Source organism: Methylobacterium sp. GC_Met_2, assembly GCF_026540795.1.
In the GTDB taxonomy this organism is placed as follows: Bacteria; Pseudomonadota; Alphaproteobacteria; order Rhizobiales; family Beijerinckiaceae; genus Methylobacterium.
In genome coordinates, this window is the sequence record NZ_JALNUM010000040.1 from 1 (window position 1) to 48703 (window position 48703).

The window sequence follows — 48703 nt, forward strand, 5'->3', positions numbered from 1 at the left end:
CCTTCGCGGGCTACCGCAACCCGGACGGGTCGGTCGGCACCAAGAACATCCTGGCGATCTCGATCAGCGTGCAATGCGTTGCCGGAACCCTCGACGTGGCGATCCGGCGGATCAAGCAGGAGCTGCTGCCGCGCTACCCCAATGTCGACGACGTGGTCGGCCTGACCCACGCCTATGGCTGCGGCGTCGCCATCAACGCCCCCGAGGCGGTGGTGCCGATCCGGACGCTGCAGAGCCTCGCGCAGAACCCGAATTTCGGCGGCGAGGTCATGGTCGTCGGCCTCGGCTGCGAGAAGCTCGTCTCGGAGCGCCTGCTGCCGGATGGCGGCGCGGCCGGCGACGGGGTGGTGCGCCTTCAGGACGAGCGCCACCGCGGCTTCTCGGCGATGATCGACAGCATCCTGGCGATGGCCGAGGCCCGCCTGGAGGTGCTGAACCGCAGGGCCCGAGAGACCTGCCCGGCCTCGGACCTCGTGGTCGGCCTGCAATGCGGCGGCAGCGATGCCTTCTCGGGGGTGACCGCCAACCCGGCGCTCGGCTTCGCGGCCGATCTGCTGGTCCGCTGCGGCGCCACCGTGATGTTCTCGGAGGTGACGGAGGTGCGCGACGCGATTCACCTCCTCACCCCGCGGGCCAAGACCCCCGAGATCGCCGAGGCCCTGATCCGCGAGATGGCGTGGTACGACGCCTATCTGGCCAAGGGCGAGGCCGACCGCCGCGCCAACCCGTCGCCCGGCAACAAGAAGGGCGGCCTCAACAACATCGTCGAGAAGGCCCTGGGCTCGGTTGCCAAATCCGGCACCAGCGCGATCTCCGGCGTGCTCGCACCGGGCGAGCGCGTACGCGAAAAAGGCCTGATCTTCGCCGCGACCCCGGCGAGCGACTTCGTCTGCGGCACGCTGCAGCTCGCCTCCGGGATCACCCTGCAGGTCTTCTCGACCGGCCGCGGCACGCCCTACGGCCTCGCTCAGGCGCCGGTGATCAAGGTCGCCACCCGCACGGAACTCGCCGAGCGCTGGTCCGATCTGATCGACCTCGATGCCGGCCGGATCGCCACCGGCGAGGCGACGATCGAGGAGGTCGGCTGGGAGCTGTTCCACCTGATCCTCGACGTGGCGAGCGGGCGCAAGCGCCCCTGGTCCGACCAGTGGGGCCTGTTCAACGATCTGACCCTGTTCAACCCCGCGCCGATCACCTGACGGGCGCCGCCTCGGCCGCCGGGCATGCGCCCCGCGCCGTCGTCAGCGTGGCCGGTTTCTGGTAGGCAGCCGGCATTGCCATGCCGCGCCTGATTCCCTCCCTCCGGACCGTCCTGTTCCGCCTGCACTGGGCGCTTGGCCTCACGGCTGGCCTCGTGCTGGCGCTGATGGGCCTGACCGGGGCGCTGATGAGCTACGAGGAGGCGGTAACCGCCTTCGCCAACCACGACCGGCTCACGGTGACCGCCGGTGACCGGCCGGCGCTCGCCCCCTCGGCCCTGGTGGCGCGAATCGAGGCCCAGGCCGGCCTGAAGGTGAACATCCTCACCCTGGCGGACGATCCGGCGGCGAGCGTCCATGTCCGCTTCGCCCGGGATCCCGCGACCCGCGCGCGGCCACCTGCGGTCTATGCCGACCCCTACGACGGCGCCGTGCTCGGCCCGGTGCGGCTGGAGGGGGTGTTCACCACGGTGCGGGACCTGCACCGCTGGCTGCTCCTGCCCGGCGGCTCCAAGGGCTGGGGCCGGACCATCACGGGCGCCTGCGTGCTGGCGCTCCTCGTCTTTCTGGGGACCGGCCTCTACCTGCGCTGGCCCAAGGTCCATCGCTGGCGGATCTGGCTGAAGCCGAGCCTGTCCCGGCCCGGCCGGCCGCGCTGGTGGTCGCTGCACGCCGTGGCGGGGACATGGCTGATACCGGTCTACCTCGTGATGGCGTTGACGGGGCTGACGTGGTCCTACCCATCCTTCAAGGATGCCGCCACGGGGCTTCTGGTGGGCGAGCGGGAGACGGCAAAGCCGATGCGCGCCGCCGGCCGCAGGGCCGCCGCCGAGGCGCCGGCCGACGCATCCGGGCCGGCGGCCGTCGACCGCGCCTGGGCGGCCTTCCGGGCCGGCGAGGGGCGTGAGGCGGGCACCACTCTGCTGACCCTGCCGAGCCCCGACGCGAGGGCGATCCGGATCCGCTGGCTGCCGAAGGGTGTCGATGACCTGAGCGCCCGCAACGAGGCTCGCTACGATGCCGCCACCGGTCTGCTTCTGGCGACCGAGGGCGCCGCCGACCTGCCGCTGGGCCGGCGCCTCATGGACAACATCCTGGAGGTCCATCGCGGCCGCTTCTTCGGCGACTTGTTCGCCCTGCTGTTCTGCCTCGCGGCGCTGGCCCTGCCGGGCTTCGCGGCGACGGGCCTGACCCTCTACGTCCTGCGTCGCCGCGCGGCGGCGCAGCGGCGGCCGGCGAAACCGCGGACGGCGCCCCCTGCCCTCCGCGAGGCAGGCCGCTGAGGCACCCGCCAGGTGCTCGAACATCAGGGTTTCAAAAGGTCTTCGACCTTTTGCGGGTGCGGGCAGAGCCCGCTGTCGGGCTTCAGCCCTTCGGAAACCTCAGATCGAAGGTTATCGGGTGAGCCGATAGCCCCTCCCTCGAGATGGGCTGCGATCAGCCGGTCGGTCGCGACCCGCGGGTTGTCCGGCTTGACCACGATCAGCACCGACCAGGACTGCTCGGCCGCGGACGCGGTGAGCGTCGGCGCCGCGAGGCCGGCCCCGGCGAGAAGGCTGCGGACCCGCCGCGCCCGGCTCACAGCCGTGCCGTGATCGTCGCCAGCACCGTAAAGGGTGCGCCGGGGGCGTTGTTGAATTGGTTGAACGGCTGCTCGATGTAGCGCGTGTTCGTCAGATTCCGGATGTTGACTGAGAAACGGTAATGCGCGTCGATGTCGTAGTACACGGCCGCATCAACGCGATTGTACGCCCCGACTTTGTAGCTGTTGTTGAGGTCGCCGAAGCGTTGGCCGACATGGGTGATGCCGATGCCGAGTCCGAGACCGCGCAGGAAGCCGGCCTGGAAGTCGTAGGTGGTCCACACGCTGCCGCTGAAGGCTGGCGCACCCACGAGGCGGTTGCCGATCGCAAAGACCCTGTCCTTGGTGATCCGCGCGTCGAGATAGCCGACGCCGCCGATAACCCTCCAGCCTGGAAGGATCTCGCCGGCCAGGTCCGCCTCGACACCCTCCGAACGTTGCTGGCCGGTGATCACCGAGAAGCCGGTATTGACGGGGTCGTTGCCGGCGACGTTATCCCGGGTGATCCGGAAGGCGGCCGCGCTCAAAGTCAGGTCGGGGCTGATGTCGATGCGGGTTCCGACCTCAACCTGCTCGCCGGTCTCGGGTGTTGGGTTGACGACGTTGAGCACGTTCGCGGTCTGCGGCGCGAAGGATGTGGCATAGCTGGCATAGAGGGTCAGCGGCTCGAACGGGCGATAGATCAGGCCGACGCGTGGCGAGGCGCCGAACAGGTTCTGCTCGGGGGGCTGGGTCCGCGAAGCGGGCACCCGGGCGAAATAATATTGGCTGCCGAGATCGAACCGGGCGCCGAGCACGAGCTGCAGCTCAGGCGTAAGGGCGATCTGGTCCTGCAGGTAGAACCCGAACAGCTCGAGCCTCTGCTTCAGGTCTTGCTGGAGCGAGAGCGCTCCTGGCGTGCCGCCGAAGACCGGGTTGAAGAAGCTGACCGGAGTGTAGGAGCCTTGCTGGGAATAGGGGTGGCGGAAGCCGTTGGTGTACTCGAACCCCGCCAGGGCGGTGTGGGAGAAGCCGAACGTGTCGAACTTCAGGATCGCTTCGGTCTGCGTATCCAGGGCAGCAAAATGCGAATCGACCGAGGTGTCGCGCCTGGTGACCTGCGTGCCGGCATTATTGACGCCGGTGGCGCGGGCCGCGAACAGATTGAACGCACCCCACTGCCCATTGATCACTTGCCGCAATGTCAAATTTTCATTGACGTCGTGCTCAGCTCGCATCGTGATCCCGTTGAACTCGCCATAATAGCGCGAGGTCGGCTCACCGTAATATCGGCGGATGTTGTCCAGCGGCACGCGGCCGCGAAAGGCAATGAGCCCCTCGTCGTACTGGGTGCGCTGGCTGGTGGCTTCTGCGTTGATGTAGACTCGGGTGTCGGCGCTCGGCGTCCAGCTTAAGGCCGGCGCAATGAAGACGCGCCGATTGGTGTTGTCGCCGATATTGCGGAAGGTCGGATCCTCCTGCGCGGCGAAGCTGAGGCGTGCGGCGAGTCCATCGATAGACGGGATCGCGCTCGAGACCGAGCCCTGAAACCGCCGGAAGCCGAAGCTGCCACCTTGGACGCTCGCATCCGCGGTCGGCTCCAGGGTTGGCCTGCGGGTCACGATGTTGACGACACCGCCCGGATCACCCCGGCCGAACAGCACGGAAGCCGGTCCCTTGATCACCTCGACCCGTTCGGCGTTCGCAAGGTCGCGTTCCACCGGATAGAAGTTGATCGCCGGATTGGTCAGGATGCCGTCGACAGCGAAGAGCTGCGTGGCGAAACCGCGAATGACGTAGTTCTGCGAGCGACCCTGCACGGTGCTGCCGGGCGTGACGTTGCTGACATTGGTGACGGCATCCGTCAGGCGCAGATCCTGCTGATCGGTAATGACCTGCCGGGGGACGATGTTGATCGATTGCGGCGAGTCGCGCACGGGCGTGTCGGTCTTGGTCGCGGTGGCCGAGCGCGTGGCGCGGTAGCCGATCACTGGGCCGTCCGCCCGCTCCACCGCAGGGCCGGTACCGGTGACGCTCAGCTCCGAGAGCGAAACCTCATCGGCTGTACTGGTAACCTCCGCGCGAGCCGAAATCGTCGAGATGACAAGCAGGGATGTCGTCAGCGCTGTGTAGAGTGATAGACTGTTGTTGCGGGTGTTTGAAATGCTTCGAAGGCTGCGCCTGCCGTGCCCGGACATCGTTTATAATCGCTCTCAAGAAGATTCGCACCGCCAGGGCACAGGGATCCTTGAGAGGAAGGGCTGTGATTTTTCAATGTGTGCGCTGAGATCGATGCGCGGATTCAGCTGTAACTTCGCAAACGTGGCGAAGTAGCCACATTATCACATTGGAATAATTTAAATTTTTGGACCTGTGCGCCTGAAAAATGGATTGGCGCAGAGGATCTACATCTACAACGTATCGGCCGATGGTGAGCCGTCACGATCTTCCGAGTGGCGACCGGTCGTCTGCATGGGCGGCCTCGCCGGCCGCCCATGCAGCTCGAATCAACCCTGCGTGGCCGGCTTCAGGGCGCCGGTGCGCTCGTGGAAATCCGGACCGTTGGTGGTCCGCGCCACGTGCCCGGCCCGGATCAGGTAGTCGCCGAAATGCTCGCCCGGCTGCCGGCCCTTCGCGTAGTCGGCAAACAGCGGGTCGAGGGTGCCGCGGATCTCGGAGGCCGCCACGTCCTCCTTGTAGAGCTTGCTGAGCCGCGAACCGTCGTGGGCGGCGCCGAGATAGAGATGGTAGCGCTCGGGACCACGGCCCACGAGGCCGATCTCGGAGATGAACGGCCGGGCGCAGCCGTTCGGGCAACCGGTGGAGCGGATCGTGATCTCCTCCTCGGCCAGCCCGTGGGACGCGAGGCTCTGCTCCAGCTCGGTCATCAGGTCCGGCAGGTAGCGCTCGCTCTCGGCGAGGGCGAGGCCGCAGGTCGGCAGCGCCACGCAGGCCATCGAGTTGCGCCGGAGCGCGCTCGCTCCGCGCGTCAGCCCGTATTCGTCGACCAGGGCGTCGATCTCGGCCCGCTTCTCGGCCGGGACGTTGGCGATGATGACGTTCTGGTTGCCGGTGAGGCGGAAATCGCCCTGATGCACCTCGGCGATGCGCCGCAGCCCCGTGAGGAATTGCGGCCCGTCCTCGATGTCCTTGATCCGGCCCGAGGGCACGTACAGGGTGAGATGGAAGCGCCCGTCATCGCCCGCGACCCAGCCGTAGCGGTCGCCGTTGTTGGCGAACGTGTAGGGCATCGGCGCGCCGAGTTTCTTGCCGATCCGCTTCTCGACCTCGGCCCGGAAGGCGTCGAGGCCGTAGCGCTCGATCGTGTACTTGAGCCGGGCGTTCTTGCGGTTCTTGCGGTTGCCCCAGTCGCGCTGGACGGTCATCACCGCCTCGGCGACCTTGATGGCATCCTCGGGGGCCACGAAGCCCATCACGTCGGCGGTGCGCGGGAAGGTGTCGGGCTCGCCATGGGTCATGCCCATGCCGCCGCCCACCGTGACGTTCCAGCCGGTCACCTGATTCTTCTTATCGAGGATCGCGATGAAGCCGAGATCGTGAGCGAAGATGTCGACCTCGTTGGAGGGCGGCACCGCGATGACGGTCTTGAACTTCCGCGGCAGGTAGGTCCGGCCGTAGACCGGCTCGATCTCGGCCGCGTCCTCACCGCCGACCACGCGCTCGCCGTCGAGCCAGATCTCGCGCCACGCGCTGGTCTTCGGCAGCAGCGAGTCGGAGATGTCCTTGGCGAGCTGGTAGGCGGCCTTGTGGGCGCCGACTTGGGCCGGGTTGGTCGCCGCCATGACGTTGCGGTTGACGTCGCCGCAGGCCGCGATCGTGTCGAGGAGCGCCGCGTCGATGGCCGCCATCGTGCGCTTCAGGTTCGCCTTGATCACGCCGTGATACTGGAAGGTCTGGCGCGTCGTCGCCCGCAGGGCGCTGCCCGCATAGGTGACCGCGATGTGGTCCAGCGCCAGCCACTGCTTCGGGGTGATGACGCCGCCGGCGATGCGCAGGCGGATCATGAAGCTGTAGGCCTTGTCGAGCTTCTTCTTGGTCCGCTCGGGGCGCAGGTCGCGGTCGTCCTGCATGTACATCCCGTGGAACTTCACGAGCTGTCCGTCATCCTCCGAGATCGCCCCGGTGGCGTGCTTCAGGAGCCCGTCCGCGAGAGTCCCGCGGAGATAGCCGCTGGCGATCTTGATGTGCTCGTTCGCCGCGAGCTGGGCCGCGCGGGCGGCCTCCGCCTCGGTGATCGGCCGCTCGGTGGGCGGGGTCTCGTAGACGCGCTTGGCCGGGGCGGAGGCCGAGCTGGCGACCGGGGTCTCGGCGGTGTCGCGGGGGCTGTGGTCGTCCATGGGATAAATCCGTCTGTCTGAACGCGTCTCCCACCCCTCGCGTCAGGGGTGGGTGCCGAGCGGAACGCGTGCCGGTCTACGGCAGGGTCGGGACCCGCGCCCCGTCCTGCTCCGCTGCAATCTCGATCCTGCGGCCTTGGAAGGCCGGTCCGTTAGTAAACGTCCTGCTGGTAGCGGTGGCTGCGCTCCAAAGCCGCGACCTGTGCCTCGGCCTCGGCGGCGCTCGAGGATTTGACGGTCTCGTAGGCCTTCACCACCGCGGCTCGCACGTCCTTGGCCATGTTCTTGGCATCGCCGCAGACGTAGAAATGGGCACCTCCGTCCAGCCAGGAGACCAGTTCCTTGGAGTTCTGGACGATCCGATCCTGCACGTAGATCTTCTCCGGCTGGTCCCGGGAGAAAGCCACGTCGATCTTGGTGAGCGACCGGTCCTCCAGGGCGTCCTGCCATTCGAGCTGGTACAGGAAGTCGTGGAGGAAGTGCCGGTCGCCGAAGAACAGCCAGGACCGTCCCGGCGCCTCGATCGCCCGGCGCTCCTGCACGAAGGCGCGGAACGGCGCGACGCCGGTGCCGGGGCCGACCATGATGATGTCGGTGGCCGGATCCTGCGGCAGGCGGAAATGCCGGTTCGGCTTCAGCCGCACCCGCAGCTTCGCCCCGTCGCGGATCCGGTCGGCCACGTGGACCGAGGCGACGCCGGATCGGGCGCGGCCGTGGGTCTCGTAGCGCACCGCCACGATGGCGAGGTGGACCTCGTCGCCCACCTCCTTGCGCGAGGAGGCGATCGAGTAGGCCCGCGGCGGCAGCGGCCGGGTGATCGTGTTCACGTGCTCGGGCGTGAGCTTGGCCGGATAGGCCGCCAGCAGATCGATCAGGTGCCGGCCCTCGATCCAGGCCTTGGCCTCGCCACTGTCGATCAGCTTCTGCGCCTCCGTGTGGCCGGTGGCCTTGACGAAGCGCTCGATCGTGGCGGCCGACAGGGTCGTGATGTCCCGCTCGGCGAGCAGCGCGTTGCGCAGGGCCTCGTCTCCCGAGAGACCGGCGGCGTCGAGGATCTCGTCCACGAGTTGCGGGTCGTTCTCGGGGAAGAGCTCCAGCGAATCGCCTGGCTCGTAGGCCGGGGCGCCATCCTCGAAGGCGAGCGCGAGGTGGATCGTCTCCTTGTCGGAGCGCGAGGAGTTGAGGTTCACGTGCTCGACGACCTCGACCACCAGGGGCTCGCGGCTCGGCTCGGCCTCGTCGTCCTCGCCGGTCGCGGCGCGGGCGAAATCCACCGCCACGACGTTGTCGGACGTGTCCGCCGGGGCCAGCGCCTTGAGCGTGCTCTTGATCCAGTCGGCGGCGGGCTTCTCGAAGTCGAGGTCGAGGTCGGCGCGCTCGGCGACGCGCTTGCCGCCCAGGGCCTCGAAGCGCGCGTCGAGCGCCTTCCCGATGGCGCAGAACTCCACGTACGACGTGTCGCCGAGCGCCAGCACCGCGAACTCGACGCCGTCGAGGCGCGGGGCGCCCTCCCCCATCAGCTCGCCATAGGCCCGCACGGCCCGGGCCGGCGGCTCGCCCTCGCCCCAGGTGGCGGCGATGGCGATCAGCTTGCCGGCCTTGGGCAGGGTCGCGAGGTCGAGATCGGCGAAATCCACCACCTTCGGCTTGAAGCCCTGCTTGCGCGCGAGCTTCGCGATAGTGCCGGCCAGCGTCTCGGAATTCCCCGATTCGCTGGCGTAGATCACCGTCAGCGGCGCGGCGGCCTTGGGCGGCGCGGCCGGGACGGCGGCGGGCTGGCCGCCCGCGGCGTCGAGCCCGGCGAGGAACCCGGCCAGCCACGCGCGCTGCGTGGGGCTCGCGGCGCCGAGCACCGCATCAAGGCTGGCGCGCTCGCCATCCCCGAACGGGGCGGTGCGCGGAAGGAGATTCTGGCGGGACATTACCGGACCATGTCGGGGCCAACGCGGCCCGTGTCAATCGAGAGACGTTCTTTTTACAGAACGCGTGGAGTTTAGGAGATCACGTTCGCTGCGGTGCGAGAGAAGAGAAGATCATTCTCCTACAACCGCGAGCACCGGACCGGTCCCGGGCAGGTGCCGCCCGTTCTTCGGCGGCGCCGGCAGGGGCAGGGCCGTGGTGGATTTCACCTTCTCCATGGCGAACCGGGAGGTGACGTTCTTGAGTGGCAGCACCGCGATCAGGTGCTTGTAGAAGCTGTCATAGGCCTGCATGTCGGCGACCACGACGCGCAACATGTAATCCACGTCACCGGCCATCCGGTAGAACTCGAGCACCTCCGGCATGGCCGAGACGGTTGCGGCGAAGCGCTGCAGCCAGTCCTGCGAATGGTCCGCGGTCTCGATCGAGACGAAGACCGTCAGCCCGAGGCCGAGCTTCACCGGATCGAGCACCGCCACCCGCCGGTCGATCACCCCGTCGGCCTCCAGCTTCTGGATGCGCTTCCAGCACGGGGTCTGGGACAGGCCAACGCGCTCGCCGATCGCCGCGATGGACAGCGTCGCGTCCGTCTGCAGCAGGGCAAGAATCTTGAGGTCGATCGCGTCCAAGACTGTCTCCGTCGGATCCGTCCACGCGGCGCTGCCCGCGTCGGGTACAAGGTCTCTCAGGGGTCGTTAAGAAGATTTTTTCACCCGAGCGCCTTTGGGACTCGGGGAGAGCTGTGTGCAACCGCACGCCAGAGCCGGCCCTGAGGTCCCGCAAGCACGCCGAGGCGCCTTGACTTCGTTCGGTATAGCGAACATCTCGTCGCTTCGACAACAGGGTGCGGTTTCGTGCCCGCCGTTTCCTCCACACGAACCCCGGGACATGCCGCGATGACCCGTCCGGACCGACAGATGGCCGAAGCCCTTGCGGCGCGGCTGTCCGGGCTCGACCTCCCAGGCCGGCTTCACCTGATCGCCGCCGAGATCCCTGGCCGCCTCGTCTTCACCACGAGCCTCGGCGTCGAGGATCAGGCGCTGACCCACGCGCTGGCCATGGCCAAGCTCGCCACCGGGCTCACCAAGGGGCGCGTCGAGATCGTCACCCTCGATACCGGCCGCCTGTTCGCCGAGACCTACGACACCTGGGCGGACACCGAGTCGGCCTACGGGATCCGCATCACCGCCTACGCCCCGGAGCGCGCGGCGGCGGAGGATTTCGTGCGGGACGAGGGAATCAACGGCTTCCGGCGCTCGGTCGCCGCCCGGCAGGCCTGCTGCGGCTTCCGGAAGGTCGAGCCGCTGGGCCGGGCGCTCGAAGGCGCGAGCGGCTGGCTCACCGGATTGCGGGCCGGCCAGTCGGCCAACCGCGCCGAGACGCCGCTCGCGGAGTTCGATGCCGCGCGCGACCTGATCAAGCTGAACCCCCTGGCCGATTGGTCGCGGGCGCAGATCGACAGCTTCGTGCGCGACAACGTCGTGCCCTACAACGTCCTGCACGATCGCGGCTTCCCGTCGATCGGCTGCGCCCCCTGCACCCGGGCCGTGAAGCTCGGCGAGCCTGAGCGGGCCGGCCGCTGGTGGTGGGAGCAGGAAGACAAGAAGGAATGCGGCCTGCATGTCGGACGCCAAGCCGCACACCATGCGGCGTCGGTGCAGCCGGGCCAAGAGCCTGCAGTTCTCGAACCTGCCGCCTTCGAGACCGTCCAGACCGAGACCCATCGCCAGCCGGAGTTCGCCCGATGAGCGCCGCCCTTGCCGCCGCCGTGCAGCCGAGCGCCCCCACGCCCGCACAGACCGCCGACCGCCTCAGCCACCTCAAGCGGCTGGAGGCCGAGGCCATCCACATCTTCCGGGAGACGGTCGCCGAGACCGAGAACCCGGTGATGCTCTACTCGATCGGCAAGGATTCCTCGGTCCTGCTGCATCTCGCCCTCAAGGCCTTCGCGCCCGGGCGGCTGCCCTTCCCGCTGCTCCACGTCGACACCACGTGGAAGTTTCGCGAGATGATCGCCTTCCGCGACGCCCGCGCGAAGGAACTCGGCCTCGATCTCCTGATCCACACCAATCCGGACGGGCTCGCCCGCGGTGTCGGCCCGGTGAGCCACGGCTCCGAGGTCCATACCGACGTGATGAAGACGCAGGCGCTGCGGCAGGCGCTCGACAAGTACAAGTTCGATGCGGCCTTCGGCGGCGCCCGCCGCGACGAGGAGGCGAGCCGCGCCAAGGAGCGGATCATCTCGTTGCGCACCGCGCAGCACCGCTGGGACCCGAAGCGCCAGCGCGCCGAGCCCTGGCATCTCTACAATCTCAAGAAGAAGCGCGGCGAGTCCCTGCGGGTGTTCCCGCTGTCGAACTGGACCGAGCTCGACATCTGGCTCTACATCGAGCAGGAAAATATTCCGATCGTACCGCTCTACTTCGCGAAGGAGCGGCCGGTGGTGGAGCGCGACGGCCAGCTCATCATGGTGGACGACGACCGTCTGCCGCTGGAGCCGGGTGAGACCCCGCAGCAGCGCCTCGTCCGCTTCCGGACGCTCGGCTGCTACCCGCTGACCGGTGCGGTCGAGAGCGACGCCGCCTCGCTCCCCGAGATCATCGGCGAGACGCTGGCCGCCCGCACCTCGGAGCGCCAGGGCCGGGTGATCGACAAAGACGGGGCCGGCGCCATGGAGCGCAAGAAGCAGGAGGGGTACTTCTGATGACCGTGCACCAGGCTCCCACGGCGTTTGCCGACCGCGTCGCCGGCTACGCGGCCTTCCTCACGGCCCACCGCCACAAGGCGGTGCTGCGCTTCATCGCCTGCGGCTCGGTGGATGACGGCAAGTCGACCCTGATCGGGCGGCTGCTGCACGACACCAAGCAGATCTTCGACGACCAGATCTCGGCGCTCCAGCGCGATTCGCGCAAGCACGGGACGCAGGGGCAGGAGGTGGATCTGGCGCTGCTGGTGGACGGCCTCCAGGCCGAGCGCGAGCAGGGCATCACCATCGATGTCGCCTACCGGTTCTTCTCCACCGACAAGCGCTCGTTCATCGTCGCCGACACCCCCGGCCACGAGCAGTACACCCGCAACATGGCCACCGGCGCCTCGACGGCCGACGTAGCGGTGATCCTCGTTGACGCCCGCCAGGGCCTGACTCGCCAGACCCGGCGCCACGCGCTGCTGGTGTCGAATCTCGGGATCCGCCGGGTGGTGCTGGCGGTGAACAAGATGGATCTCGCCGGCTGGGCGCAGGGCACCTTCGACGGCCTCGTGGCCGGCTTCTCGGACTTCGCCCGGGGTCTGAACTTCTCCGAGGTCAAGGCGATCCCGCTCTCGGCCAAGAACGGCGACAACGTCGTGGATCCGGGCATTGCGGCGCCCTGGTACACGGGCGGCACGCTGCTGAACTACCTGGAGACCGTGCCGGTCCACGCCGAGGCGCTCAACGCGCCGTTCCGGATGGCGGTGCAGTGGGTCAACCGGCCGAATTCCGAGTTCCGCGGCTATAGCGGCCGGATCGCCAGCGGCCGGGTCCGCCCGGGCGATTCGGTGACGATCCAGCCCTCCGGCCGGACCTCCACGGTGGCGCGGATCTACACCGCCGACGGCGACCTGCCCGAGGCCGGCGAGGACGAGTCGGTCACCCTGGTGCTGGCCGATCAGATCGACGTCTCCCGCGGTCAGGTGATCGTGGCCACCGACGCGCCGATGCGGGTCACCGAGACCCTGGACGCCCGCCTGTTCTGGGCGGCCGAGACCGATCTCAGCCCAGGTGCCAGCCTGTTCGCCAAGATCGGCACCGCCACGGTCACCGCGACGGTGGAGCGGATCGTCTCGCGCATCGACCCCGAGACCGGCAAGCCCGGCCCGGCCGAGCGCCTGTCGGCCAACGATATCGCGGACGTGGCGCTCCGCCTCGACCGGGCGGTGGCGGTGGATGCGTACGCGGAGAACCGCGAGACCGGCAGCCTGATCCTGATCGACCGCGAGACCACCGACACGGCGGCCCTCGGGCTGGTCCTGGCGCCGAAGGTGGAGACTGCGAAGGCGGTGACGCCCGATGCGAAACCCGCGGACGGGGGCGGCTTCCTCGCCCGGCTCGGCCGCCTGTTCGGGCGCTGAGGTCCGGGTTTCAAAAGGGCGAGCCCTTTTGCGGGTGCAGGGCAGAGCCCTGCGAAACAGGTCATGGACCCCCGCGAGGGGGTCCATGACCTGTTCGTCGGGGTCTCACCCCGACACCCCACCAAAGGGCTGGGCCCTTTGGGAACCCTGACGTCTCCCGGTGTCAGGCCGCCTGTGAGGTGACGCCGAGCCCCCAGGCCTGCGCAAGCAGCGCGTAGGAATCGTGCCGGGCCGCCTGGTCGGGGATCGCCGAGACGATCATCAACTCGTCGGCCTGCGTGCGCGCGACCATCTCGGCGAGCCGAGCCCGCAGGGTCTCGGGGCCGCCCACGTGCAGCCGCTCGCCGCCGCGCTCGATCTGCCTCCGCTCGGCATCGGAATACGGATAGGCCAGCGCCTCGTAGAGGCTCGGCAGCGGCCGGTATTCGCCCCGCTCCCGCCGCAGGGTCGCCAAGCGGGCGCTGGCGGCCAGCCGCTCGGCCTCGGCGTCCGTGGGCGCGCAGATCGCCGCGACGGCCAGGATGGCGTGGGGCGTCGCGCCGAGCCGCGTCGGGCGGAACCCACGGCGGTACTCCAGCATCGGCGCCTCGGCCGGCATCCCGGAGAAATGCTGCGCGAAGCCGAATCCGCAGCCGATCTCGCCGGCGAGCCGGGCGCTGTAATCGGACGAGCCCAGCAGGAAGATCGGCGGCAGCGGAACCCCGGCCGGGCTCGCCGTGATCCGCGCGAACGGGTGGCCTTCCGGGAAGCCGCCATCCCAGAACAGCAATTCCTGAAGCCGGTCGAGGAAGTCGTCTCCGCCCTCCCCCGGCGCCTCGCGGCGGCGCAAAGCCCGCGCGGTGACGCCGTCCGTACCGGGCGCGCGCCCGAGACCGAGGTCGATCCGGCCCGGAAACAGCGCCTCCAACACCCGGAAGCGCTCGGCCACCATCAGCGGCGCGTGGTTCGGCAGCATGATCCCGCCCGAGCCGACCCGGAGATTTCGGGTCGCGGCGGCGATCTGGCCGATCATGATCTCGGGGGCCGGGCTCGCCACGTTGGGCAGCGCATGATGCTCCGCCAGCCAGTAGCGCCGGTAGCCGAGGCCATCGACGTGGCGGGCGAGCGCCAGGGTGTCGTGCAGCGCCTGCGCCGGGGTGGACTCGGCGCTGACGAAGGAGAGGTCGAGGACGGAGAGCGGGGTCATACCAGGAGAGATGGGGGCCTGGGCCGGCCGGCGCGAGGGCATGGCGATCCGCGCCCTTCCAGACGCGTCACGGTGCGGGTTCGTCGTCCGGCCCGGCGGCCTGATACAGCGCTTCGAAATCGCGGCCGCCGTAGAACGCGTTGGTGATCGTCACCCGGTCGGCTTCGACCCGATAGGCGATGACGGCGGATCACTCGAACGGCACGGTTCGGAGGCCCGGCTCCAGATCATGGCGCAGGCGCTCGCCATGGGGCGCATCGCCGATGCGCTCACACCGGCCGATGAGCTTGTCCAGAAACCGGCCGGCGACGTTCGGATCGCGGCTCGCATCATAGACCCAGCGATAGATCTGAAGCAGGCCGGTCTCGGCTTCCGCTCCGAAGATGACCTTAAGACGCCGCATTCCGGTGAGCCTTCACGGTCTCGGCATGCAGGGCGTCGATGTGCGCCCTAACCTCTTCGAGGCTCCGTGGCGGCCGCGGGTCGTCCAACGATCGCCGGATGCGGGCGCGGATGTCATCGAGCCGCTCGGCAGTCTCCCGGCGCTGGCGCTGCAACGCGTGCACGGCTTCGTCGAGCAGCGCGTGCACCGAGGCGTACTCGCCGGCCTCGACGCTCGCGCGCACGGCCCGGAGCGTATCCGGCGCTAGGGTGATGCTGATGGTTTCCCCATCGGCAGGGCCTCTCGTTCCGTCCCGACTCTCGTGACCATAGCAGAAAACGCGGTCTCGCGTGCCGTCGCGGCGACCGTGCTTGCCGGCTCAGCGTCCCGGGCCTAGGGTCCGCCGCGCCGCGAAGAGGCGGCGCCTGACCTCGACAATCCGGAGCATCGCACGCCATGGCTCTCCTCGCCGACGTCCTCTCGCGGGTGAAGCCGTCCGCGACCATCGTGATGACCCAGAAGGCCCGGGACCTGAAGGCGTCCGGCGTCGACGTCATCAGCCTGTCGGTGGGCGAGCCGGATTTCGACACGCCCGAGCACATCAAGCAGGCGGCGATCGAGGCGATCCACCGCAACGAGACCCGCTACCCGCCGGTCTCCGGTATCGCGCCCCTGCGCGAGGCGATCGTGCGCAAGTTCAAGCGCGAGAACGGGCTCGACTACAAGGTTTCGCAGACCATCGTGGGCACCGGCGGCAAGCAGGTGCTGTACAACGCGTTCCTGGCCACCCTGAACCCCGGCGACGAGGTGGTGATCCCCCGCCCCTATTGGGTGTCGTATCCGGAGATGGTCGGCCTGTGCGGCGGCACCCCGGTCTTTGCCGACACCGACATGGGCCACGGCTTCAAGCTCCAGCCGGAGGAACTCGACCGGGTGCTGACCCCGAAGACCAAGTGGATCGTCCTCAACTCGCCGTCGAACCCGTCCGGGGCCGCCTATTCCCACGCCGAGATGAAGACGCTGACCGACGTGCTGCTCAGTTACCCGGACGTGCACATCCTCACCGACGACATCTACGAGCACCTGACCTACGGCGATTTCGCGTTCGTCACCCCGGCCCAGGTCGAGCCGCAGCTGACCGAGCGGACGCTGACCATGAACGGCGTCTCGAAGGGCTACGCCATGACCGGCTGGCGGATCGGCTACGCGGCCGGGCCCGAGAAACTCATCAAGGCGATGGACTTCGTCCAGGGCCAGCAGACCTCAGGCGCCAGCACCATCGCGCAGTGGGCCGCGGTCGCCGCCCTCGACGGCCCGCAGGACCACCTGGCGACGTTCCGCGCGGCGTTCCAGGGCCGGCGCGATCTCGTCGTGTCGATGCTCAACCAGACCAACGGCCTGACCTGCCCGACGCCGGAGGGCGCGTTCTACGTCTACCCGTCCTGCGCGGCGCTGATCGGCAAGACGACCGAGTCCGGCAAGACCATCGAGACCGACGAGGATTTCGTCACGGAGCTGCTCCAGGCCGAGGGCGTGGCCGCGGTGCACGGTTCGGCCTTCGGGCTCGGACCGAACCTGCGGATCTCCTACGCCACCTCCAACGCGGTGCTGGAGGAGGCGTGCCGGCGCATCCAGCGGTTCTGCGGGTCGCTGCGGTAGAATTGAGGGCCTGCGTCGGTCGTCCCGCGGAGCGTCACCACGCCCGCGGGATCACGTGTTCGGGATCGTTTCGCTGCCTCAGTCGGCAAGGCCAAGCACGAAGGCGAGCATCCGGTTCAGGGCTGCGAGCGTGTCGCGTTCGAGCCGGCCGATGACGGCACCGCATTTCGCCCGCGGCAGGGCGATGATCTTGTCGACCATGATCTGTGAGGTGCTTCGCAATCCATTGGCCGGGCTCGGCTCGACGGTGAGCCGGAAGAGCGGTGCCTCGCGCAACGTGCTCGTGACGAGGCAGACGAGGATGCTGTCGGTTCCGGCCAACCAATCGGATTGGACGACGATAGCGGGACGCGGCTTGCCGTAGGCGCCCGGCGGCGAGACGGTGACGATGTCACCGCGGGTCACGGTTCAGGCCAGTCGAACGCAGATTCGATGAAGGTCAGGGCTTCGGCTTCCTCGGCGGCTCCCTTCAGAAGGGCGGCTTGCCGGGCGGCCTCCTCCTTGAACCCCGACCGCGATGGATCCGGAACCCAGAGGCGTAGGAGCTTCATGCCGTCGCGTCGTGGCGCCCGGCGATAGCGGGGGGCATCCGGGGAGCCTGCCCTCGGCCTGGTCTGAGTCATGGCGCGGATCCGATGGTGCCGCACTCTAGGCTCTGCCAAGACCGCTGACTACCATGTCCGGGTCGCAGTCCGGGGGAGCCTTCTCATGTCCACAATCGCAGTGATCGCCCCCGGCGCCATGGGCAGCGCCATCGGGGCGCGGCTGTCCGAGCACGGCGCCCGCGTCCTGACCTCCCTCGACGGGCGCGGGGCGGCGAGCCGCGCCCGGGCCGAGGCCGCCGGCATGGTCCACGCCGCGGACGCCGATCTCGCCGCCGCCGACATCCTGCTCTCGATCGTGCCGCCCGCCGGCGCGGAGGCGCTGGCCCGGCGGCTCGCGCCCGCCCTCGCGGCGGCCCCACGCAAGCCGGTCTACATCGACGCCAACGCGGTCAGCCCGGAGACGGTCGGCCGCATCGCGGAGATCGTCGCGGCTACCGGCGCGCCGTTCCTCGACGGGGCGATCCTCGGCCTGCCGCCGAAGCTTGGCACGCCGGGGCCGCGCGTCTACGTCTCGGGTCCCGACACGACCCCGGCGCTGATCTTGCGCGACCTCGGCCTCGACCTGCGCGTCTGCGTCGGCGGGATCGGTGCCGCCTCCAGCCTGAAGATGAGCTATGCCGGCCTGAACAAGGGCCTGACGGCGCTGGCCGTCATCATGATCCTGGCCGCCGAGCGCGCCGGGGCCGGCGAGGCGCTGCTGGCCGAACTCGCCGAGAACGAGCCGGCGCTCCTCGCCCGGTTCGCCAAGGGCCTGCCCGACATGGCGCCGAAGGCGTATCGCTGGGCACCCGAGATGGCGGAAATCGCCGATTTCCTCGGCCCGGACGCGGCTGGCCGGCAGGTCTTCGACGGCTATGCCGCGCTCTACCGGCACCTCGCCGCGGAGGCGGGCGGGTCCGACATCGCCGCGCTGATACGCTTCGCCGCGGACGCTGCGGCGCGCTGATCGCCGCGGGGGCCGCCGAAACCGTCCCGCCTCTGTTGCCGGCTCGGCTGTCACCCTCTACACGGGCGGTCCCCAGCGGCCGATGCGCCTGAAGGTTTCGCGAGCCCGCTCGGGCCTGCATGGCGGCGGGGTCGGCAGTGACGGAGCGGTCCGGACCAGTTCTCTGGGCCGTTTCTGTGAGGCTCAGTGGGCCGAGTCGCTGCAGGAGTGTCGGGTGCGCGGGGAACAGGAACCGCGGATCCGGCGCAAGGCCCACATAGATTTCTCCTCTCGCCCGGACCTTTGAGGACGGCGCGCTGCCCCGTTCCGGGACAGGTTTCGGCCGGGCGATTGCAGCTTCGTTCACGCTCCGCGGCGATGATGAAGTGGGGCCGGGATCCGGTCCGGCGTAACCGCGTTCTCTCGGGCCTGACGACCATGCGAGCCCTGCTCACCAGCGGCATCAAGGCGATCCTGGCGGTCGCCGCCCTCTCGACGGCAGCGCACTGGACCCTGCGCGTCCAGCGCGAATCGACGGCGGCCCCGGTGCCGGTTGCCAGCCTTGCCGATCCGGTCGCCACGGGATCCATCGAGCCGCGCCCGATCGAGCGTCCCGTTGAGCGCTCGGTCGCGGCGGCCAGCATGCCGGTATCCGCGACGCAGCCCGCGCCGCGTCCGGCCGTGGCATCTGGGCTCGACCAGTCGCATCTCGCGGCGCTGATCGCGGGGGCTGCGCCGGCGAAGCCGAAGGTCGCGAAGGCGACGACCCGGACCGCCTCCGCCGAGAAGGCCCCTGCGGTCGAGAAGGCCCCTGCGGTCGAGAAGGCCCTGGCGGTCGAGAAGGTCGCGGCCAAGCGGTGAGGCGGCGCCGGCCCGCATGACCGTGCCGGCTGCATGGTCCCCCTGCGCGGCGACGGATACCGCAACGCGGTCGAGGGTGGCACAAATACCGGCCTCCACCGGGATTTGGCAGGCATGAGCACGCAGGTCGCGACGTCCGTCACCGATGACATCGCACCCGCGCAGGCCGCTGCCGAGACGGCCCTGGCCGGCCGTCAACGGCTCGTCGGCATCGCCCTGATGTGCGGGGCCGTCGCGTTCTTCGCGAGCCTCGACGCCAGCGCCAAGACCCTGGCGCGCGCCGGCGTCGACCCACTGGTCACCACCTTCATGCGCTATGCCGCGAGCGTCGCGATGATCTCGCTGTTCGTCAATCCCGTGCGCACCCCGGGCGTGGTGAAGAGCCGGCGGCTGACGCTCCAGATCGTCCGCTCGCTGCTGCTGTTCGCCTCGACGGCCCTGAACTTCCTGGCCCTGCGCTACCTGCAGATGGCCGAGACGATCTCGATTCAGTTCGCCGCGCCGCTCACCGTGGCGCTGCTCGCCGGGCCGCTGCTCGGCGAGTGGTCCTCCCGGGCGCGGATGGCGGCGATCGGCGTCGGCTTCCTCGGCGTGCTGGTGATCGTGCGGCCCGGCGTCGGCGGGATGCATCCGGCCGCTTTGCTCTGCGTGGCCAACGTCGTGGTCTACGCCTTCTACGCGATCATCACGCGCAAGCTCGCGGCCTATGATTCGACCGCGACGACCATGTTCTACACCGGGCTCGCGGGCCTCGCGCTGATGGCGCCGCTCCTGCCGTGGATCTGGACGAGCCCGGCGAGCCTGACCCACTGGGCGCTGCTGATCGGCGTCGCGCTGTTCGGAACGCTCGGCCACTGGCTGCTGGTGATGGCCCATGCCCGCGCGCCGGCCAACGTGCTGGCGCCGTTCATCTACACGCAGCTCCTCTGGTCGGTAACGCTGGGCTTCCTGCTGTTCGGCGACGTGCCGAGCCGCTGGACCGTGGCGGGTGCCATGATCGTGGTCGGCTCAGGGTTGTACCTCCTGGCGCAAGAGACGATCCGCCGGGACGCGCGGCCGGCCGCCTGAGGCGACCGGCCGGATCGAATCAGCGGCCGCGGCGCTCCTGACGCTCCATCCGCTCCTCGCGGCGCTCTTCCCGGGCGCGGCGGGCCGGATCGGGATCCGTGCCTAGCACGCCGCCGACCGTGCCGGTCGCCGCGCCGACGGCACCGCCGACGATCCCGCCGACCGGGCCGGCTGCAGCCGAACCATCCTCGACGCCGCGCTGAGCGCCGCGGGCCGTGCCCTGGGCCTGCGCGGCCCCCGCGAAGGCGAGGGGTGCGAGGGCGAGGGTGGTGATCAGAATCTTCTTCATGGCCTACTCCTGGCAGATCGATTGGCAGATCGATCGGGGTCGTCTCCGCACCCGTTCGGAGCGCGGAGGGCGTACCCGATCAACGGTTCAGGCGCCGAAAGGTCTCATCCGGGCTCGCGTTTCCGTGAGCGGCCGCGGAGCCGAACCCTGCCGCTGGCCTCGCGCCGGAGCGGCTGATAGAGATCGCGGCATGCACGCTTCGCGCGCCCTGCGCGGCCCCGGCCGCCCGATTCGAATTACCGGCCCGGCCTCCGCCTGAGGGCCCGCTTCGGCGCGGCCGCGGGGAGGTCCGGGATCCTCCTGCCGCCTGACCCGATGCTGCCGGCCGTCCGCCGGCCCGACCGCCGATGCGAGATCCGATGACCACCCCCGAGACCGCGCCCGCCCGCGACTATTCCAAGACCCTGTTCCTGCCGCAGACCGAGTTCCCGATGCGCGCCGGTCTGCCGGTGCGCGAGCCGCTCCTCATCGAGCGCTGGAAGCGGATCGACCTCTACGGGACGCTGCGTGCCCGCGGCCAGGGCCGGCCGAAATTCGTGCTCCATGACGGCCCACCCTACGCCAACGGCAACATCCACATCGGCACGGCGCTCAACAAGATCCTGAAGGACGTGGTGGTCCGCTCGCAGGCCGCCCTCGGCTTCGACGCCAATTACGTCCCCGGCTGGGACTGCCACGGCCTGCCGATCGAGTGGAAGATCGAGGAGCAGTACCGCGCCAAGGGCCGCAACAAGGACGACGTGCCGGTGATCGAGTTCCGGCAGGAATGCCGGACGTTTGCGGCGCACTGGCTCGACGTGCAGCGCGAGGAGTTCAAGCGCCTCGGCGTCACCGGCGACTGGGACCATCCCTACGCGACCATGGCCTACCCCGCCGAGGCCGTGATCGCCGACGAGCTGATGAAGTTCTCGATGAGCGGCCAGCTCTATCGCGGCTCGAAGCCGGTGATGTGGTCGGTGGTCGAGAAGACCGCTTTGGCCGAGGCCGAGGTCGAGTACGAGGAGCACGTCAGCGACACGATTTTTTGCGCTTTTCCGATCCGCTCCGGCGCACAGGGGGACCTCGCCGCCGCGCGCGTCGTGATCTGGACGACCACCCCCTGGACGATCCCCGGCAACCGCGCGGTCGCCTACTCCAAGAAAATCGCCTACGGCCTGTACCGGGTCACGCAGGCGCCGGCCGACAATTGGGCGGTGCCCGGCCAGAGCTACGTGCTGGCCGACAGCCTGGCCGCGACCGTGTTCAAGGCCGCCCGGATCGAGGCGTTCGAGCGCGTCGCCGACGTCAGCCCGTCGACGCTCGCCGGCCTGACCCTGGACCATCCCCTGGCGAAGCTCGGCTACGGCTTCGCCGTGCCGATGCTCGACGGCGACCACGTCACCGACGAATCCGGCACGGGCTTCGTCCACACGGCGCCGAGCCACGGCCGCGAGGATTTCGAGCTCTGGATGGCAAGCGGCCGGCTGCTGCTCGAGCGCGGCATCGACACCACCATCCCCTACACCGTGGACGCGGACGGCGTGCTCACCGAGGCCACGCCGGGCTTCACCGGCACCCGCGTTCTCACCGCCAAGGGCGAGAAGGGCGATGCCAACAAGGCGGTCATCGCCGCGCTGACCGAGGCCGGGGCGCTGGTCGCCCGCGGCGTGCTGCGCCACCAGTACCCCCATTCCTGGCGCTCCAAGAAGCCGGTGATTTTTCGCAATACGCCGCAATGGTTCATCGCCATGGACCGGCCGGTGGATTCGCTCGGCAACCGCTCCCTGCGTGAGGTGGCGCTCCAGGGCATCGACGACACCCAGTGGGTGCCGACGCAAGGCAAGAACCGCATCACCGGCATGGTCGGCAACCGGCCCGACTGGGTGGTCTCGCGCCAGCGCGCCTGGGGCGTTCCGATCACCGTGTTCGTCCACCGGGAGACCGCCGAGATCCTGAAGGACGACCGGGTCAACGCCCGCATCCGCGAGGCCTTCGCCGCTGAGGGCGCGGATGCGTGGTTCCGGGACGAGGCCGCCGAGCGCTTCCTGGCGCCGGACCACGACCCGGCATCCTACGAGAAGGTCACCGACGTCCTCGACGTCTGGTTCGATTCGGGCTCGACCCACGCCTTCGTGCTGGACGATCCGGAGGCCTTTCCGGGGCTCGCCGGGGTCAAGCGCGTCCGCGACGGCGGGCAGGACCGGGTGATGTATTTGGAGGGCTCGGATCAGCATCGCGGCTGGTTCCAGTCCTCGCTGCTCGAATCCTCGGGCACGCGGGGCCGGGCGCCCTACGACATCGTCCTGACCCACGGCTTCGTGCTCGACGGCAAGGGCCTGAAGATGTCGAAGTCGAAGGGCAACGTCGTCGCGCCGCAGAGCATCATCAAGGATTCGGGCGCCGACATCCTGCGCCTGTGGGTTGCGGCCTCCGACTACACCGACGACCTGCGGATCGGCCCGGAGATCATCAAGACGTTTGCCGAGACCTACCGGAAGCTGCGCAACTCGCTCCGCTGGATGCTGGGTTCCCTGGCGCACCGGGTGCCGGGCGACGACGTCGAGTTCCAAAAAATGCCGGAGCTGGAGCGGCTGATCCTGCACCGGCTGGCGGAGCTCGACGGCGAGATCCGCGAGGCCTACGCGACCTTCGACACCAAGCGGGTGGTGGCGCTGCTCAACGGTTTCATGACCGGCGACCTGTCGTCGTTCTACTTCGACGTGCGCAAGGACGCCCTGTACTGCGATCCGGTCTCGTCGGTGCGCCGCCGGGCCGCGCTTCAGGTGATCGACGCGGCCTTCCGGCGGGTGACGGTCTGGCTCGCCCCGGTGCTCGCCTTCACGGCCGAAGAGGCGTGGCTCGACCGCTACCCGTCCGAGGACGGCTCGGTGCATCTCCAGACCCTGCCGGAGACCCCGGCCGCCTGGCTCGACCCCGCCCTTGCGGAGCGCTGGCAAAAAATCCGGCGGGTGCGGCGGGTGGTCACCGGAGCGCTGGAGATCGAGCGCGCGGCCAAGCGGATCGGTGCGAGCCTGGAGGCGGCCCCCACGGTCTACATGGCGGATCCGGAACTGCTGGCCGCCCTGGAGGGCTGCGACTTCGCCGACACCTGCATCACCTCCGCCATCACCGTGGTGGCGGGCGAGGGCCCGGCCGAGGCCTTCCGACTCGACGAGGTCCGCGGCGTGGCGGTGGTGCCGAGCCCGGCCGAGGGCCGCAAATGCGCCCGCTCCTGGCGGGTCAGCCCGGAGGTGGGCGGCGATCCGGATTTCCCGGACGTGACCCCCCGCGACGCAAAGGCCCTGCGCGAGTGGGATGCGGCGCATCCGGAGGCGAGCGCGGCGTGAGGGTAATGTGCTTCGCGTCCCCCTCTCCCCGCGGGCGGGGAGAGGCCCGCACGGACCTCGCCGTCCGTGCGGGAAGCGCAGGCGAAGCCGGAGCGGTGGTGAGGGGGTGGCTCCGGAAGAGTCTCTCCCTTGACCGCCCCCTCACCCCCGGCTGCCGCCTCGCTTCGTCGACGGCAAGGTCGCCGAAGCCCTCTCCCCGGGCGCGGGGAGAGGGGCTTTCCGCCCTCGGCCGTGCGGTCGCCGCATGACCCCCTTCCGCGCCGGCCTTCTGGCCCTCCTGCTCACCCTCCTCCTCGACCAAGCCTCCAAGCTCGGTCTGTATTTCGGCACCGACCTCGTGCTCTCGCAGCCCTGGCGGTTCGGGCCCTTCGCCGACTTCGTCGTGGTCTGGAACCGGGGCGTCTCCTACGGCCTGTTCCAGCAGGAGGGCGGCCTCGGCCGCTGGATCCTCGTCATCCTGTCGCTCGCTGCCGCCCTCGGCCTCGGGCTCTGGATGCGGCGGGCCACGTCGCGGCTGCTCGGCGTTGCCCTGGGCCTCATCGTCGGCGGTGCGCTGGGCAACGCCATCGATCGCGCCGCCTACGGGGCGGTGTTCGATTTCGTCCACCTGCATGCCGGCGGCTGGTCCTGGTACGTGTTCAACGTCGCCGACGCGGCGATCGTGGCCGGCGTCATCGGGTTGATCCTCGACAGCCTGTTACCGGCCGGGCGGCATCAGCGCGATCCGGCCCCGGGCGATCCGGCCCCACGCCTGTGATGCGCGCAACACATCGGTCCGGCCACATCTCCGCCCTGGCGCGATGTGGCCAAGGCGCCATACGATCGCCGGAAACCGGCCTCAGGCCGGGTCCCGTCGGATCAGGCCGCGTATCGGCCATCCCCGAGCCGGACTCCCCGGCCGGAACCCGTGAGGCAGCATGACCGGGTATCGCAGGCTTCGACTCCTCCTCCCCGCCGCGTTCGCCCTGACGCCGCTGCTCTCCGTCGGCGCCCAGGCGCAGGAGCGCGGCGAGTTCATGCGCGACGCGCTATCGGGCATCGGCCTTCTGGAGAAGCGCCAGGATCCGATCGACTACCACGAGCGCCCGCCGCTGGTGATGCCGCCCAAGCTCGACGGCAAGGCCCTGCCCCAGCCCCGGGCCCGCTCCACCAGCGCCGCTTGGCCGAAGGATCCCGAGATCGCCGAGCGCGAGCGCGCCGCCAAGGAGCGCCGCAACCCCAAGGGCGTCCAAGCCCAGGGTCGCTACGACGACAACAACGCCACCCTCTCGGTGGACGAGATGCGCAACGGCCGCCGGGCCGGCGCGGGCCTGACCACCGAGGCCGAGCGCAAGCCCGGCGACAACAACCGCGACGACAGCCTGCTCAGCCCGTTCGACCTGCTCAAGGGCAAGAGCGCCAACGCGGAGCCCTCGGACGTCGAGCCGAACCGGGACGTGCTGACCGATCCGCCCACCGGATACCGGCAATCGCCCAAGAAGCTGGCGCGCCCGCCCTCCAGCGACCCGATCAACAACGCCAGCCGCGAGCGCGAGGAGGCCGACCCCCAGGCCTATCTCCGTCAGCGGGCGCAGCAGTAGCGGAGTCGCTGTGTCGCCGTTGCAACGGCGACTCGACGTGGCAACATGTGATGTTCGTCCCGGTGCGGTTCTTGCCCGCCGGAGACTAGGACGGTTCCGATCCGCACGCGCATCCGGAGATGCGGCGCACGGGGCGCGGGGCCGGCAGAAGGAAAGCGGAATGCACCTGTTCAGGACGGCGACGCCCCCCCTCTTCCCGCAGCGTCCGGGCCCGGCCTTCGGCGCCAGCGCCGGCCGGGGCGATGCCGCGCCGTTCGGGCGGTCCGAGGCGGGTGGCCCCGAAGTGACGGCTTTCACCCTCGACAACGGCCTCGACGTGGTGGTCGTGCCCGACCACCGGGCCCCCGTCGCGACCCACATGATCTGGTACCGCAACGGCTCGGCGGATGATCCGCTCGGCCAGTCGGGCATCGCCCACTTCCTCGAGCACCTGATGTTCAAGGGCACCGAGAACCACCCGGTCGGCGCCTTCTCGAAGGCGGTGTCGGGCCTCGGCGGCCAGGAGAACGCCTTCACCAGCTACGATTACACCGCCTATTTCCAGCGGGTCGCCCGGGACCATCTCGGCACCATGATGGCGTTCGAGGCGGACCGCATGAGCGGCCTCGTCCTCGACGACGCCGTCGTGGCCCCCGAGCGCGACGTGGTGCTGGAGGAGCGCCGGATGCGGGTCGAGACCGACCCCTCCGCCCAGCTCTCCGAGGCGATGGCGGCCGGCCTGTTCGTGCACCATCCCTACGGCACCCCGATCATCGGCTGGATGCACGAGATCGAGGGGCTGAACCGCGAGCACGCGCTGGCCTATTACAAGCGCTTCTACACGCCCGAGAACGCCATCCTGGTGGTCGCCGGCGACGTGACCCCGGACGAGGTCCGCCGGCTGGCCGAGACCACCTATGGCCGCGTGACGCCCCAGGGCACCCGGCCCGAGCGTATTCGGGCCCGGGAGCCGGAGCCGAAGGCGCTGCGCCGCGTCGCGGTCGCCGACCCGAAGGTCGAGCAGCCGACCCTGCAGCGGCTCTACCTGACCCCCTCCTGCATCACCGCCCGCGACGGCGGCTGCCACGATCTGGAACTGCTCGCCGAGGTGCTGGGCGGTGGCTCGACCTCCTACCTCTACCGCAAGTTGGTCATGGAGACCGGCCTCGCGGTGAATGCCGGTGCCTGGTACATGGGCTCGGCGATCGACGACACCCGCTTCTCCGTCTACGCGGTGCCCGCCGAGGGCGTGCCCCTGGAGAAGTTGGAGGAGGCCGTCGACAAGGTGCTGCGCCGCGCGCCTTCGGAGGCCCTGGATCCCGAGGCGATCGAACGGGCCAAGACCCGGCTCGTGGCCGAAACGGTCTACTCCTCCGACAGCCAGTCCTCGCTCGCCCGCATCTACGGCTCGGCTCTGGCGATCGGCGAGACCATCGAGGAGGTCCGCCGCTGGCCGACCGATATCGAGGCGGTGTCGCAGGACCGCCTGAAGAGCGCCGCCGAGCGCTGGCTGACGCCGGCCCGCTCGGTCACCGGCTACTTGACCAAGGCGCAGGATCCCGACGCCCCCGTGGCGATGGCCGCCGAGTAGGTTTTTCCGGGGCGCGTCCCGGCGGGTGGTTTCCCAGGCCCCATTGGGACCGCATCAGCCCGGATGCGCTGAGCTGCTCCGCCGCCCGTGAAGCGATAAAAAAGAGGTTCTCATGAGCTTGACCGAGACCCTGGTCGAGACCGTAACCCCGGCCAACTCGCCGACCACGGCGCTGCCTGTGATGACCGCCCCCGGCATCGAGGCGTGGCACGTCGAATCCCCCGTCGTGCCCCTGATCGCCCTGGCCTTCACCTTCGAGGGCGGTGCCGCCCAGGACCCGGCCGGCAAGTCCGGATGCGCGCAGATGCTGGCGCGGCTCCTCGACGAGGGAGCCGGCGATCTGACCTCCGACCAGTTCCAGGAGCGGCTGGCCGCCCGGGCGATCGAGCTGTCGTTCCATGCCGGGCCGGACGCGGTCGGCGGCTCGCTGAAGATGCTGGTCAAGCACGCCGACGAGGCGATCGGCCTCCTCGCCCTGGCGCTGGCCAAGCCTCGCCTCGACCCCGATGCGATCGAGCGCGTGCGGGCCCAGATCATCGCCGGCCTGCGCTATCAGCAGAACGATCCGGGGGTGCTGGCCTCCCGCCGCTTCTTCAAGGAGGCGTTTGCCGGCCATCCCTACGCCCGCCCCTCCTCCGGGACGGTCGAGAGCGTCACGGCGATCACCCGCGACGATCTGCTGGCGATGCATGCCCGCATCATCGGGCGTGGCCGGGTGAAGGTCGCAGCGGTCGGCGCGATTGGCGCCCAGCAGCTCGCCGACGGCCTGAACCAGTCCTTCGGGGCTCTGCCGGAGGCCGGTGAGCTGAAGGCGGTGCCGCGCACCGAGGTGCAGGATCTCGGCAGGCGTATCGTGGTCGATCTCGACGTGCCGCAATCGGTGATCCGCTTCGGCATGGCCGGCGTGCCCTGGCGCGACCCGGACTTCATCCCGGCCTATGTGCTGAACCATATTCTCGGCGGCGGCGCCTTCACGTCGCGCCTGTTTCAAGAGGTGCGCGAGAAGCGCGGGCTTGCCTATTCGGTCGGCACCTCTCTGGTCAGCCATCGCTCGGCCGCGATGACCTGGGGCTACACCGCCACCAAGAACGAGCGCGTCGGCGAAGCGCTTTCGGTGATCGGCGACGAGATCGGCCGCCTGATCACGGAGGGCCCGGACGACGACGAGTTGCAGAAGGCCAAGGACTACCTGACGGGCTCCTACGCGCTGGGCTTCGACACTTCGACCAAGATCGCGCACCAGCTGGTGCAGATCGCCTTCGAGGAATTGGGCATGGACTACATCGCCCGGCGCAACGCCCTGGTGGCGGCGGTGACGCAGGCGGACATCCGCCGGGCCGCCGCGCGGACCTTCGCGGATGGCAAGATGCTGGTGGTCGCCGCGGGGCGTCCGGTCGGGCTCTGAGGCTCAGGCGGCCACGGGGGCGAGCGGAGCGATCTGCTCGATCTCCGGTCCGAGGGTGCGCGTGAGCGTCTCCATCTCGTACTGGCGCTGAAGGTTGAGCCAGAAATCCGCACTCGTTCCGAAATAGCGCCCAAGACGCAGCGCTGTATCGGTCGAGACACCGATCTGTTCGGCGGCAATCCGCTCGATCCGTGTTCGCGGCACCAAGCACGCACGTGCCACCGTGCCGGCCGACAATCCAAGGGGGATAAGAAAGTCTTCGCGTAGCACCTCGCCGGGATGCAGAGGCGGCAGCACGGTCTCGGTTTCGTACGCGACAGCCATTGGGTATCTCACATCAGAGTGGGGCAACGCCCCCGGTCAATGATAGTCGACGATCTCGACCTCGGTCGGACCTCTCTCGGTCCAGCGTAGGCAGATCCGGAACTGGTTGTTGATCCAAATGGCATGTTGCCCGGCACGGTCGTGCGTCAGGGGATGAAGTTTGTTGCCCGGCGGCACTTTCAGATCATCCAGAGAAACGGCAGCATGGATCTGGCGTAATTTGCGCCGTGCCACCTTGATAATCGCGAAGGGTATGCCTTTCGGATGGCGCCCTTGGAAAACCGCCTCCGTCGCGGCGTCCGCAAAGGTTTGAATCGCCACGACATCGCTCCACCCGCAGGTCTGATGTATCGTCAAGTGATACATTTCGTCAAGGGCTATGTATCGTTCTGTGATACGGTCTTGGGGTGTACGTTGATCAAGCCACAGGACGAGCCTCTACGCTTCGCGCATCTCCAGCGTACGCTCGCAATGCCATCGTCCGATCCCCACGTGGTGCGCGTCGGAGCGGGGGCCTGAAGGAGAAGAGATGCAGCTCACCGGCATCCACCACCTCACCGCGGTGACCGCCCGCGCGGCGGAGAACGTCGCGTTCTACACCGGCACGCTGGGGCTGCGCCTCGTCAAGAAGACCGTGAATCAGGACGACGTCTCGGCCTACCACCTGTTCTACGCGGATGGGCTGGCGAGCCCCGGGACCGACATCACCTTCTTCGACTGGCCGGCGCCCCGGGAGCGGCGGGGCTCGAACAGCATCACCCGGACGCATCTGCGCGTGCCCGGCGCGGGCGCGGTGGCGTGGTGGCACGCGCGCCTGCGCGAGGCCGGGATCGTGGAGGCCGAGCCTGTTTTGCGCGACGGGCGGCTCACCCTGGATTTCGAGGATCCGGAGGGCCAGCGCCTCGCCCTCGTCGATGATGGCGGGACCGGGCCGGAGCATCCCTGGACCGGCTCGCCGGTGCCGGCCGCCTACCAGATCCGCGGCCTCGGACCGATTCGGCTCTCCGTGCCGGACCTCGGGCGCACCGCCGCCGTGCTCACCGAGGTGCTGGGCATGCGCCGGGATCGGGCGTTTCAGACGGAGGACGGACCGGTCGAGGTCTACGCCATGGGCCCCGGCGGCCCGGCCGCCGAGATTCAGCTCCTGGCCGATCCGTCCGCGCCGGCGCGGCAGGGCGCGGGGGCGGTGCATCACGTCGCCTTCCGCATTCCCGACACGGATTACGACGCCTGGGTCGACCGGCTGCGGGCCGCCCGCGTGCCGACCAGCGGGCCGGTCGACCGCTACTATTTCCGCAGCCTCTACTTCCGCGAGCCCAACGGCATCCTGTTCGAGATCGCCACCGACGGGCCCGGCTTCACCGCTGACGAGCCGCTGGAGACTCTGGGCGAGCGTCTTGCCCTGCCGCCGTTTCTGGAGCCGCGCCGGGCCGAGATCGAGGCGGGCCTCAAGCCGCTCCGGCCCAGCGGCACCGTCTGAGCGCCCCACCGAGGCACCGCCGGCCGGCAACCCTCCCATGTCCGGGGCGCGGCTGCGGCCGTGCGGCGAAGACGCTCAATATTCGAACGATTCCAGGCCGTTCACTTCTTTGGCGGGTGTGATCCCAGGGCGCCTTGACGGGCGTGCTGCAACTGCGAAAGAAGCAGCACGCGTCTGTTTGACATCCGGATCCCGGCGAACCGCCGCATGGATCCGCCCCCGTCCCGTGGGACGGCGGGGATCTGCCGAACCGGGCATCAGAGGATTCGAGGACTGATCCGTCGATGAGCAAGTTCTACGAGGAGCGCGTCCTGTCGGTCCACCACTGGACTGACAACCTGTTCTCGTTCCGCACGACCCGCGATCCGGCGTTCCGCTTCCGCAACGGCGAGTTCACGATGATCGGCCTGGAGGTCGAGGGGCGGCCGCTCCTGCGCGCCTATTCGGTCGTCTCGGCCAATTACGAGGAGGAACTGGAGTTCTTCTCGATCAAGGTCCAGGACGGGCCGCTGACCTCGAAGCTCCAGCATCTCAAGGTCGGCGATCCGATCATCGTCGGCAAGAAGCCCACCGGCACGCTGGTGCTCGACAACCTGCTGCCCGGCCGGCACCTCTACCTGCTCGGCACCGGCACGGGGTTGGCGCCGTTCCTGTCGATCGTCAAGGACCCGGAGACCTACGACCGGTTCGAGAAGGTCGTGCTGGTCCATGGTTGCCGGCAGGTGCAGGAGCTCGCCTACGGCGAGACCATCACCGAGACCCTGCCGAAGCACGAATTCCTCGGCGAGATGATCTCGAACCAGCTGGTCTACTATCCGACCGTGACCCGCGAGCCGTTCCGCAACCGCGGCCGGATCACCGATCTGATGGTTTCGGGCAAGCTCTTCTCCGACATCGGCCTGCCGGAGATGGCGATCGAGAACGACCGCTTCATGCTCTGCGGCAGCCCCGACATGATCCGCGATACCCGCGAGCTTCTGACCTCCCGCGGCTACGAGGAGGGCAACCACGGCGAGGCGGCCCACTACGTGATCGAGAAGGCCTTCGTCGAGAAGTAGTTTTTTGGGGCTTGGCTTTAAGCCCGGTGCGGCCGCCGCGCCGGGCTCTTTGTTTTTCGGGAGAATGGTTTCGCAGAGGAGCCGATCCAGGTCTAAGGCCGGGCGGTCCGCGTCGCCGACCTGGAGGACCCCGGCATGGCCGGTGTGATCGGCTTCGATGCCCTGGCCCCAGCCGTGATCGCGGCTTTCCTCCGCGCCTCAGGTCGCAGCGGGTCGGCCCTTGGCACTCGCCCTATTGCGGCACCGGCATCCCGTCCGCGAACGGCCCGCCCCCGGCGCTGAACAGCTTCCTCAGGAAGCCCGGCGCGATGGCCGAGAGCGGGTTCACGCTCACGTCCGGCGAGGCCAGCTTGCCCGAGACGCGGAAATTGACCGCGAACAGACCCTCGTTGTGGCCGCCGCCCAGCAGAGGCCCGAGCAGGGGCAATTGCGAGGCGACGTTGTTCAGCCCGTAGAGCGGCACGAAGGTGCCGTCGATCAGGGTGCGCTCGCGGCCGGTATCGAGCCAGCCCGACAGGGTGAAGCCCATGGCGGCGTTCGAGATCGCCGCATCGCTGAAATCGACTCGGGTGCCCGTGCGGACGAAGTTGGCGCGCATCCGGTCGAAGGTGACATCGCCCGCCGCCCGGCCCGGGGCGACCCGGCGGCCGCGGGCGGAATCGGTGTCGGCCACCTCCGGACCCTGCGCGATGATGCTCGACAAAGCGGGCTCGTTGCGCAGGACGAAGTCGCGGATCTGTACGACCCCCGCCTGCGGGCCGTCGTTGAGGCCGATCCCGGCATTGAGCCGCCCGCCATGCATCCGTCGGTAGACATCGACGAAGCGCAGGGTCGCGCCGGCATCGGCCGTATCCACCGCCAGCGTCGGCACGCCCCGCTCGCCCCGGGTGACGGAGGCCGCGAAGGGCGCTGCGCGGAAGCGTCCGGAGATGGTGGCGGCCCGCAGGGTCTTGCCGTGCAGCGTCAGCCGCAGGTTGGCGCCGGTCAGCGCCTCGTCGTTGAAGCCCGTGACGATCGGCACCTGGATGTCGGCGTCGATATCCTTCGGGTTCGCTTCCTTGCCGCCCTTGCCGTCCGGCCCGCCCAGCGACTTCAGAAACGGTCGCGCATCCACCACTGCGCCCCGGACTACGAGCTTGTAGCCGTTGCCGGACCGGTCGAGCCCGACCCGCAGATCGTCGCCGGGCGAGAGCTTGACGTTCGTCAGCTCCGCCCGCTCCAGGCCGCCCTCAGGGGTGATCGTGACGGTGCCGCGGGCGGAGGCCGGGGCGGCGTCGAAGGCGAAGTCGCGCAGTTCGAGGCCCTGGCCGCCATCCACGAGGGTGAAGGTCAGCCGTCCCGGCTTGCCCACGGGCTTCGTGAAGCCCGGGAGCAGCCCGTCGATCCCGGCCTTGGCGAGATCGGCCTCGACCTTGATCGGCGGCTTGCCGGTTCCGGGCCGGCCGATCGGCACCACCGCGCGGACCGGGATCGTGCCGGTGAGCTGCGGCGCGGTCGGCAGGCCCTTCCGGCCCCGCACCGCGTCGTCGAGGGCGAGGTTGATGACCGCCTCGCCCGGCTGTCCCACCTTCGGCTGGCGCATGTCCACCGAGATCGGGGCGCCCGCGACCCGGCCGTCGCCCTTCAGCACGAAGGCGCCGCGGTCGTACGACAGGGAGAACTTGCCCGCCTCCAGCCGGTCCTTGCCCATCACCTTGTCGACCGACAGATCGGCCAGCGTGCCAGTCAGGGTCACGGGCAGGTCGGGCAGATCGGGGATGTGCTTGAGATTGAGGGGGAAATCGACCCGCAGGTCGGCGCTGCCCTTGATCGTGGCGGGGTCGAGATCGACGCTCATCAGGCTCTTGAACAGCTTGGCCTGCAGCACGGAGGCCATGCCGTCCGCCCCACCGGAGAGCCGCATGCCGATCTGCGCCACCACCCGGTCCGGGGTGAGCTGGGGGATGACGAAGCTGCCATCCGAGATTGCGAGGCCACGGCCGTCCGGCCCGCGGATTTCGGCGGTCACGTTGCGCACCGTGGTGGAGCGCCCGGTGATGGTCCCGAAGGCGTTGCCCTTGGTGACGGGGGGCGCGTCTGCCGTGACGTCGAGGGCCGCGTCGGAAACGTGGAAGTCGATATGGACCGCGTCGTCCGGGGCCGGATCGCCCCGGGTCGCGGCGGCCAGCACGGTGCCGGACATCGTCACCCGGATGTCCACCGCCTCGACGCGGCCGCGCCGCAGCTGGTCCACGAGATAGGTCCGGGCCGGGGGCGCGATGTGCTCCGGCCAGAGACGCAGGCCCGTGCGGACGTCGCCGTCATGGGCGGTGATGTGGAGGTTGAGGCCGCCATCGTCGGCCGCGGTGCCGATCGTCCCGGTGATCGTCCCGCTCATCCCCGGGGCGGACAGGTTCAGCGCGTCGATGGCGATGCCGCCGTCCCGGCCGGAGAGCTTCACGTCCAGGGCGTCGATCTTCACCGGCGCGTCCTGCGGCGTCGCCCCGCGCAAAGTGGCGTCCCGGCCCGCAAGCGTCGCCGTCCAGTCCGTCGCCGCATCCGCCGGGCTGCCCTTCCAGGCGCCGGTCAGGTGTACGGCGTTGCCGGCTCCGCGATAGTCCAGGCCGGTCAGCGCCATGACGCGGCCGGCCTCGTCCCAGTCCAGATTCGCGTCGAGGCTCTCGACCGTGACGGGGTTGAAGTCCTTCTCCTCGATCAGGACGGTGCCGTCGCCGGTATGGACCCGGGCGGTCATCGCCTGGATGCGCCCGGCCGCCAGTTTCACGTCGGCCCGGGCCGAGACCTTGAGATCGGTGGTCAGCGGCAGGCCCGACTGGCCCGAGAGCAGCAGCAGATCGGTCACCGGCAGATCGTCGAGGGTGATGATGCCCGAGCGGTCCTGCCCCTCCCCGCCGTCGCGCAGGGAGCCACCGAACCGCCACTCGCCGTGCGGCCCGTCGAGCCGCAATTCGAAGGTGCGCGATCCGTTCGCCGAATCGCGCCCGAACAACCCGTTGACCCGGGCGAAGACCGCACGCTCGCGGCCGTCCTCGTCGATCAAGCGCAGGCGCGCATCGGTGATCCGGGCCCGGTCGAGGGCGCCCACCACGCCGCTCGGATCGAGCACGATGCCGAAGATCGACGCGATGCCCGCCGACAATGGCGAGACACTGCCGCGCACCGCATCCACGCTCGGCGGCGTGTGCGGCTGGATGTCGACCGGGTGGTTGGCCTCCGAGGCCGCGAACGCGATGGAGCCGTCGCGGTGCAGCAGCGCGGTGGTCTGCGTCTCGCGGAACTCGATGGAGCGTGGCTGCAGGTTGAGCCGGAGCAGCCCCCAGAGGTCGAGGCTGACGAGCGCCAGGGGCGCACGGACCACGAGGTCGCCCTGCGGATTGCGGATGTCGAGCCCGGAGAAGCGCAGGCTCAGGGCATTCTCGCGGTCGAGTTCGAGGCTGCTGCCGCGGATGCCGATGCTCCAGCCGGGGCCGATCCGCTCGGCCACGGCGGCGGCGACGCGACGCGACAGGCCGTCGATCTGCAGCGGCCCGTTCGACAGGCGCAGGGCCACGAGGCCGATCCCGGCGCCGAGGACCAGCACCAGGGCGAGCGCGCTCACGAGGCAGGCGCCTCCCACGCGCCGTGCCCGCCCCCGGGGGTTGCCTGCCGACGTCGTCTCGTCCGCCATCGGGACCCTTGTTCCGGGGACTCTGCCCGCGGAGCCCGCAGGCTTCGCGGCCGGTGGATCGAAGCGCGCCTGCGCTTTACAGCGGCCGCGACTCCGGTTTTGGCTCAGGTGTGCGCGGCGCGCTAGCGTGTTGCCGGGCACGAGATCGGTTGCACATCATCATTCGGCCGAAAGGAAGGCACGATGCCGCTGTCAGAGGGCGATCCGGCCCCGGATTTCGACCTGCCCGCCTCTGCGGGAGGCCGCATTGCGCTGGCTGCGCTCAAGGGTCACAAAGTCGTGCTCTACTTCTACCCGAAGGACGACACGAGCGGTTGCACCCTGGAGGCGCAGGACTTCAACCGCCTGCTGCCGGATTTCGCGGCGGCCGACGCGAAGATCGTCGGTCTGTCGCCGGACCCGGTGAAGAGCCACGACAAGTTCTGCGGCAAGTACGGGCTCGCCTTTCCGCTCGCCTCCGACGAGGACAAGGGCGCGCTCGAAGCCTACGGGGTCTGGGTCGAGAAGAGCATGTACGGGCGCACATACATGGGCGTCGAGCGCACCACCGTGCTGGTCGATCGCGAAGGCCGGATCGCCAAGGTCTGGCCGAAGGTGAAGGTGCCGGGCCACGCCGAGGCGGTGCTGGAGGCCGCCCGGGCGCTTACCTGAGGAAAGTTTCGGCGGACCGATATTGGTCTCGACGGATCCTTAACCTTACCCAGTCTTGAATGACGGTTCTTGCGGGGCCGTCCCGATGCATCGTTTGAAGATCTCTTCGCCCTCCACCCCACGCCGGGCCGCGCCGTGGCTCGCCGGGGGGCTCGCGCTCGCGCTGCTCTGGGCGCTGGGCGCGACCTATCTGATCGTCTTCCACGATGAGGTGCTGGCCGGTTTCGTGGCCCGGCAGGCGGCGATGCGCGACGCCTACGAGGTGCAGCTTGCCGAACTGCGCGACCGCCTCGACCGCGACGGGCGCGACCGGGCCGGCACCGAGGCCGGGCTGGCAGACCGCGTCACGGCGGCGCTGGAGCGGCAGGCCGAGTTGGAGCGGCGTGCCGCCGCCCTGGCCGGCCTCGCGCGGCAGACGCCCCCCGACCCGACCACCACCGGCACGCTGTCCCCACGCCCCGGCGCGGGCCTCGCGCCGGTCGACGATGAGCCGAACCTGCGCTCCGATGATGGGGCCGAGCCCGCCCGCGCCCTGCCGCGCCGGAGCGACATCGAGGTCGAGACCGGGCTGATCCGGCTGGAGGCCCGCCTCGAGGGCCTGCAGGCGGCTCAGGGCGAGCGCCTTGCCGGCCTGGCCGCGCGGGCCGGCGAGGAAGTCCGGCGGCTGCGTGGCCTGATCCGCCGGACCGGCCTCGATCCCGGACGCTTTGACGCGCCGTCCGCCGGGGTTGGCGGCCCGCTGGTCCCCCTCGACAGCCGCGTCCTGGACGGCGCCGGCTTCGAGGCCGGCCTCGCGCTGGCCCGTCGGGCTCAGACGGAAAGCGAGCGCCTGCGCCGGAAAGCTGCCGGACTGCCGCTCGGCCGGCCGATCCGGGGCGAGGCCCTCGTGTCGAGCCCGTTCGGAACCCGGCTCGACCCGTTCACCCGCGGCCTCGCGCTCCACACCGGACTCGACCTCAAGGCCGAATACGGCGAGCCCGCCCGTGCGACCGCCGCCGGCCGGGTGATCGCCGCCGAGGCCGCGGGCGGCTATGGCAACATGGTGGAGATCGATCACGGGAACGGCCTGACCACCCGGTTCGGCCATCTCGCCCGCATCGCGGTCTATCCCGGGCAGCGCGTCGCCGCGGGCGATACGGTCGGCTCCGTGGGCTCGACCGGGCGCTCCACCGGGGCGCACCTGCACTACGAGACCCGCATCGACGGCGTGCCGGTCGATCCCCAGCGCTTCCTGACGGCCGGCGCGACGCGCGCGCGAGGCGGCGCCGACTGAGTCCGTCGTCGCGGGACCCGGCCCGTGCTAAGCTCCGAGTCGCGATCGGAGGCCGTCATGGCACTGGCTGTGAAGCGCGACACGCGCATGAACGTCGCCGAATACAGGCGCTGGGTGGAGCCCCGCCCGGATGAGGAGCGCTGGGAGCTGCTCGACGGCGAGCCGGTGCTGATGGCGCCCCCGAGCGCGCGGCACCAGCGCATCGTCACGAACCTCGTCAAGCGTCTCGATTCATTGGCCGAACCGCGCGGCTGCGGCGCCTATCCGGGTCTGGCGATCCTCAGCGCGGCCATGGACGATTACGCGCCCTACCCGGATGTCGTGGTCCATTGCGGGCCGATGCCGCCCACCGGCTTCGTCGACGATCCCCTGGTGATCGTCGAGGTTCTCTCGCCCGGCACCATGACCAACGACCGGGGGCGCAAGCTCGCCTTCTACGCCACCGTGCCGAGCCTCCAGTCGCTGCTGATCGTCTACCAGAACGAGCCCCGGATCGAGGTCTGGCGCCGCGATGCCGACTGGTCCATGCGGGTGGCCGGATCGAAGGATGTCGTGGACCTGCCGGAGCTGGGTGGTGCCCTGCCGGTGACCGAGATCGACGACCGCGTGACCTTTTGAACCGGCGCTGGCGCGCGTCGGCGCGCCGGTGCTAACCTCGCCCGGGATCGGAGGTCGGCGATGTCTCTGGCCGTTAAGCGTGACGTGGGGATGGACGTGGCGGCGTTCCGGCTCTGGGCGGAGGCCCGCCCGGACGCGGAGCGCTGGGAACTGCTCGACGGCGAACCGGTGCTGATGGCGCCGCCGCGGGAACGGCATCAGCGCATCGTGATGAATCTGGCGGGACGCCTCGATGCATTGGCTGAGCCACGGGGCTGCCGCGCCGTGCCGGGTCTGGCGATCCTCAGCGCCGCGATGGACGATTTCGCGCCGATCCCCGACGTGGTGGTGCGCTGCGGGCCGCCCCTGCCGGACGGCTATGCCGCAGATCCGCTCCTCGTCGCCGAGGTGCTCTCGCCCTCGACCATGAGCCTGGACCGCGGTCGCAAGATCGACTTCTACCGGACGGTGCCGAGCCTCAAGGTCCTGCTGATCGTCTATTCCGACGAGATCCGGATCGAGGTCTGGCGGCGGGCGGGTGAGGATTGGGGCGTCACGGCGCTCGGGCCCGATGGTACCGTGACGCTGCCGGAGCTTGATGGCACCGTGCCGGTGCGCGACATCTATCGCGGGCTCACATCCTGAGCCGCACCCGACTCAAGGGCCGGCCCCCCGGCCCCGCAGAGCACCAAGGCACCGACTTGCCCCATTTCGAAGACTTCTACGCGGCCAAGCTGCGCGGCTCCCTCGGTGTGACGGATGCGGATTCGGTGCTCGACCTGCGTGGCGCCAACCGCACGCGCGCGGAGGCCTCGCTCAAGGACATGCTGGAGCGCAGCCGCTTCGCCAAGGGCAAGACCGTGGCGATCCGGCTCGATCCGCCCCCGGAGGGCGGCGGCGAGACCCTGTTCCAGCCGGCGGGTCGCCTGCTCCTCGACGCGAAGCGCCGCGGCCTGATCGAGCGGCTGCAGACCCTGCCGGCCCAGGACGGGCTCGGCTTCTACGTGGCGCTGTCCGGGCGGGCCGAGCGGACGCCGATGTAGCGCGGCGCCGGGTTCTGCGCCGGCAACGGATCGAGCCCGCGCCGCCGGACGTTGACCGGTCCAGCATCGGACGCCCGACTCACCGAACGCAGATCCCGGCATGAGCACCCTCCCCGGCGGCCGCAACACGATCGAGCGCGTCGCCCGTTTCGGCTACGGTGCCCGTGGCGTGGTCTACCTCGTGGTCGGCGGCCTCGCCTTGTTGGCGGCGCTCGGACAGGGCGGACGGGCCGGCGACAGCAAGGACGCCCTGCGCGCCGTGCTGGCCGGACCGTTCGGCGCGGCTCTCGTCGGCTTGATCGCCCTGGGGCTTGCCGGTTTCGCGCTCTGGCGCCTCGTCGAGGCCGTTACGGATGCCGACCGGCGAGGAACCGGGCTCAAGGGCCTGGGGGTGCGCGGCGCGCATCTGATCAGCGCCGCGCTCTATTTTGGCCTCGCCGCCAGTGCCGCATCGCTGAGTCTCGGGCTCGGTCTGAGCGGCGGCGACGGCATGCACGATGGCACCGCGTGGCTGCTTGCCAAGCCCTTCGGCCGCTGGCTCGTGGCGCTCGCCGGCCTCGCGGTGGTCGGCGGCGGCTTCGGCTTCCTCGGCAAGGCGTGGCGCGGGGACGTCACCGACCGGCTCGCCCTCGACGCGCAGGCCCGCGCGCGCTGGGCCGGGCCGATCGGCCGCTTCGGCTATGCGGCGCGGGGCTTGGCCTTCCTGATCATCGGCGGCTTCCTTGTCGCGGCGGCGTGGCACCAGCGCTCGTCCGACGCCAAGGGGTTGGCCGAGGCTTTCGCGCTGCTGCGCGCCCAGCCCTACGGTTCGGTCCTGCTCGGGCTGGTGGCCGCGGGCCACGCCGCCTTCGGGGCATTCGGGCTGATCCAGGCCCGCTACCGGCACATCGAGGCCCCGGACATCGACCGGGTCGACGACGCGGCGGGCGCCGCGGCCCGGGCCCTGACCTGACGCGGGTCCGGACGGCCCGTCGCGTTGACAGGACTGGTCCCGCGGCGGATACCCCGCGGCACCCCATCCGGCCCCCGATGCAGCAGCGCCACTACAAGACCGCGGTGATGGTGGCCCACGACCTCGCGGCGACCGCCGCCGCCGTGGTGCTCACCTTCCTGTTCCGATTCCAGGGCGGGATGCTGGACGAGCGCCTGCACGCCCTGCCCCTGCTGCTGCCGCCGTTCCTGGCCTTCGCGGGCTTCGTCTACGCGCGCTTCCGGCTCTACCGGACCAAGTGGCGCTTCGCCTCCCTGCAGGATCTCGCCGGAATCGTCCGGGCGGCGAGCGTGCTGGCGCTCACCCTGCTGGTGATCGACTGGGTCCTGGTCTCGGCCGATCTCTACGGGTTCTACTTCTTCGGCAAGATCGCGATCCTGCTCTACTGGGTCCTGCAGATCTTCTTCCTCGGCGGGGCGCGCCTCGCCTTCCGTTATCTCAAGGACACGCGCTCCCGGCAGTCGAGCGCCCGGGCCGCCACCGTGCCGACCCTGCTCCTCGGGCGCGGCGCCGATATCGACGTGCTGATCCGGGCGATCGAATCGGGCTCGGTGAAGAAGCTCGCGCCCCGGGGCATCCTGTCGCCGCGCGCGGACGAGCGCGGTCAGTTCATGCGCGGCGTGGCCGTGCTCGGCGGCTTCCCGGATCTGGAGCGGGTGGTGGCCGATCTCGCGGCACGGGGTGAGCCGGTGCGGCGCCTCGTGGCGACGCCGAGCGCCCTCGTGCCGGAGGCGTCGCCCGACGACCTGATCGCCCGCGCCCGCCGGCTCGGCCTCCCCCTCGCCCGGGTGGCCGGCCTCGGCGAGGGCGCACAGGGACCGGAACTGGCGCCGCTGGAGATCGAGGATCTGCTCCTGCGCCCGACCGTGCCCATCGACCGGGCGCGGTTGGAGGCGTTCCTCACCGGCCGCCGGGTTGTGGTGACGGGGGGCGGCGGCTCGATCGGCTCAGAGATCTGCCTGCGCGCCGTGGCGTTCGGGGCCGCCGCCGTGCTGGTGCTCGATGCCTCCGAGCCGGCGCTCCACGGCATCCTCACGCATCCGGCGATCCTGGCCGCGAAAGCCACGGTCACGGGGGTTCTCGCCGACATCCGCGACCGGGAGCGGACGCATCAGGTCATCGCGGAGTTCCGGCCGGATTACGTGCTCCACGCCGCTGCGCTCAAGCAGGTGCCCTACCTGGAGCGGGACTGGCAGGAGGGCATCAAGACCAACGTGTTCGGCTCGATCAACGTCGCCGAGGCCGCGGTGGCGGCCCGCGCCCGGGCGCTGGTGATGATCTCCACCGACAAGGCGATCGAGCCGGTTTCGCAGCTCGGCGTCACCAAGCGCTTCGCCGAGATGGTCGCCCAGGCCCTCGATGCGGCGCAGTCGGGTCAGCCCGGTCACCCGACCCGGCTGATCGCCGTGCGGTTCGGCAACGTCCTGGGCTCGGCCGGCTCGGTGGTGCCGGTGTTCAAGGCGCAGATCGCCCGGGGCGGCCCGGTGACGGTCACCGATCCCGACATGGTCCGCTACTTCATGACCGTGCGCGAGGCCTGCGACCTCGTCCTGACGGCCGCCTCCCACGCCGACGGCGAGGCCCGCACCGGGCCGGATTCGGAGCGCGCCGCGGTCTACGTGCTCAAGATGGGCCAGCCGGTGCGGATCGCCGACCTCGCCGACCGGATGATCCGGCTGGCCGGCTTCGAGCCCGGGGAAGAGATCGAGATCGCGTTCACCGGTGCGCGGCCCGGCGAGCGGCTCAACGAGATCCTGTTCGCCCGGGATGAGCCGCGCGTGGCGCTTGCGGGGATCGACGGCGTGATGGCGGCGCGCCCGGTCTTCGCCGACCGGGCGCGGCTCGATGCCTGGGTGGCAGAGCTGCGCGCGGCCGTGGCGGCCGGCGACCGGGCGGCCGCGGAGGCGGTGTTCGAGACGGCCGTGCCGCATTTCCGCGAGCGCCACGCCCAGCGGGTGGAGCGAAGCGCGGCGTAAACCGCAGCGGGTAAAACCCGGGTTTCGAAAGGGATCATCCCTTTGGCATCCCGGATTTGGGGCTTCGTATCTTAACCGCCCGCTCGCGCCAGCCGCGCCAGCCCGTCCCGGGTCGATCCCGCTGGGCGCCAGCCGAGCGCTGCGAGGCCGTCGGCGCGGGCCACCAGCCCCTCGGCGATGCGGGCGAACTGCTCGTCTCGGCCGGTCATCCGGCAGGCGAGTCTCAGGAGGCTGGCTGGGACCGGGACCAGCCCCGGACCGCGGCCGAGGCCCGCGCGGAGCGCCGCGATCATCTCGGGCAGCCTCAGCGGATCCGGATCGGCCGCGATCAGCGCCGCCCGCACGGGGCCCGGCGCCCGCAGCACCGTATCGACGGCCCCCGACAGGCTCTCCAGGGAAATCAGCGAGCGCCGGGCCGCGAGGCCGCCGAGCGGCAGCGGGTACGGGCCGCGGGCGAGCCGCAGGAGCGCGGCCATGTTGCCCTTCACACCGGCGCCGTAGACCAGGACCGGGCGCAGGGCGACCCAGTCGAGCCCGGTCTCGGCCAAGGCCCGCTCGGCCTCCAGCTTGGAGCGGCCATAGGCATCGGTCGGCACCGCGGGATCGCCCTCCCCGACCGAACCCGGCGCGCTCGGGCCCACCTGCGCGCGGATCGAGGACAGGAACACGAACCGGCGCACCTTTGCACGCGCGGCCGCCTCGGCGAGCTTGCGCGTCGCCTCGGTGTTGAGGGTGCGGTAATCGTCCTCGGGCGCGCCCGACATGGCATGGGCGAGGCCCGCCGAATGCACCACCGCGTCGACGCCGGCCAACGCCGCGGCCATGTTGATCGGGCGCGTCAGGTCGCCCACCACCGCGCTCGCGGCGCCCTCCGGCAGGGCGGTCGGCCGGCGCAGCAGCACCCGGACCCGGTAGCCGCGGGCGGTGAGGTCGGCGAGCAGGTGGCGGCCGATGAAGCCGGTCGCCCCGGTGAGCGCGATCAGTCCGGTCACGGGTGGGCGGCACCTTCGGCGGGGGCCGGCGCCGGGGCGCGGGCGAAGCGGCGGAGCAGGAGGGCGACCAGGGCGAGCCCGGCCACGAGCGCCGCGAGGGTGACCGGCCAGGACGGCCAAAACAAGGTCGCGGCGGCCAGCGCCGCAAGCGCGAGATTGACCGCGAAGACCCGCCCCACCACGCCCGGAACCGTGAGCCCGTTCACGGTCGCCCGCTGGTAGAAGTGGCCCCGATGCGCCTCCCAGATCCGCTCCCGCCGGCCGGCCCGGGCGGCGAGCGTCAGGCTGGCATCGGCGAGATAGATGAGCGGCAGCAGCAGAGCCGCCGCGAGACCGCCCGCCGTGGCGAGATGCCAGAGCAGCCACGCGGTGACGAGCCCGATCGGCAGTGCGCCGACATCCCCGAGGAAGAGCTTTGCGACCGGCCGGTTGAACGGCGCGAAGCCCAGCACCGCGCCGAGCAGGCAGGCTGCCACCAGCGTCGGCAGCGGCGGCAGGAGCCCGGCGAGGCCGAACAGCAGCAGGGCGCCGGAGACCGGGACGATCTCCGCCACGATCATCCAGTCGAGCCCGTCCATGAAGTTCGTCAGGTTCACGAACCAGAGGCCAGCGACGAGGGCGAGGCCGCGTTCGAGGCCGAGGGGGAGGCCGGGCAGCAGCCGTCCGTCCAGGTGCCAGACCAGCAGGCCGACCGCTACGGCCTGCGTGACGAGCCGAACGCCGGCCGGCAGCGGGCGCACGTCGTCCACGGCCCCGAGGAGTGCCAGGGCGAGGGCGCAGCCGGCGAGCCAGATCCAGTCCGGCCGGCCGCCGATCTCCGGCGCCGCGATGAGCAGGCCCGAGATGGTCACGAGCGCCGTCACCACGGCGATCCCGCCCCCCTGCGGCGTCGGCACCCTATGGCTGGAGCGGGCGTTCGGGCGCGCCAGGGCGTAGCGCTGCAGGAGCGGGAACAGGCGCAGGATCAGCCCTGCCGAGAGGGCTGCGGCCAGCGGGACGGCGAGGAGGAGAAGCGTGGGCAAGGCGGATGGCATGGCGGACGGCATGGCGCCGTCCTACGCGATCCGGAGCGCCACCGTGAGGGGCCGGTGGCTCACGCCGCCCGCACCGTGGCGAGGAACCGACCGACCTCGGCGGTGAGGTGCTCGGACTGGCGGGACATGTCGGAGGCCGCGCCCAGCACCTGGGCGGCGGCCGCGCCGGTCTCCTCGGCCGCCTGGGCGAGGCTCGCGATGGTGCCGGTGACCGCGCCGGTGCCCGCCGCCGCCTCGGCGACGTTGCGGACGATCTCCTGGGTCGCCGCGCCCTGCTGCTCCACGGCGGCGGCGATCGAGGCCGCCACGCCGTCGATCTCGCGGATGCGCCGCCTGATCCCGTCGATCGAGCTCGCGGCCTGCCCCGTGGAGGCCTGGATCCGGGTGATCTGGCCGGTGATCTCCTCGGTCGCCCGGGCCGTCTGGCTGGCCAGTTCCTTGACCTCGGTGGCGACCACCGCGAAGCCGCGCCCCGCCTCGCCCGCGCGGGCCGCCTCGATGGTGGCGTTGAGGGCCAGAAGGTTGGTCTGGGCCGCGATGGTCGAGATCAGGCCGACCACGTCGCCGACCTTCGCGGCGGCGGCGCTCAGGTCCTGCACCAGGGCGACCGTGTCGGCCGCCTCGGCGACGGCGATCCGCGCCAGTTCCGCCGAGCCGCTGACCTGCCGGCCGATCTCCTGGACCGACGAGCCCAGCTCCTCGGCCGCCGCCGCCACGGTGTTGACGTTGGCGGCGGCCTCGTTGGCAGCCGACGCGACCGTGCCGGACTGTCCGGCCGAATCCGCTGCGCTTCCGGTCAGGGACCGGGCGGTCGCCTCCAGCTCGGTGGCGGCCGCCGAGACGCCGCCGACGATGCCGCCGATCGCCTGCTCGAAGGCGTCGGCCATGGCCCGGGTCGCGGCCCGGCGCTGGGTCTCGGCATCCGCGCGGGCCAGCGCGGTCTCGGCCTCGAGGGCGCAGCTCCGGATCAGATTGTCACGGAACACCACCACGGAACCGGCCAGCGCGCCGATCTCGTCCCGGCGGCCCTGGCCCGGGATCTCGGCCTCGATGTCACCGGCGGCGAGGCGCTGCGTCGCCGCGGAGATCGCCCGCAGCGGCCGGCTGACGCCGCGCAGCACCATCACCAGGGCGCCCAGGGCGACGATCAACGCGAGGCCGGCGAGGGCCAGAATGTCCCGGTTGGCGGCCGCGTAGGTCTCCGCGATCCGCGTGCCGCTCGCCTGCGAGCCGGCGGCATTCAGGTCGACCAGCCGGTCCCACTCCGAGAGCACAGCGTTGATGCCGGCCGACATCGTGGTGTTGTAGATCCGCTGCCCGCCGGCGATGTCGCCCGCAGTGGCCTTGTCCAGGGCCTGCTTCTGCAGGCTGTTATAGGCTTCGAGGTTCCGGCGCAGTGCCGCGTAGCTCTCGCGTTCGGCCTGCGTGAGCGGCTCGGCCTCGTAGCGGGCGAACTGGGCCGCGAGCTGCTCGCCGCGCTTGGCGATAAGGGTGGAGACCTCTGCCCGCAGCTCCGGCGTGTCGGCCGTGATGAGCCGGCCGCCATTGACCCGTTGGCGCATGATGAGGACACCCATCCGGCCCAGCGCATCGGTCGCCGGCACGCGCACGTCGCGGAGTGCCGCCGCGGTGGCGTTGACGCTGCGCAGCTCCGCCAGGGAGAGACCGCTCGTCGCGGCGATCAGGAGAACCAGGGCGGCAAGGCAGGCCCCGAGCTTGGCCGCGATCGAAATACCGGTGCGCATGTGATGTCGCCTTCGGTCCCGGGAGGCAGGACCGAAGGCGGTATGACGGTGAAACAGTTAAACTTGTTTGAGATTCCTGATTGGTCGATTCAACCTGTGCGTACAGCCTCTCAGTAGACCTGGGCCTCCTCGCGCGGCCTGTCGGACGGGCCGTCCCGTCGATCCAGGCTCTTTTCCACCACCTTGGCGAGCCCGACCATGATCTGGTCGATGGCGTAATCCTTCGGCGTGTAGACGGCGCGCACACCCATGTTCTTGAGGACCAGCTCGTCCTCCGGCGAGATGATGCCGCCGACCACGACGGGGATATGGTCGAGGCCCGCCTCCCGCATCTTGGCCCGGACCTCGCGCACCAGCGGCACGTGGGAGCCGGACAGGATCGACAGGCCGACCACATGGGCGCCCGTCTCCTTCGCCTTGGCGACGATCTCGGTCGGGGTCTGGCGGATGCCGTCGTAGGTTACGTCGAAGCCGACGTCGCGGGCGCGCAGCGCGATCTGCTCGGCGCCGTTGGAATGGCCGTCGAGGCCCGGCTTGCCGACCACGATCTTGGGCGTCTCGCCCAGCCGCTCGCCGAGATCGGCGATCAGCAGCTTGGCGTCCTCGGCGGCCCCGGCCGAGACCGTCTCGAGGGTCACACCGGTGGGCGCGCGGTACTCGCCGAACACCGCGCGCAGGCGCTCGCCCCACTCGCCGGTGGTGACGCCGGCCCTCGCGGCTTCGATGGAGGGCGGCATGATGTTGGCGCCCGAGCGCGCCGCCTGCTCCAGGGCGTCGAGGGCTTGGCCCACGGCCTGCTCGTCGCGGCGGCTGCGCCATTCGCGGATGCGGGTTTGCGCTTCCATCTCCACCGTCTCGGAAACCGAGAAGATGGCGCCCTCCCCGGCGGTGAGCGGCGAGGGCTCGCCCTGCTGCCACTTGTTGACGCCGACGACGATCTGGTCGCCGGCCTCGATCGCCGAGATCCGCCGGGCGTTCGACTCCACCAGCGCGCGCTTCAGCGCCCCGGTCTCCACGGCCGCGACCGCACCGCCGATGCCGCCGATCCGCTCCAGCTCGGCCCGAGTCTCGACCTTCAGCGCCTCGACCTTGGCCTCGATCACGTGGCTGCCGTCGAAGATGTCGTCGTATTCGAGGAGGTCGGTCTCGAAGGCCAGGATCTGCTGCATGCGCATCGACCATTGCTGGTCCCAGGGCCGCGGCAGGCCGAGCGCCTCGTTCCAGGCCGGCAGCTGCACGGCGCGGGCGCGGGCGCGCTTCGAGAGTGTCACGGCCAGCATCTCGATCAGGATGCGGTGGACATTGTTCTCGGGCTGCTGCTCGGTGAGCCCGAGGGAGTTCACCTGCACGCCGTAGCGAAAAATCCGCTTCTTCGGATCGTCGATGCCGTAGCGCTCCTGGGCGATCTCGTCCCAGAGTTCCGAGAACGCCCGCATCTTGCAGATCTCGGTGACGAACCGCAGCCCGGCATTCACGAAGAACGAGATCCGGCCGAAGACGTCGGAAAAACTCGCGGCGTCGAACTCGGGATCATCGCGCACCGTGTCGAGCACCGCGATGGCGATGGCGAGCGCGTAGGACAGCTCTTGAACCGGCGTCGCCCCCGCCTCCTGCAGGTGGTAGGAGCAGACGTTCATCGGGTTCCACTTCGGCACGTTCTTGGTCGTGAACAGGATCACGTCCTTGGTGAGCCGGAGCGAGGGCGCGGGCGGGAACACGTAGGTGCCGCGCGACAGGTATTCCTTGATGATGTCGTTCTGGGTCGTGCCCTGGAGGGCGGCGAGCGGTGCGCCCTGCTCCTCGGCCACCGCCAGATAGAGCGCCAGCAGCCAGGGGGCCGTGGCGTTGATCGTCATGGAGGTGTTCATCTGGGCGAGCGGGATGTCCTGGAACAGGGTCCGCATGTCGCCGAGATGCGCGATCGAGACGCCGACCTTGCCGACCTCGCCGCGGGATAGCTCGTGGTCCGGGTCGTAGCCGGTCTGGGTCGGCAGGTCGAAGGCCACCGACAGGCCGGTCTGTCCCTTGGCGAGGTTGCCCCGGTAGAGCGCGTTGGACTCCGCCGCGTTGGAATGTCCCGCATAGGTGCGGATGATCCACGGCTTGTCGCGGCTGGACTTGTCGCTCCGGGTTTCCGCGGCGCTCGCGCCCATCCTGGCCTCCATGTGATCTTTGTATCCGCGCTCGGGGCGCAGCGTTGCCGCCACCGTAGCGAAGGCTTGGCCACGCGTCATCCGAGACGGACGTGCAAGAGGCCCCTGCGCGCGGCCGCGGGGCTTTAAAAAACTTGGTCGCCGGAACAGCGCGATTTGAGGGCACGCGTCTACGCGACTGGCCGCACGCTGGTCGTTCCTTGGTATAAAGTCCACCTGAGCGACATGGCAGCGCCGTGCAAGGTCTCGGATCCGGTGCCGGCCCCAGGCGCGCGGAATAATACTTGGTCTCCCCGAAAGCCGAATTTGAATACGTGGGCGCCGTCCCTGTGTCGGCGGCTTCTTCACGTCGAAAACCTCTGGGTTTCGACTTTCGACCCACTTGGAGGCCTTTCGCATCGCCGCTATAGCGCGAGGGAGAACCGCGGCCGTGAGCAACACGCGGGACGAGAGGAGAGCGAGATGGCGGCGAGCGCTGCGGTCAGTCCGACGACCGGTGAGGTCAAAGATCTCTACGAGATGGGTGAGATCCCGCCGCTCGGTCACGTGCCGGCCAAGATGTATGCCTGGGCGATCCGGCGCGAGCGCCATGGACCCCCGGAACAGTCCCACCAACTCGAAGTGCTGCCGGTCTGGGAGATCGGCGACGACGAGGTGCTGGTCTACGTCATGGCGGCGGGCGTCAACTACAACGGCGTCTGGGCCGGCCTCGGCGAGCCGATCTCGCCGTTCGACGTCCACAAGGGCGAGTACCACATCGCGGGCTCCGACGCCTCCGGCATCGTCTGGAAGGTCGGCTCGAAGGTGAAGCGCTGGAAGGTCGGCGACGAGGTCATCGTCCACTGCAACCGCGACGACGGCGACGACGAGGAGTGCAACGGCGGCGACCCGATGTTCTCGCCCTCGCAGCGCATCTGGGGCTACGAGACCGGGGACGGCTCCTTCGCCCAGTTCTGCCGGGTGCAGTCCCGCCAGCTCATGGTCCGGCCGAAGCACCTCACCTGGGAGGAGGCGGCCTGCTACACGCTGACGCTCGCCACCGCCTACCGCATGCTGTTCGGCCACGCGCCGCATACGGTGAAGCCGGGCCAGAACGTGCTGATCTGGGGCGCCTCCGGGGGCCTGGGCGTGTTCGGCGTGCAGCTCTGCGCGGCCTCGGGCGCCAACGCGATCGCGGTGATCTCGGACGAGTCGAAGCGCGACTACGTGATGAGCCTCGGCGCCAAGGGCGTGATCAACCGCAAGGACTTCGACTGCTGGGGCCAGCTGCCGAAGGTGAACTCGCCTGAGTTCCACGCCTGGACGAAAGAGGCGCGGAAATTCGGCAAGGCGATCTGGGACATCACCGGCAAGCAGGATGTCGACATCGTGTTCGAGCATCCCGGCGAGGCGACCTTCCCGGTCTCGGCGCTGGTGGTGAAGCGCGGCGGCATGGTGGTGTTCTGCGCCGGCACGACCGGCTTCAACATCACCTTCGACGCCCGCTACGTCTGGATGCGCCAGAAGCGCATCCAGGGCTCGCACTTCGCCCACCTCAAGCAGGCCTCCTCGGCGAACCAGTTCGTGCTGGACCGGCGGATCGACCCCTGCATGAGCGAGGTGTTCCCCTGGGACAAGATCCCCCAGGCGCATACCAAGATGTGGAAGAACCAGCACCCGCCGGGCAACATGGCCTGCCTGGTCAACGCGCCCCGCGCCGGTCTGCGGACCGTCGA

The 48703-nt window shown here is 70.1% G+C and carries 42 protein-coding genes; 24 read left to right on the top strand and 18 right to left on the bottom strand.

Annotated elements, in window-relative coordinates:
- Together garD and OXS49_RS15210 are read left to right on the top strand one after the other, a co-directional pair.
- The coding region (gene garD, locus OXS49_RS15205) for a galactarate dehydratase (protein ID WP_267425345.1) at positions 1–1199 on the top strand (1199 nt) is incomplete at its 5' end.
- A gap of 80 nt (positions 1200–1279) precedes the next feature.
- Positions 1280–2482: a PepSY-associated TM helix domain-containing protein gene (locus tag OXS49_RS15210; protein ID WP_267425346.1), complete on the top strand. Its 1203-nt coding sequence runs from the start codon at positions 1280–1282 to the stop codon at positions 2480–2482.
- A 23-nt stretch (positions 2483–2505) separates the two neighbouring features.
- Here OXS49_RS15210 and OXS49_RS15215 read toward each other — a convergent pair whose 3' ends face one another.
- The 5 genes from OXS49_RS15215 to OXS49_RS15235 form a co-directional block, all read right to left on the bottom strand.
- Positions 2506–2781, bottom strand: coding sequence for a hypothetical protein (locus tag OXS49_RS15215; protein ID WP_267425347.1), 276 nt, complete (start codon positions 2779–2781; stop codon positions 2506–2508).
- Positions 2778–4958 carry a TonB-dependent siderophore receptor gene (locus tag OXS49_RS15220; protein WP_267425349.1) on the bottom strand — a complete coding sequence of 727 codons (2181 nt, stop codon included), beginning with the start codon at positions 4956–4958 and terminating at the stop codon, positions 2778–2780. Before OXS49_RS15220 ends, OXS49_RS15215 begins: the two co-directional genes overlap by 4 nt.
- Positions 4959–5267: 309 nt before the next feature.
- On the bottom strand, positions 5268–7118 hold the full coding sequence (locus OXS49_RS15225) for an NADPH-dependent assimilatory sulfite reductase hemoprotein subunit (protein WP_267425350.1): 1851 nt from the start codon (positions 7116–7118) through the stop codon (positions 5268–5270).
- 152 nt (positions 7119–7270) lie between these two features.
- Positions 7271–9040, bottom strand: a complete 1770-nt coding sequence (locus OXS49_RS15230; protein ID WP_267425351.1) for a flavodoxin domain-containing protein — start codon at positions 9038–9040, stop codon at positions 7271–7273.
- A 111-nt stretch (positions 9041–9151) separates the two neighbouring features.
- The gene (locus tag OXS49_RS15235) at positions 9152–9667 is read right to left on the bottom strand and encodes an Lrp/AsnC family transcriptional regulator (protein WP_161393443.1); all 516 of its coding nucleotides are present in this window, start codon (positions 9665–9667) and stop codon (positions 9152–9154) included.
- Positions 9668–9934: 267 nt separating this feature from the next.
- On the opposite strand from OXS49_RS15235, the gene OXS49_RS15240 reads away from it, so the two are divergent.
- From OXS49_RS15240 to cysN, 3 genes are read left to right on the top strand one after another with little or no spacing between them, the layout of a single operon-like run.
- Positions 9935–10786, top strand: a complete 852-nt coding sequence (locus tag OXS49_RS15240; protein ID WP_244002081.1) for a phosphoadenylyl-sulfate reductase — start codon at positions 9935–9937, stop codon at positions 10784–10786.
- Positions 10783–11742 (top strand): sulfate adenylyltransferase subunit CysD, encoded by a 960-nt coding sequence (cysD, locus tag OXS49_RS15245; RefSeq protein WP_244002079.1) that lies wholly within the window; start codon positions 10783–10785, stop codon positions 11740–11742. The genes OXS49_RS15240 and cysD overlap by 4 nt, the downstream gene beginning before the upstream one ends.
- The gene (cysN, locus tag OXS49_RS15250; protein ID WP_267425353.1) at positions 11742–13148 is read left to right on the top strand and encodes a sulfate adenylyltransferase subunit CysN; all 1407 of its coding nucleotides are present in this window, start codon (positions 11742–11744) and stop codon (positions 13146–13148) included. The genes cysD and cysN overlap by 1 nt, the downstream gene beginning before the upstream one ends.
- Before the next feature lie 163 nt (positions 13149–13311).
- Here cysN and OXS49_RS15255 read toward each other — a convergent pair whose 3' ends face one another.
- The 3 genes from OXS49_RS15255 to OXS49_RS15265 form a co-directional block, all read right to left on the bottom strand.
- Positions 13312–14334: an LLM class flavin-dependent oxidoreductase gene (locus tag OXS49_RS15255; protein WP_267425354.1), complete on the bottom strand. Its 1023-nt coding sequence runs from the start codon at positions 14332–14334 to the stop codon at positions 13312–13314.
- A 190-nt stretch (positions 14335–14524) separates the two neighbouring features.
- Positions 14525–14737, bottom strand: a complete 213-nt coding sequence (locus OXS49_RS33650; RefSeq protein WP_346016950.1) for a hypothetical protein — start codon at positions 14735–14737, stop codon at positions 14525–14527.
- Positions 14724–14960, bottom strand: a complete 237-nt coding sequence (locus OXS49_RS15265) for a type II toxin-antitoxin system ParD family antitoxin (protein WP_267425355.1) — start codon at positions 14958–14960, stop codon at positions 14724–14726. The genes OXS49_RS33650 and OXS49_RS15265 overlap by 14 nt, the downstream gene beginning before the upstream one ends.
- A gap of 212 nt (positions 14961–15172) precedes the next feature.
- Here OXS49_RS15265 and OXS49_RS15270 point away from each other — a divergent pair, with 212 nt between their 5' ends.
- Positions 15173–16375, top strand: a complete 1203-nt coding sequence (locus OXS49_RS15270) for a pyridoxal phosphate-dependent aminotransferase (RefSeq protein WP_267425357.1) — start codon at positions 15173–15175, stop codon at positions 16373–16375.
- Between the two features lie 78 nt (positions 16376–16453).
- On the opposite strand, the gene OXS49_RS15275 is transcribed toward OXS49_RS15270, so the two are convergent.
- The gene (locus tag OXS49_RS15275) at positions 16454–16780 is read right to left on the bottom strand and encodes a type II toxin-antitoxin system PemK/MazF family toxin (protein WP_267425360.1); all 327 of its coding nucleotides are present in this window, start codon (positions 16778–16780) and stop codon (positions 16454–16456) included.
- The gene (locus OXS49_RS15280; RefSeq protein ID WP_267425362.1) at positions 16777–16998 is read right to left on the bottom strand and encodes an antitoxin MazE-like protein; all 222 of its coding nucleotides are present in this window, start codon (positions 16996–16998) and stop codon (positions 16777–16779) included. The genes OXS49_RS15275 and OXS49_RS15280 overlap by 4 nt, the downstream gene beginning before the upstream one ends.
- An 85-nt stretch (positions 16999–17083) precedes the next feature.
- Between OXS49_RS15280 and OXS49_RS15285 the strand changes: the two genes are divergently transcribed.
- The 3 genes from OXS49_RS15285 (at position 17084) to OXS49_RS15295 (ending at position 19834) form a co-directional block, all read left to right on the top strand.
- Entirely contained in the window at positions 17084–17926 is an 843-nt protein-coding gene (locus OXS49_RS15285; protein ID WP_267425364.1) for a DUF1932 domain-containing protein, read from the top strand.
- 417 nt (positions 17927–18343) lie between these two features.
- Positions 18344–18766 (top strand): hypothetical protein, encoded by a 423-nt coding sequence (locus tag OXS49_RS15290; RefSeq protein ID WP_267425366.1) that lies wholly within the window; start codon positions 18344–18346, stop codon positions 18764–18766.
- Between the two features lie 114 nt (positions 18767–18880).
- The gene (locus OXS49_RS15295; RefSeq protein WP_244002053.1) at positions 18881–19834 is read left to right on the top strand and encodes a DMT family transporter; all 954 of its coding nucleotides are present in this window, start codon (positions 18881–18883) and stop codon (positions 19832–19834) included.
- A gap of 19 nt (positions 19835–19853) precedes the next feature.
- On the opposite strand, the gene OXS49_RS15300 is transcribed toward OXS49_RS15295, so the two are convergent.
- Entirely contained in the window at positions 19854–20123 is a 270-nt protein-coding gene (locus OXS49_RS15300; RefSeq protein ID WP_267425368.1) for a hypothetical protein, read from the bottom strand.
- A gap of 359 nt (positions 20124–20482) precedes the next feature.
- On the opposite strand from OXS49_RS15300, the gene ileS reads away from it, so the two are divergent.
- From ileS to OXS49_RS15325, 5 genes are all read left to right on the top strand, one after another.
- On the top strand, positions 20483–23449 hold the full coding sequence (gene ileS / locus OXS49_RS15305; protein WP_267425370.1) for an isoleucine--tRNA ligase: 2967 nt from the start codon (positions 20483–20485) through the stop codon (positions 23447–23449).
- Between the two features lie 244 nt (positions 23450–23693).
- Positions 23694–24206, top strand: coding sequence for a signal peptidase II (gene lspA, locus OXS49_RS15310; RefSeq protein ID WP_267425372.1), 513 nt, complete (start codon positions 23694–23696; stop codon positions 24204–24206).
- Between the two features lie 160 nt (positions 24207–24366).
- On the top strand, positions 24367–25029 hold the full coding sequence (locus OXS49_RS15315; protein ID WP_267425375.1) for a hypothetical protein: 663 nt from the start codon (positions 24367–24369) through the stop codon (positions 25027–25029).
- A 160-nt stretch (positions 25030–25189) separates the two neighbouring features.
- Positions 25190–26599 (top strand): pitrilysin family protein, encoded by a 1410-nt coding sequence (locus OXS49_RS15320; protein WP_244002044.1) that lies wholly within the window; start codon positions 25190–25192, stop codon positions 26597–26599.
- Positions 26600–26711: 112 nt separating this feature from the next.
- Positions 26712–28004 (top strand): pitrilysin family protein, encoded by a 1293-nt coding sequence (locus OXS49_RS15325; RefSeq protein ID WP_267425378.1) that lies wholly within the window; start codon positions 26712–26714, stop codon positions 28002–28004.
- Positions 28005–28007: 3 nt separating this feature from the next.
- On the opposite strand, the gene OXS49_RS15330 is transcribed toward OXS49_RS15325, so the two are convergent.
- Together OXS49_RS15330 and OXS49_RS15335 are read right to left on the bottom strand one after the other, a co-directional pair.
- Entirely contained in the window at positions 28008–28328 is a 321-nt protein-coding gene (locus tag OXS49_RS15330) for a HigA family addiction module antitoxin (protein WP_244002040.1), read from the bottom strand.
- A 36-nt stretch (positions 28329–28364) separates the two neighbouring features.
- On the bottom strand, positions 28365–28649 hold the full coding sequence (locus OXS49_RS15335) for a type II toxin-antitoxin system RelE/ParE family toxin (protein ID WP_313901765.1): 285 nt from the start codon (positions 28647–28649) through the stop codon (positions 28365–28367).
- A gap of 208 nt (positions 28650–28857) precedes the next feature.
- Between OXS49_RS15335 and OXS49_RS15340 the strand changes: the two genes are divergently transcribed.
- Both OXS49_RS15340 and OXS49_RS15345 read left to right on the top strand, forming a co-directional pair.
- On the top strand, positions 28858–29808 hold the full coding sequence (locus OXS49_RS15340) for a ring-cleaving dioxygenase (RefSeq protein ID WP_267425381.1): 951 nt from the start codon (positions 28858–28860) through the stop codon (positions 29806–29808).
- Positions 29809–30092: 284 nt separating this feature from the next.
- Positions 30093–30866, top strand: a complete 774-nt coding sequence (locus OXS49_RS15345) for a ferredoxin--NADP reductase (RefSeq protein WP_244002034.1) — start codon at positions 30093–30095, stop codon at positions 30864–30866.
- Positions 30867–31098: 232 nt separating this feature from the next.
- Here the strand turns inward: OXS49_RS15345 and OXS49_RS15350 are convergent, their stop codons facing one another.
- Positions 31099–34464: a DUF3971 domain-containing protein gene (locus OXS49_RS15350; RefSeq protein WP_267425383.1), complete on the bottom strand. Its 3366-nt coding sequence runs from the start codon at positions 34462–34464 to the stop codon at positions 31099–31101.
- Positions 34465–34716: 252 nt separating this feature from the next.
- Between OXS49_RS15350 and OXS49_RS15355 the strand changes: the two genes are divergently transcribed.
- The 7 genes from OXS49_RS15355 to OXS49_RS15385 all read left to right on the top strand — a co-directional run bounded on the left by OXS49_RS15355 (position 34717) and on the right by OXS49_RS15385 (position 41064).
- Positions 34717–35184, top strand: a complete 468-nt coding sequence (locus OXS49_RS15355; protein WP_267425385.1) for a peroxiredoxin — start codon at positions 34717–34719, stop codon at positions 35182–35184.
- 85 nt (positions 35185–35269) lie between these two features.
- A complete protein-coding gene (locus OXS49_RS15360; protein WP_267425387.1) occupies positions 35270–36457 on the top strand; it encodes a M23 family metallopeptidase in 1188 nt (395 codons plus the stop codon).
- 57 nt (positions 36458–36514) lie between these two features.
- Positions 36515–37075 (top strand): Uma2 family endonuclease, encoded by a 561-nt coding sequence (locus tag OXS49_RS15365; protein ID WP_267425388.1) that lies wholly within the window; start codon positions 36515–36517, stop codon positions 37073–37075.
- 60 nt (positions 37076–37135) lie between these two features.
- Positions 37136–37699 carry a Uma2 family endonuclease gene (locus tag OXS49_RS15370; RefSeq protein ID WP_267425389.1) on the top strand — a complete coding sequence of 188 codons (564 nt, stop codon included), beginning with the start codon at positions 37136–37138 and terminating at the stop codon, positions 37697–37699.
- 56 nt (positions 37700–37755) lie between these two features.
- Entirely contained in the window at positions 37756–38097 is a 342-nt protein-coding gene (locus OXS49_RS15375; protein ID WP_244002022.1) for a hypothetical protein, read from the top strand.
- Between the two features lie 100 nt (positions 38098–38197).
- Positions 38198–39049 carry a DUF1206 domain-containing protein gene (locus tag OXS49_RS15380; protein ID WP_244002021.1) on the top strand — a complete coding sequence of 284 codons (852 nt, stop codon included), beginning with the start codon at positions 38198–38200 and terminating at the stop codon, positions 39047–39049.
- Positions 39050–39126: 77 nt separating this feature from the next.
- Positions 39127–41064 carry an SDR family NAD(P)-dependent oxidoreductase gene (locus tag OXS49_RS15385; protein WP_267425391.1) on the top strand — a complete coding sequence of 646 codons (1938 nt, stop codon included), beginning with the start codon at positions 39127–39129 and terminating at the stop codon, positions 41062–41064.
- Between the two features lie 71 nt (positions 41065–41135).
- Here the strand turns inward: OXS49_RS15385 and OXS49_RS15390 are convergent, their stop codons facing one another.
- The 4 genes from OXS49_RS15390 to OXS49_RS15405 all read right to left on the bottom strand — a co-directional run bounded on the left by OXS49_RS15390 (position 41136) and on the right by OXS49_RS15405 (position 47000).
- Positions 41136–42056: an NAD-dependent epimerase/dehydratase family protein gene (locus tag OXS49_RS15390; RefSeq protein ID WP_267425394.1), complete on the bottom strand. Its 921-nt coding sequence runs from the start codon at positions 42054–42056 to the stop codon at positions 41136–41138.
- Positions 42053–43090: a glycosyl transferase gene (locus OXS49_RS15395; protein ID WP_267425403.1), complete on the bottom strand. Its 1038-nt coding sequence runs from the start codon at positions 43088–43090 to the stop codon at positions 42053–42055. The genes OXS49_RS15390 and OXS49_RS15395 overlap by 4 nt, the downstream gene beginning before the upstream one ends.
- A 59-nt stretch (positions 43091–43149) precedes the next feature.
- A complete protein-coding gene (locus OXS49_RS15400; protein ID WP_267425396.1) occupies positions 43150–44835 on the bottom strand; it encodes a methyl-accepting chemotaxis protein in 1686 nt (561 codons plus the stop codon).
- Positions 44836–44945: 110 nt separating this feature from the next.
- Positions 44946–47000, bottom strand: coding sequence for a protein meaA (locus OXS49_RS15405; protein ID WP_267425399.1), 2055 nt, complete (start codon positions 46998–47000; stop codon positions 44946–44948).
- Positions 47001–47450: 450 nt separating this feature from the next.
- Here OXS49_RS15405 and ccrA point away from each other — a divergent pair.
- Positions 47451–48703 (top strand): crotonyl-CoA carboxylase/reductase (gene ccrA / locus OXS49_RS15410; protein WP_267425401.1); only part of this gene is annotated, 1253 nt, incomplete at its 3' end.

Excerpts from the sequence above, each read along its gene's own strand:
- OXS49_RS15210 (WP_267425346.1), top strand. The coding sequence starts at position 1,280 with ATGCCGCGCCTGATTCCCTCCCTCCGGACCGTCCTGTTCCGCCTGCAC.
- OXS49_RS15220 (WP_267425349.1), bottom strand. The coding sequence starts at position 4,958 with ATGTCCGGGCACGGCAGGCGCAGCCTTCGAAGCATTTCAAACACCCGC.
- OXS49_RS15225 (WP_267425350.1), bottom strand. The coding sequence starts at position 7,118 with ATGGACGACCACAGCCCCCGCGACACCGCCGAGACCCCGGTCGCCAGC.
- OXS49_RS15230 (WP_267425351.1), bottom strand. The coding sequence starts at position 9,040 with ATGTCCCGCCAGAATCTCCTTCCGCGCACCGCCCCGTTCGGGGATGGC.
- OXS49_RS15240 (WP_244002081.1), top strand. The coding sequence starts at position 9,935 with ATGACCCGTCCGGACCGACAGATGGCCGAAGCCCTTGCGGCGCGGCTG.
- cysD (WP_244002079.1), top strand. The coding sequence starts at position 10,783 with ATGAGCGCCGCCCTTGCCGCCGCCGTGCAGCCGAGCGCCCCCACGCCC.
- cysN (WP_267425353.1), top strand. The coding sequence starts at position 11,742 with ATGACCGTGCACCAGGCTCCCACGGCGTTTGCCGACCGCGTCGCCGGC.
- OXS49_RS15255 (WP_267425354.1), bottom strand. The coding sequence starts at position 14,334 with ATGACCCCGCTCTCCGTCCTCGACCTCTCCTTCGTCAGCGCCGAGTCC.
- OXS49_RS33650 (WP_346016950.1), bottom strand. The coding sequence starts at position 14,737 with ATGCGGCGTCTTAAGGTCATCTTCGGAGCGGAAGCCGAGACCGGCCTG.
- OXS49_RS15270 (WP_267425357.1), top strand. The coding sequence starts at position 15,173 with ATGGCTCTCCTCGCCGACGTCCTCTCGCGGGTGAAGCCGTCCGCGACC.
- OXS49_RS15280 (WP_267425362.1), bottom strand. The coding sequence starts at position 16,998 with ATGACTCAGACCAGGCCGAGGGCAGGCTCCCCGGATGCCCCCCGCTAT.
- OXS49_RS15285 (WP_267425364.1), top strand. The coding sequence starts at position 17,084 with ATGTCCACAATCGCAGTGATCGCCCCCGGCGCCATGGGCAGCGCCATC.
- OXS49_RS15290 (WP_267425366.1), top strand. The coding sequence starts at position 18,344 with ATGCGAGCCCTGCTCACCAGCGGCATCAAGGCGATCCTGGCGGTCGCC.
- OXS49_RS15295 (WP_244002053.1), top strand. The coding sequence starts at position 18,881 with ATGAGCACGCAGGTCGCGACGTCCGTCACCGATGACATCGCACCCGCG.
- OXS49_RS15300 (WP_267425368.1), bottom strand. The coding sequence starts at position 20,123 with ATGAAGAAGATTCTGATCACCACCCTCGCCCTCGCACCCCTCGCCTTC.
- ileS (WP_267425370.1), top strand. The coding sequence starts at position 20,483 with ATGACCACCCCCGAGACCGCGCCCGCCCGCGACTATTCCAAGACCCTG.
- lspA (WP_267425372.1), top strand. The coding sequence starts at position 23,694 with ATGACCCCCTTCCGCGCCGGCCTTCTGGCCCTCCTGCTCACCCTCCTC.
- OXS49_RS15315 (WP_267425375.1), top strand. The coding sequence starts at position 24,367 with ATGACCGGGTATCGCAGGCTTCGACTCCTCCTCCCCGCCGCGTTCGCC.
- OXS49_RS15320 (WP_244002044.1), top strand. The coding sequence starts at position 25,190 with ATGCACCTGTTCAGGACGGCGACGCCCCCCCTCTTCCCGCAGCGTCCG.
- OXS49_RS15325 (WP_267425378.1), top strand. The coding sequence starts at position 26,712 with ATGAGCTTGACCGAGACCCTGGTCGAGACCGTAACCCCGGCCAACTCG.
- OXS49_RS15330 (WP_244002040.1), bottom strand. The coding sequence starts at position 28,328 with ATGGCTGTCGCGTACGAAACCGAGACCGTGCTGCCGCCTCTGCATCCC.
- OXS49_RS15340 (WP_267425381.1), top strand. The coding sequence starts at position 28,858 with ATGCAGCTCACCGGCATCCACCACCTCACCGCGGTGACCGCCCGCGCG.
- OXS49_RS15345 (WP_244002034.1), top strand. The coding sequence starts at position 30,093 with ATGAGCAAGTTCTACGAGGAGCGCGTCCTGTCGGTCCACCACTGGACT.
- OXS49_RS15355 (WP_267425385.1), top strand. The coding sequence starts at position 34,717 with ATGCCGCTGTCAGAGGGCGATCCGGCCCCGGATTTCGACCTGCCCGCC.
- OXS49_RS15360 (WP_267425387.1), top strand. The coding sequence starts at position 35,270 with ATGCATCGTTTGAAGATCTCTTCGCCCTCCACCCCACGCCGGGCCGCG.
- OXS49_RS15365 (WP_267425388.1), top strand. The coding sequence starts at position 36,515 with ATGGCACTGGCTGTGAAGCGCGACACGCGCATGAACGTCGCCGAATAC.
- OXS49_RS15370 (WP_267425389.1), top strand. The coding sequence starts at position 37,136 with ATGTCTCTGGCCGTTAAGCGTGACGTGGGGATGGACGTGGCGGCGTTC.
- OXS49_RS15380 (WP_244002021.1), top strand. The coding sequence starts at position 38,198 with ATGAGCACCCTCCCCGGCGGCCGCAACACGATCGAGCGCGTCGCCCGT.
- OXS49_RS15385 (WP_267425391.1), top strand. The coding sequence starts at position 39,127 with ATGCAGCAGCGCCACTACAAGACCGCGGTGATGGTGGCCCACGACCTC.
- OXS49_RS15395 (WP_267425403.1), bottom strand. The coding sequence starts at position 43,090 with ATGCCATCCGCCTTGCCCACGCTTCTCCTCCTCGCCGTCCCGCTGGCC.
- OXS49_RS15400 (WP_267425396.1), bottom strand. The coding sequence starts at position 44,835 with ATGCGCACCGGTATTTCGATCGCGGCCAAGCTCGGGGCCTGCCTTGCC.
- OXS49_RS15405 (WP_267425399.1), bottom strand. The coding sequence starts at position 47,000 with ATGGAGGCCAGGATGGGCGCGAGCGCCGCGGAAACCCGGAGCGACAAG.